Raw genomic sequence first — 50,776 nt, forward strand, 5'->3', positions numbered from 1 at the left:
TGTTCCAACTCCTGATAAGTCATCGGTTTATAAGCGGTCTCCCGCATGAAGTCGAGCAATTGTTGTTCTGTTATCATTAATATATTCACCTCGGGAAACATAAAAGTGTAATCGGATCTCATCTGTTTATGTATCGGAATTCTTACCATTTTCATGCAATCATATCACTGTCGTGAAGAGTATAGTCGCGCATCCATACTATCTCATACCCTAGTATACACGAATTCAATCCAGCCCATCCGTACCTCGCAAAAAAACCACAGTTGCCTGGCGCTCCACTAAAATCACGCTTTCACTTATCTCTACAGACATTTTATGCGATACACGTGCTGCACGCATCTGGAAAAGGACTACATCCGAAAATTTTCTGTACACATGACATTCATTATAGGGAGTGAGTTCGCGCGTAACGAATAAGCGAGGGACATTTCCATACATGATAGGGGTTATGTTGCATGTTAAGGAAGGAAAACCGAACAGAAGTAAGAAGAAGACCGAAAATCATGGAGTCTATATAGATTAGATTGTTGGAAAAGTTTGGACGCATAAGAATTTATTAAAAAACCCCCGTTTCTCCACGAAACGAAGGTTCATCAATTAAGCCATTAGCTTAAGCTATTCATTGTAAAGCAGTCCCCATTCTTACTTGGAAACCACCGTAACAATAATAGACAAAATCATAAATCCTGCACCCAGTACCACCGTTGCACGTTGCAGGAAGAGATCCAATCCGCGCGCTTTCGTTTTACCGAAAAGATGTTCCGCACCACCGGAGATGGCACCCGCCAAACCAGCGCTTTTCCCGTGCTGCAGCAATACTACAGTGATTAGACCGATCGAGAAGACAACGAGCAGCAATTTCAAAGCAATATCCATTCTTTCCACCTCCTACCCATGTGGGCATAACATCTCACCATAAAAACAGTTACTTTAATTGTAACATAGCTATTGTTGTGATACAAGTAGTGCAGTTCATTCAATGACCTAAATTTCACCATCTACGTGATCCGTGTGTTATACCTTAATTACTCTGTTCAATAAAAAAGACAAGCCGGTTACCCGGCTTGCCCGTAAAAGCTGGATATCCAGCTTATTTTTTAAGGTTGTAGAATCCTTTAAGACCATTGTATTGAGCCAGTTCACCAAGTTGATCCTCAATGCGGAGCAATTGGTTATACTTCGCGATACGGTCTGTACGGGAAGGAGCACCCGTTTTGATTTGACCAGCGTTTGTTGCAACAGCAATGTCAGCGATTGTGCTGTCTTCGGACTCACCGGAACGGTGGGAGATTACAGCTGTGTATCCTGCACGTTTAGCCATTTCGATTGCATCGAATGTTTCAGTCAATGTACCGATTTGGTTAACTTTGATCAGGATGGAGTTACCGATACCTTCGTCGATACCTCTGCCCAGACGCTCAGTGTTTGTTACGAACAGGTCATCACCAACGAGTTGTACTTTGTCTCCCAATTTCTCAGTGAGCAATTTCCAACCATCCCAGTCATCTTCGGACATACCGTCTTCGATTGTGATGATTGGGTACTTCTCAACCCATGAAGCCAAGAGGTCAACATACTCAGCGGAAGTGTAAGATTTACCTTCGCCAGCAAGTGTGTATTTACCATCTTTATAGAACTCAGTGGAAGCTACGTCCATACCCAGGAATACGTCAACACCTGGTTTGTAACCCGCTTTTTCAATCGCTTCGATGATTGTAGTGATTGCTTCTTCGTTTGAACCAAGGTTCGGTGCGAAACCACCTTCGTCACCTACAGCTGTGTTCAAGCCTTTGGAGCTCAATACGGATTTCAGGTTGTGGAAGATTTCCGCACCTACGCGAAGAGCTTCTTTGAAGCTTGGTGCTCCAACTGGAAGAACCATGAACTCTTGAACGTCGATGTTGTTGTCCGCGTGCTCACCACCGTTGATGATGTTCATCATTGGTACTGGAAGAGCTTTAGCGTTGAATCCGCCCAGGTATACATACAAAGGCAAGTCCAGAGCGTCAGCAGCAGCGCGAGCTACAGCCATGGATACAGCCAGGATTGCGTTAGCACCCAGTTTACCTTTGTTTGGCGTACCATCCAAAGTGATCATCAATTTGTCGATACCCAGTTGATCCAATGCATCCATACCGATAACTTCTGGAGCAATTGTTTCGTTTACGTTTTTAACAGCTTGCAGAACGCCTTTACCGAGGTAACGGGATTTGTCACCATCGCGAAGCTCAACTGCTTCGTGGGCACCAGTGGATGCACCGGATGGAACGATTGCGCGTCCGATTGCGCCGGACTCCAGGTATACTTCAACTTCTACTGTAGGGTTACCGCGGGAGTCGAGGACTTCGCGAGCGTACACGTCAGAAATAATAGTCATTTGTGATAATCTCCTTTAAATTTGAATTTATTAAAAATTAGGACTACTTGTGTTTACCCTTATCCACTTCGTCAGCAGAATCGTCTTCCGATCGCTGTTATCCCCGGATTCTTTGAACTTATTCTCATAAGTTGGAATCCTGTGATAAAGGCGAACGCTTCGCTTCTTCGGACGATTTCCGCTGCCTCTGTTCAGAGGTAAACGCCAAACTTCCCAATTTCATATATGTTGGCTGTGCAACTTATTTACGGGTAGCGATGACAGATGTACCTGTCATTTCTTCCGGTTTAGGCAACTGCATCAGGTCAAGAATCGTTGGCGCGATATCTGCCAGAATTCCGCCTTCACGCAGGGTTACATTAGCATCTGTAACGATGAATGGAACCGGGTTCGTTGTATGAGCTGTGAACGGACGTCCTTGCTCATCAAACACCATATCCGCGTTACCATGATCCGCAGTAATCAGTACAACGCCGCCTTTGGCAAGTACTGCATCCACAACACGGCCCATGCACTCATCTGTTACTTCTACCGCTTTGATGGTAGGCTCCAGCATGCCGGAGTGTCCAACCATGTCAGGGTTAGCAAAGTTCAGAATGATGGCGTCATGTTTGTCTGCTTCGATCTCGCGAACACATGCGTCAGCTACTTCATACGCGCTCATCTCTGGTTGCAGATCATACGTTGCAACTTTTGGTGAGTTAATCAGTACGCGAGTTTCGCCCGGAAGCTCCACATCACGACCGCCGCTGAAGAAGAAGGTAACGTGCGGGTATTTCTCGGTTTCTGCAATACGCAGTTGTTTTTTATTGTTCTGTACCAGAACTTCACCCAGGGTGTTGTCGAGGTTCTTCGGCGAATAAGCCACATAACCTTCAACCGTCTCACTGAACAAAGTCAAGCAAACAAAGTGCAAGCCCACAGGGAACTTCGGACCACGATCGAAACCGCGGAAATCCTGGTTCGTGAACACTTGCGACAACTGAATTGCACGGTCAGGACGGAAGTTGAGGAAGATAACGGAATCGCCGCTCTCTACCAAACCTACCGGCTCACCATCCGCTTTGACGATAACCGTTGGTTCAACGAATTCATCAAATACGGACTTCTCATACGATTCTTCAACCGCTTTGAGTGGGTCAGTGTATTTCGGTCCATCTCCATAAACGATGGCGCGGTAGGATTTCTCAACCCGTTCCCAACGTTTGTCACGGTCCATCGCGTAATAGCGTCCTTGGACCGTAGCGATTTGGCCTACACCAACTTCTTCAATCTTGGCGATCAGCTTCTGCATGAAGTCTTTACCACTGTCTGGCATAACATCACGGCCATCCATGAAGGCATGAATATATACATCGTTCATTCCTTCTTTTTTGGCCAGATCCAGCATAGCAAACAGGTGGTCGATGTGACTATGTACGCCGCCATCGGACAACAAACCGTAAAGATGAAGCTTTTTACCGTTTTGTTTCGCTTCGCGAACCGCTTTGACAAGTGTTTCATTGTCGTAGAACTCGCCGTCACGAATGGATTTGGAGATACGGGTCAAATCCTGGTATACGATCCGGCCGGCACCAATGTTCAGGTGACCTACCTCGGAATTTCCCATTTGCCCTTCTGGCAAACCTACAGCTTCACCGCATGCAGTCAGCGTTGTATGTGGGAATTGGCTCATGAAACGGTCGTAGTTCGGTTTTTTGGCTTGCGCTACCGCATTGCCTTCTACCGTGTTACGCAGACCAAAGCCATCCATGATGATCAGTGCTACAGGTTTTGGAGCTGTCATCTTACTTCGCCCCCTCAACAAGCGCGATGAACGAAGCCGGCTGCAAGCTGGCACCGCCAACAAGCGCGCCGTCGATGTCGCTTTGTCCGAGGTATTCTGTTACGTTCTCCGGTTTAACACTGCCGCCGTATTGAATACGAACTGCATTCGCAACCGTCTCGTTATACAGATCCTTCACCAGTGTACGGATGTAAGCAATAACTTCATTCGCATCTTGGGAAGTGGAGGATTTGCCTGTACCAATCGCCCAGATTGGTTCATAAGCGATAACAACTTGTGCCGCTTGCTCTGCGGATAGACCTTCAAAAGCAGCGACCGTTTGCACTTTACATACGTCTTTTGTTTGGTTCGCTTCGCGCTCTTCGAGCGTCTCACCAAGACAGAAGATTGGAGTCAATCCGTGACGGAATGCTGCGTGCAACTTTTTATTGACAGTCTCATCGGTTTCCGCAAAATATTGACGGCGCTCCGAGTGACCAATAATGACATAATCCACACCCAGATCTTTCAGCATTACACCGCTGATTTCACCTGTGAATGCACCGTTGTCTTCAAAGTGAAGATTTTGTGCACCAATTTTGATGTTTGTTCCTTTAACGGCTTCTACCAGGGATGGCAGATTCGTAAACGGTGCGCAGATTACAGTTTCCACGCCTTCAACTTCCGCTTTTCCTTTAACTTCCTGAATGAAGTCATTGGATTCGGAAACCGTTTTGAACATTTTCCAGTTACCTGCGATAATCGGTGTTCTCATTGGGTTTCAACTCCTTCATGCTATAGACTAGAACTTACTTGTCGTTCAATGCAACTACGCCCGGAAGTACTTTACCTTCCATGAACTCGAGCGATGCACCGCCACCTGTAGAGATGTGGTTCATCTTGTCAGCCAATTTGAACTTCTCAGCTGCTGCTGCAGAGTCACCGCCACCAATTACAGTGTAAGCTTCTGTCTCAGCGCAAGCTTCCGCTACTGCACGAGTACCGTGGGAGAATGGCTCGATTTCAAATACGCCCATTGGTCCGTTCCATACAACCAATTTGGAGTTTTTGATTACGTCAGCATAGATCTCACGAGTTTTGGGACCGATGTCGATGCCTTCCCAATCTGCTGGGATGCCGTCGATGTCAACGATTTGTGTGTTAGCTTTCGCACTGAAATCGTCAGACACTACGATATCTACCGGCAGGTAGAAGTTTTTGCCCAGTTTTTTCGCTTTTTCGATGAAACCGAGAGCAACATCAAGTTTGGAATCATCCAGCAAGGATTGTCCAATTTCATGTCCTTGTGCTTTGAGGAACGTGTAAGTCAGACCGCCACCGATGATAACGTTGTCTGCAATATTCAGCAGGTTGTCGATTACATCGATTTTGTCCTTAACTTTGGATCCGCCGATGATCGCTGTGAAAGGACGCTCAGGGTTGGAGATCGCTTTACCCAACACTTCAAGTTCTTTTTCCATCAGCAAACCGGACACTGCTGGAAGCAAGTGAGCGATTCCTTCAGTCGAAGCGTGTGCTCTGTGAGCTGCGCCAAACGCATCGTTAACGAAAACGTCAGCCAGTTCAGCAAATTGTTTTGCGAGTTCCGGATCGTTTTTCTCTTCGCCTGCGTGGAAACGAACGTTTTCAAGCAACAATACGTCGCCGTTGTTCAGTTCAGCGATTTGAGCTTTAACAGCTTCACCAACAGAATCGTCAGCTTTAACAACTGTTTTACCCAACAATTCGGACAAACGCTCAGCTGCTGGAGTCAAACGCAAAGAATCAACCACTTCGCCTTTAGGGCGACCCATGTGGCTTGCCAGAATGACTTTAGCACCTTTTTCAATCAAGAAGTTGATTGTAGGAAGCGTTGCACGAATACGTTTGTCATCTGTAATTTTACCATCTTCGAGCGGTACATTGAAATCTACACGGACAAAAGCCCGTTTTCCTGTCAATTCTATATCGCGTACACTTTTTTTGTTCATCTGTATTTCCTCCGCACCCATGTATTTGTTGGACCCATCAAGGGCTGAAATCCCTTGTCAATCCTGGTGTTTTTGAGAAATTTGCAAAATATTGATATATAAAGAGCGGAAACAATATAGCATCTGTTTCCGCTCTATGTTATTGCAGATATTACTTAATCATTTTTGCAAAGTGCTCCAAAGTGCGAACCAATTGTGCAGTGTAGGACATTTCATTGTCATACCAAGCTACAGTTTTAACCAATTGTTGGTCGCCAACAGTCAGAACTTTAGTTTGAGTTGCATCAAACAGGGAACCGAAAGTGATACCTTGGATGTCGGAAGATACGATTTCGTCTTCAGTGTATCCGAAAGTTTGTGGATCGGAAGCTTCTTTCATTACTGCGTTAACTTCTTCAGCAGTAACTTTTTTACCCAGAACAGTTACGAGCTCAGTCAGGGATCCAGTAGCTACTGGTACACGTTGAGCTGCACCATCCAATTTGCCTTGCAGTTCTGGAATTACCAGACCGATTGCTTTAGCAGCACCAGTTGTGTTAGGGATGATGTTTTCAGCTGCTGCGCGAGCACGACGGAAGTCACCTTTAGGGTGTGGAGCATCCAATGTGTTTTGGTCGCCAGTGTAAGCGTGAATTGTAGTCATCAAACCTTGAACGATTCCGAATTTGTCTTGCAATGTTTTTGCCATAGGTGCCAGGCAGTTCGTTGTGCAAGATGCGCCGGAGATTACAGTTTCAGTACCGTCGAGGATTTCATGGTTTACATTGTAAACGATGGTTTTCATGTCGCCAGTAGCTGGTGCGGAGATAACAACTTTCTTAGCTCCACCTTTCAAGTGTTTCTCAGCTGCTTCTTTTGTTGTGAAGAAACCAGTACATTCCAGAACGATATCTACGCCCAGGTCGCCCCAAGGAAGTTCTTCCGGGTTACGGTTAGCCAATACTTTAACTTCTTTGCCGTTCACTTTGAAGAAGCCATCGTGTACTTCAACATCGCCATCGAAGCGACCTTGAGTTGTATCATATTTGAGCAAATGAGCCAGCATTTTAGCGTCAGTCAAGTCGTTGATTGCTACTACTTCAATGCCCTCTACATTTTGAATACGGCGGAATGCCAAGCGTCCAATACGTCCAAAACCGTTAATACCTACTTTAATCATGAGTAAGTTCCTCCCAAGTTTTGATTAATTTTTTATGAAACTTATATATTCAAGACAGACGGTAAAGTCCGTCAAGACAACAATAGTTGTATTACATAGTAAACCCTATTCCATTTCAGCAACAATGACTTCGGCAGCAGCCTCATCAATAATCAGAATATCTTCCTGACCAAATCGTAACACGGAATGTATAGCAGCAGCTTTGCTTTTGCCACCTGCAATTCCAATCACGACATCGGTTCGTTCAATATCCTGAAGTCGCATACCCAGTGTAAGCATGGTATGTACCACCTTACCCTGATCGTTAAAGTAATAACCGAAAGATTCAGATACGGCTCCTTGCTCTTGAAGTTCATCTATGATCTCCGTCGCAAGTTTACGCCTTGTCGCCATCTCTACGGCATCACCAATGCCATGAATAACGATGCGCGATTGCCGAATCAGCTGCAGAATCTCCTGAACACTGGGGTCCTGGATTAATGATTCATAGGCATGATCACTTAGCAAATCCGGTACATGCAGGAGTTTGTATTGCGCTCCTACCCGTTTTGCCATTGTGGATGCAATCGTATTTGCCTGAATTTCAAGGCTTTCTCCAAGTCCACCGCGTGCCGGTACGAACCAGACACCTTTAAGCGATGTTGGCGGAGTCAGTTGCTCTGCGACTTCGGCCGTTGTTGATCCGCCAGTAACGGCGACAACGTCGTTGTCACTCATGATATTGCCGAGAGCCTTCGCTCCGGCTCTGCCCAGTTCCCTTTTGGCAAATGGAGAAACGTCCGAATCACCAGGAACCACAACTACCTTTTGCAGACCGTAGGCTTGCTTGATGCGCTCTTCCAGCTCGGATAATCCGAACAACTCTTTGGCTACGGGCTCTAACTGCTGCAGCAAATCATACCCTGCCTCGCTGATCTTCATTCCTGCACTGTCAATTTCAATAAGTCCCTGAGCCTTTAACAGATCGGTCTCAGCCCTCAGAACCCGCTCGGTCATCTGCATGGAATTAGCTAACGTTCTCCGTCCGATCACGTCCGATAACATGATCTGTTGCAGAATCGTATACCTCTTTTTCAAGATATCCATGAGATCAGGCAGAAGCTGCTTTTGTACTTCTAAAATCGTTCGCATGCTTTCCACTCCCGCAAGTTCTCGTTCCAAGCTCTCTTTCGTGGCCCTAAAACGTCCCGGGTTAACTTTTTAAGTCCCACGTCTATTCTACCTAAAACTGACGTGACATGCAAGTGTTTCAACGTGTTATTTCGACTCGCATTCAGCGTTTGTACGCGCCTATTTTCACAATCCTGGTCTTCTATGATCAAGGACTAGCTCACGCATACCATATATAGAAGAAACGAATGAATTCCATCTACATATCGCCCAAAATCACATTTCTTAAGGCATGTCCAAAACCTCTAATAGCATTTACTTAAATGCATTGTTTATCCACTCTTCTTCATCATGATCATTTTTAGCTCGATCCAAACCAATACACCTAATGAACTGCTTGCAAATAAATACCTCATGAGCTATAATCATTATTGCTGTCACATATTGTGCGCCCGTGGTCCAATGGATATGACGTAGGCCTCCGAAGCCTGAGATCCAAGTTCGATTCTTGGCGGGCGCGCCACTTTTATTTAACAGCTCATAACCCTTTTAACCAATGAAACCGGAAAGGTTTCTTTTTTTTGCAAGTTAGTTTGACTTTCTTTGACTTTTTGTTTGGAATTGTTTATTATGTGGGTAATACGGTAACAGTTTAAGTATAAACACCAATAACATTTACATTTCCGAGGAGGTTTTTCACGTGAGTTTTATTCCTATGGTCGTTGAACAGAGCAACCGGGGTGAGCGGGCCTATGACATCTATTCCAGATTGCTGAAGGATCGTATTATTTTCCTTGGTAGCGATGTTAATGATGTTGTGGCTAATGCAATTATGGCACAGATGTTGTTCCTGGCTGCGGAAGATCCGGAGAAAGACATTCACTTATACATCAACAGCCCAGGCGGATCAATTACAGCCGGTATGGCCATTTACGATACAATGCAATTCATCAAACCGGATGTATCTACCATCTGTGTAGGTATGGCCGCTTCCATGGGTGCATTCTTGCTTAATGCCGGTGCTAAAGGGAAACGTTTTGCGTTGCCTAACAGTGAAATCATGATTCACCAACCGCTTGGTGGTGCTCAAGGTCAAGCTTCAGACATCGAAATTCGTGCTCGCCGCATCCTGAAAATGCGTGATACCTTGAACCGCATCATCTCTGAGCGTTCAGGTCAACCGCTGGAGCGGATTGAGAAAGATACAGATCGTGACTACTTCATGAGTGCTGCTGAAGCTGCCGATTACGGTATCATTGATAAAGTTATTGAAAATGTAGGTTCCCAAGGCATCTAATTGTTATATGGACCATGGTCTACGCTTTAACATATCAACACTGACGTAATTAACAACACCTCATTGTGTTGTCTAACGAGAAGAAGCCCTCATCATCAATGATGAGGGCTTCTTCTTTCATTTTATAAGAAAGATAACTGAAGAGTGCACAATAATAATTCGTTATTTGGTTCCAGTTACATCACTGAAAGGTGCTGTTCCTTTAGGGAGAATCTCTTTGTACGTGAATGGCATTTCAGGGAATCCCTCTGCGTACGCCGTATATTCATACAACTGGAAGAACACAACTACACCCGTTGGCGTCACATAGAAATCCTGATCTTTATTTAACCCTTTATATCCATCGAGGTATCCACCGCGGGCTTTCAGTTGCTCGCCCACTTTTTTACCCAACGTCTCACGCATGGATTTATTATTTTGCAGCACATCGTCTAACGTAAGTTCCTTGCCTGTATCCAACGCAAAGGTGTGACCCGTCCGGGTAGTCATCCCGTGAGCGCCAGCATAATCCTCATATCGTTGTGTAATGAGTCCCAGCACGCCGTTCTCATTGTATGTCACGACATAAGAAGTTTCAAAAGCATATGGACGATTTGCAGTTGCTCCGCCGAATTCAGACGTTTGTTTTTTGAAAGCAGCAACAGCAGTGTCCACTTCACCTTTCAACACTTTGTTAATCGCCGCTTCAGCCTCTTTGCTAGCCAGACCGCTCACTTGCGGATATTTCACATCTACTTCAGCATTTTTCACAGTGACATTAACAGTTGCTGCTTTAACTTTCACGCTATTTTGTTTCACCTTGCTAAGTGTCAACGTTTTGGTTTTACCATCCCAATTCCCCTGTACACCCAAATAATCTCTCATCGCCGAGAATGGGATGTACAATCGACCCTGAATCAATTTCGCTTCCACCTGAGGGTAATACCCGTTAATATAGACGTTTGGCTGTCCATCCATCAGGCTAACGGTCATCGCATTGTTGGCTGCTGTTACCGTATACGATTTGGTCTTCGCATCATATTTCAGCGTTCCGCCTGCGACATCTTTAACTGCCGTAAGAGATACCCAAGTTGAGCCACCTTGCAGAAGTCCTTTTTGAGTCAGTGTTTTCCCACCGGATTTCAGCGTTACCTCCGTCGGGGTTGTCACTTTTGAGGATACAGAAGCCGCTTGTACCGAACTATCCTGCCACACTGCACCGCTCCCCACAATAATTCCTGCTGCAAGTAACGCACTTGTCCATTTTTTCCATGATGTCATATATAAAACTCCTCTCTGAATTCACAATTAGGTATCATTGCGTATGTAGTCCTGACCTGATCGCATATCTCATACGCTCACCTCTCTATTATAATTAACCCGTTTTCGGAAAGGTTTACAGCTCGAGTTACAATGTTGATGAATATCAGGCGGAAAATATAATGGGATATGACCTTTTTGTCACGAACAACTATACAAAAAAGATACCAATATACAGCATTTCATTTAGAATCATAAAGATGCCTTCATGACCAACTTCATCAAAGCTTGCTTTTCCAACAAAAAAGACTCTGTCCACAGGACAAAGTCTTTGTCATTATTTCGTTGTTCCCCTTCAAATGACGCTGTAAAAAAGTTAATTGAGCTTACAATCTAGTTCAATTTTGATTATTTCATTTCATACGTAATATTCAGGATTGTGCTTACTTTAACTTGACCCGTTTCAATCTCAGTGCCACCTGCTGTATCTGCTGCTTTGGACATCAAAGATTCACTTGCATAGAACACAGGTACATTTGCATCACCTTGGCTCACGGAAAGAACAGCACCGAGTTGACGTTTAACTGCTTTTGCGATGGCTCCAGCTTTTACATCGGCATTCGCAACAGCTTTCTCAATCACTTGGGACTCATAACTTTCCGGATTCTCTACAGTAAAGCGCACGTTTTCAATATTGTTGGCACCCGCCCCTGAAGCAGCATCGAGCAATTCGCCGATCTTGTCCATCTGACGATATGTGACTGTCAGCGTATGATGCGCTGTGTATCCTTTAATTTGTTGTCCGTCTTTTTCGCTATACGTATAGTTGGGTTGTACAGAGAACTGACTGGTTTGAATGTCGTCTGCACTGATCTTCCACGTATTCTTCAGCAAGTTGGATACCTTTTGAACTTTGGCAGCATTCGCTTTTTGAGCAGATGCAGCTGTCTCTGCAGTGCTGTTCACACCAATGGACAGATAAGCAATATCAGGCTTCACCTGAATCTCACCTTTACCTACAACATTGATCACATTCTGTTGTACTCCCTGAACCTCTGCAGCGTAAGCATAGTTACCTGGTGCAACCCATGCTGTTCCTCCAACAAGCAACGTACTTGCCACCAGCACCGCACCAAACGGTTTCATCCATTGTTTACCCATCACGATAGCCTCCTTATGTGTTAACATCTCAAACTTTAATCGATTTGATACTTTAACAGACGGGACAAATTCCATAATGTTGCACTTGACGGATAGCAAAAACTTCAATAACGCAAAAAAGCCCCTTTCGGGACTTCTTCATTGGATATCATATCTTATTGGTTTTCGAGTTCTTCCTTGCTTACCAGACTAACTAAAGCGTTTACAGCCTGTTCGGCATCCGCGCCTTCTGCACTAATCTGGATTTCCGTACCTGTGCTAATCGCAAGGCTCATGATCCCCATGATACTTTTTGCATTAACTTTTTTGTCGTCCTTCTCGACGAACACTTCAGACGAGTACTTATTCGCTTCTTGAACGAACAGTGCCGCAGGTCTGGCATGGAGACCCGTTTTCAAACGGACAACTACCGGGTGCTTTGTCATGGAAACTTACCCCCTATTATGAAATCTGGACATTAAATACACAATTATATTTATACAACATTATACCATTAACCCGTGCAGGACACTAGAAGAAAAAACTCAGGGGTCTTTGAAAGACATTATCTTGCCCTATTTCATCTATTACAGAGCGATCTCAATGACCTAAGTAAGTCTCCCAGATCCTTAACACTGAATTTCCCGACCTTTTCTGTGTTCAGCAGAAGCAGCCGATCTTGTTAATTTACCCTACTCCGTCTTAACCATAACGTTCTGTACGCACTTTCTCAGCCAGCTCATCAATTTTACGAAGACGATGGTTCACTCCCGACTTGCTAACTGTACCTTTAAGGAGTTCGCCCACTTCCTTCAGATTGATATCCGGATGAGCCAGTCGAACCTCTGCCACCTCGCGCAGTTTCTCAGGCAGTGATTCCAGACCAACTTCCTTTTGCAATAAACGGATATTATCGATTTGCCTTACCGCCGCTCCGATGGTCTTATTCAGGTTGGCAGTCTCACAATTGACAATCCGGTTAACGGAGTTACGCATATCCCGCATAATCCGTACATCTTCAAACTTGAACAAGGCCTGATGAGCACCAATGATGCTGAGCAGCTCAATGATTTTCTCGCCTTCCTTAATGTATAGGATGAATCCTTTTTTCCGTTCTATACACCGGGCATTCAGATGAAATTCATTGGCCAGATCAACCAGTGCCTGACAGTGCTCCTCATACATGGACGCAATCTCCAGATGGTACGAAGAACCTTCCGGATTATTAACCGATCCGCCGGCGAGAAATGCACCGCGAAGATAGGCCCGTTTACAACAGTTCTGCTGAAAAAGCTCGGTATTAATGCCTGGCGTAAACAAAAAACCTTCGGATACAATGTGAAGATTATTGAGAATCTCCTGTACCATGGTTGGAATACGAACAATATATACATTGTTCTTTTTCAGCCGCATTTTTTTGCGAACCAGTAATTCCGTATGCACTTGAAAATGCTTTTTAAGCAGAGAGTATGCCCGTCTTGCAATGGCGGCATTCTCCGTCGAAATATCCAAGATCACTTTTTTATTCGATAACTGCACTGCACCAAGCATACGGATGAGGGCTGAAAGTTCCGCCTTTTCGCAGCACGGTTCGCTCTCAATCATGGTTAACTCTTTTTTGGTCTGTGCTGCAAACGACATGGGACTTCACCTCTTCCGTAACATCCAATTTTGTACCAGTTGGTAGATGTGATGACTTAACTTGTCGGCATCATGACGCAGATAGGTCTTGAACAGAACAAGGGTATCTGCAACCACCTGATAGCCGGCACTTTCAAGTACATTCATATCCAGTACAACTGGTTTTGCTCCTTTTTCCGCATACTTATTCTGCACTTGCAGCGGAATATCACCATTATTAACAATAACATAGTCGAAAAGCTGATGACCTATATGCTCGTGTACCGCCTTAAGGTGGTCACTTACCGTATAGTTATCCGTTTCGCCCGGCTGTGTCATAACATTACATATGAACATCTTCACTGCATCTGCCTCTACCACAGCTTCTGCAAGCTTAGGTACGAGCAGATTGGGAAGGATGCTTGTATATAAGCTGCCTGGCCCGATCAGAATGGCGTCAGCTTGACGAATGGCCTCTACCGCCTCTGGCAACGGCTCCACGTGATCCGGTTCAAGGAAAACACGTTTGATGCGTCCACCTGCCTCAGGGATTTTGGACTCACCTGTAATAATTGTCCCATCTTCCATCTCGGCATGCAACACAACGGCCTGACCTGCGGCTGGCAATACCTCACCTCGAACGGCAAACACGCGGCTAAGCTCCCGCACTGCGGTCACAAAGTCGCCCGAAATATCCGTCATTGCAGCCAAAATCAAATTCCCCAAGCTGTGGCCTGCAAGCCCCGCGCCTGTATTGAAACGGTACTTCAACATATCTGAAAGCAATGGTTCTACATCAGCCAGTGCCGTAAGCACGTTGCGAATGTCGCCTGGAGGCGGCATTTGTAGCTCATTGCGCAGGATGCCTGAACTTCCACCGTCATCAGCAACCGTGACGATGGCCGTGATATCAAGCGGCTTCTCTTTCAAACCGCGTAACATCACGGATAATCCGGTTCCGCCGCCCATTACAACTATTCTCGGACGTTCTCTTCGTGGTCCGGCCTCTTTCATCCCTTCACCCTCTTCAATGACGGTCCCGGTCAGCGTCGCGATGGCTCACGGTGACAGCTTCTGTCTCGCTGCTTCCCAACATCTTGCCCAAATATTCCGATATTGCTACCGAACGATGCTTGCCTCCGGTACAGCCGATTCCAATAATAACCTGGCTTTTGCCTTCCTTCCGGTATTGCGGAATCAGGAAATGCAGCATATCCAGCAGCTTGGTCAGAAACGCCTGTGTCTCTGGCCACTTCATTACATATTCGTATACATCACTATTCTGTCCCGTATTCGGTCGCAAATGATCAATATAATGCGGATTCGGTAAAAAACGTACATCAAACACCAGATCAGCATCAATCGGAATGCCATATTTGAATCCGAACGACGTAATATTTACCGACAGCATTTGGCTTTCCAGATGAGAGAAGCGGGATATGATGCGTTCTTTCAGTTGGGCAGGCTTCATCGTACTTGTGTTCAGCACCTGAGTAGCGGAATTTTTGAGTTCCTCCAACATCTTGCGTTCCAGTCGGATGCCGTCCAGCGGCATGCCTTCAGGAGCCAGAGGATGTCTTCGCCTGCTTTCTTTATAACGCTGAACAAGTACAGAATCTGTAGCATCCAGGAATAAAATTTCGCAATGAATGGTAAAATGATCTTTAATATAGTTCAAAGATTCGGACAGAGCCGTAAAGAATTCACGCCCGCGCAGATCGATAACCAATGCAACCTTACCAATCTTGCCGTTAGACTGTTCAATCAGTTCTGCAAATTTTGGAATCAATACCGGTGGCAGATTATCCACACAGAAGAAACCCAGATCCTCCAGGCTTTGTACTGCAATGGTTTTGCCTGCCCCGGACATGCCCGTAATGATAATGAGCGTGGCGCCTGTGCCTGGTGAGCCTTCACCTTCAAGCATAAATGTCCCCTCCTTATCATATTGCTGTCTTCATATATTGTTACGGGGGTACTAGGAACGCAAGAGAAGACCTGCCGCACCCACAATACCTGCATTATTACCAAGTGTTGCTTCCAGAATCTGAACCCCTTCTTGCAGCGGTTCCGGTGTCAACTTAGCAAATACGGTACGTATTTCATCGAACAGGAAATTGCCCGCTTTGGATACGCCACCACCAATGATGAACATCTCCGGGTTAATAACCGCAGCTACAGTAGCCATGGACTTGCCCAGGTAGAAGGCCGCACGGTTTACAATGCGCTGTGCCACTTCATCGCCTGCCTTGGCAGCATCGAATACTTCTTTGGCTGCAATCTTGTCGACGAGTGCCAGTGACGTATGATCTCCGCGTTCTACCGCATCCTTCGCCATACGGATAATACCCGTTGCAGACGATACTGTTTCTACACATCCCATTTTACCACAGCCGCACTTGATGGCCTCCAGATCAGGTACAACACTGATATGTCCCAGTTCTCCCGCCATACCAGAGAAGCCTTGATAGATGTTCCCATTCAAGATCAAGCCTCCGCCGACACCTGTACCGAGTGTATAACATACACAATTGTCTACGCCTTTACCGGCTCCTGCCCATACTTCACCCAGTGCAGCCACATTCGCATCGTTATCTATTTTGATTGGCTTGCCCAGACGTTCTTCCAGAATCGAACGAATGGCTACATTCCGAAATCCGATGTTAGGGGCATGAACGATAATTCCCTCGCGTACATTCGTGAAACCGGCCACTCCAGCACCTACACCCTCAAGCTGTTCCCAACTGTAAGGTGATTCGGCTACGATATGTCGGACATACTTTTCGATGTTGGCGATGACCGTGTCTACGCCCTTATCCACTTCAGTCGGTCCTTCATACGTATGCATTAGCTGACCTTGTTCATCGCATATACCGACCTTAATTGCTGTTCCGCCGAGATCGACCCCAACGTAGATTTTCTCAGACATGCTGCAAGCCACCTTTATCTATCTAAAATAGTTTAAGTCCTACGTACCAACTATAATTGAAGGATACGCCTGGGTCAAGACGATAAGACCTCGGATACATCTTGCTTTGAAAGGGCTGTGAACCACATCACACACCATTCATGAATACGTATACATCCTCCCTTTCTCCTATTAAAAAGCTAGCTTCATTCTTCTCTAATAGAAAGGGAAGCCTCAACTCATGATATTTCATGATCACTCGTTCCATTCATAAAAGATGACAACTGTCACCTGAAAGTCATGACAATGCTTACTAAATCCCCCGCGACTTTTTCCGTAAGATGAAATTATCTTATTGAACAGATGAAAGGCGTGAATAACGATGACTCTGGATTCAACGGTTATCCATTTGAACAACGTAAGCAAGCAGTTTGGAAGCAAACATGCCGTTAAGCATATCTCATTAAAGATCACCAGCGGCTCGGTTGTGGCCATACTCGGACCCAACGGTGCAGGCAAAACAACAACCATGAAAATGATGCTCGGCTTGTCCAACCCTTCTTCAGGTGAAGTGACTGTGCTAGGAATGACACCGGACCATAAACAGGTTCGTCAACGGATGGGTGTTATGTTACAGGATGTCAGTGTCATGGACGGACTTACCGTCCGAGAGATTATTCGCATGGTTCGCAGCTACTATCCCGCCCCGCTGGATGCAGATGTTATTGAAGCGTTAACCAGTCTTGCGCCAGCTGCCTTGAACCGCAGAGCAGAAAAGCTGTCCGGTGGACAGAAGCGTAGTCTGAATTTTGCACTGGCTATGGCTGGTGCCCCTGACGTTCTCTTCTTCGATGAACCTACTGTCGGAATGGATTCCGAGACCCGCAGGCATTTCTGGATACAGATCCGCGCGCTTGCGAAGCAAGGCAAAACAATCATATTCACCACCCACTACCTGCATGAGGCAGATGAAGCAGCTGATCGAATTATCCTTTTCAATGAAGGCTCCGTCGTTGCAGACGGAACACCAGACTGCATCAAGGGCGGAATCACGAAACGAACGCTATCCTTTTCATGCTCTTCCAATTCGAACATCCGTACTCAGATTGAAAGTTTGCCAGGTATAGACCAGATTGAATATCGCAAGGATCGATGCATTCTCCATGCCCAAGATACAGATGCTCTCATCCGCCACATCATTACCACTCAGCTTCCAGTTCAGGAGATCCGTATTGAAGCCGGACAGCTGGATGATGCCTATGCTACATTGCTACAAACCATCAAGGAGGATCATTAATATGTCTATGCTGCTGGTCCAATCCCGTGTGGAGATGCTTCGCATGTCACGCAATCTCTATTTTGTCTTTTGGTCTTTATTGATGCCCGTCCTGTTCTACATCCTGTATACTCGTATATTTACCACGGATGCTGTGGATGCACAGCAATGGAATGCACATTATCTGATGTCCATGACCTGCTTCAGTGTGATGGGCTCGTCCATCATGACTCTCGGCATCCGCCTTGTTCAAGAGAGGGTGCATGGTTGGGTCACCTATCTTCGGGTTACACCGTTGCCGAACTCCATCTATTTTGGCGGTAAAATGATCGGTCAGACCTTCATTCACCTGTGCTCAATTATCATCATTTTTATATCCGGTTATCTGATTAACGGCGTTTCCCTTACTGCATTACAGTGGATTGGTTCTGCGCTCTGGATTCTGGCTGGTTCTTTACCTTTTCTTGCGCTCGGTACCTGCATTGGCACCTTTCGCCGGGTCGATACTGCCAGCGGATTGAGCAACGCATTGTATCTCTCCCTCGCCTTGCTTGGAGGTATGTGGATGCCGCTGGATGTCATGCCAGACTGGCTTGGGCAGATCGGTAGCTGGTTGCCTTCACACAGCTTCGGTAACGGAGCATGGATCATAGTAAGTGGAGGTATGCCTCATATGCGAGACATCCTTCTTTTGACAGCATATCTAGTGGGATTTATGTTACTATCCACTTATATTCGCAACAAACAGAAGGAGGCGTAATTTCGACGCATGCTTCAAGGTTTCGAGCTTTTCCCCAAGAGATACGGTGTCTACCCGTATATATGGCTAATCTATTTAGCCATGCCCTTATACTATTTATGGAGCTCACATGGGCTTCAGCAGTACATCGGGATTTCAACTTTTGTTGTTTTCGTTCTAACCTATCGGCAACTCTATATGACTGCGGGCACATCCCACTTTTCCTATTGGCTTAGCCTGCAGATGTTATGTGTGCTTATCCTTACACTAATTCTTGATCCCAACATGTTTTTTCTTGGATTTTTCACGGCTAATTTCATTGGATGGTATTCAGATAAACGCGTTTTTCGCTTCTTTCTGTTCATTTTCGCCATCATTCAGACCATTCCCATAGCCATGATCTTCACCTTCAACCAACTCAATACCGAACGATTGCTGTTCTTTATTCCGTTTTATCTCATCATGCTGGTATCGCCTTATGGCATCAAAACGATGTTGGATCGGCAGCAACTGGAAGCTGAACTTGATGAAGCGCACCAGCATATCAAAGAACTGATCAAGCGAGAAGAACGCATGCGCATTGCCCGGGATCTGCACGATACGATGGGGCATACACTCTCTTTGATTACATTAAAAAGTGAACTTGTTACCAAGCTTATCGCCAAAAATCCTGAACGAGCGATCCAAGAAGCACGTGAAATTGAGCGCACCTCACGTGCTGCCTTACGAGAGGTACGTCAACTCGTCTCCGATATGCGGGCCATCAGTATCACAGAGGCATTGGCTGATGCCAAAGAAACCTTGAAAAGTGCCGACATCGAATTCCGACTGACTGGAAAACAGGAATCCTATGCTGATGTGCCTGACTTGACTCAGAACATGGCAAGTCTCTGTATCCTGGAGTCCGTGACGAATATCGTAAAGCACAGCAAAGCCACTCTAGGTATAATTCAACTGGAACGATTACCTGATGGAATCAGGATTATGGTCCAGGATAATGGCATTGGCATGAGCTCAAATCAACATCACGGAAACGGACTGAAGGGAATGTCCGAGCGGCTGGATCTGATCGACGGCTCATTTCAGGTTTCCTCGGGTTCGAAAGGAACCAGGGTCGTCATTTTCTTTCCCTTAATCGCCAGCGAACCACAAGGAGGACTATCACTATGATTCGTATATTAATTGCCGAAGACCAACGTATGCTGCGTGGTGCGCTTGCCTCCCTGCTCGATCTTGAAGACGATCTTAAAGTCATTGGAGAAGCAGGGAATGGAGAGGAAGCCCTGAGACAGATGGCTACTCTCCAGCCAGATATTTGCCTGATGGACATTGAAATGCCTGTAATGAGTGGACTTGATGTGGCTGAGCGCATTCACCAACTTGGTCTGAGTTGTCGGATCATTATCCTCACAACGTTTGCTCGGCCTGGATTCCTGGAACGGGCTATACAAGCCGGAGTTCAGGGCTATCTGCTCAAGGACGAGCCTAGTGACCGCTTGGCTGAGGCCATTCGGCGAGTGATGAACGGTGGACGAGAAGTGTCACCTGAGCTTGTTTTTGGCGCAGCCAAAGCCGTTAACCCGTTAACGGAACGGGAGAAGGAAGTGCTCAAACTGGCAGCCACCGGGATGAATGCCAATCATATCGCTGCCTCCCTGCATCTCTCCTACGGGACCGTACGTAACTATTTATCCGAGGCCTTCGCCAAGCTGGACGCCAAGAACCGAATGGAAGCCGTCGCTATCGCCGAGGAGAAAGGCTGGCTGTCATAGGACTTTCGTTCGCGAAGCACGATATATGGTCCAGAGAGAACTTCATTCACGATTCATTACACCTTCTGGTGTATGGCATCGAAAAAAAACGCCTTCCAGCAAGCTGGAGGCGTTTTAATCTTTTTTACACACATCATTATTTACAGAACTCAGCCGTTCTTCAGCTATACGTCACAGCTTCGATTCCACACGCACTGGCTCTTCTGTCTTCTCCATCTTGTTTACATCCAGAATATCTAACAGGAAAACGAAGATCGGGATACCAATGATCAGTCCCCAGATCCCCAGGAAGTGCTGTGACAGAATCAGTACGATAAAGGTATAGAACATCGGCAATTTGGTCTTGTGTGCCATCAGTTTCGGATTCAGGAAGTACGTCTCCAAGGCATGAATCACAATAATCATAATAATCACAATGATGCTTAATTTCAGTCCACCCATCTGATACCCTATCAGACAGAGCGGTACCAGTGAGATGATAACCCCCGCCACGGGCACCAGACTGAGCAGGAACACCAGAATGGTCAGCGCGAACAGATATGGGAAACCCAGAATCCATAAGCCCAGGATCGTCAGCACTGTATTAAACACCGCAATAAGAAGCTGTGCCTCAATGACTTTACCAAAAGAAGACACGAATTTGTCTCCCAGATAAGCTACTTCATTATAGAACCATCCAATTTTACTTGTTTTGAACTTGGACGTGAACTTGGATATTTCCTGCTTCTGCAACAAGAAGAACAGACTCAGAATGATAACAAGCAGAATAAATTCCAGCCATTTGCTCAAAGCAAAAATATATTTCAATGCATCATTGGTGTAATTTTTAATATCGAAGGATTGAAGATAACCCGCAATTTTGGATGCAAAATTATCACCGTCTGCACTATCCAGAAATTTCATAATTTCGTTCGTTAACTGAACGACCTGATCCACGATCCGTGGTGAATATCTGGAGATGCCGAGCACAATGACTGCAATAACAATCATATAGAGCAGGATGACTACAACTTTATAATTGATCGGAAACAACCGATTCAAACCACCTGTAATGAAGTGCTGTAATCTGTTCATGACATACGTCACCAAGAACAACAGCAGGATCATGTGCAGCATACTCCCCATACTGAACAAAACCAAACAGAACAAGAGCAGGATCAAAAATCGTCTCACTGTCGCATTCTGCAACCAATCTTTTATCATTTCCCCCAAAATCTTCACCTCACAGCTAATATGCCCCATATGTATACGAACTCATGCCCACTATAGTTTCAAAAAAAGAGAAGCCTTCCGGCTTCTCTCATTTCATGAGACTTCCCGTTGTCTCTTATTCCTAGCTTATGCCTAACCATATGCGTGTAATGCTTATTTATCCAACGTTTCGCTCCAATCATGGACAATGCTTCCTTCAAGGAACTTCTCACAATCCATCGCGGCCATACATCCGGATCCTGCAGCTGTAATAGCTTGACGATATTTCGTATCCTGAACATCACCACAGGCGAATACACCCGGAATATTGGTCTCCGTTGTTCCCGGTTTAACCACTACATAGCCATGTTCGTCCAGTGTGATTGCATTACCCAGAAATCCGGTATTTGGTGTGTGACCAATGGCAACGAACACGCCGTCTGCTTCTAGCAACTCTTCCTGCCCCGTCTCATTGTTGCGCACCTTCAGTCCTTTGACACCCATAGCTTCCGGTACGACCTCGAGTGGAGTACGGTTCAGCGCCCACTTCACCTTCTCATTGCTGCGAGCCCGATCCTGCATAATCTTGGATGCACGCAATTCATCCCGACGGTGAACCAATGTGACGTCTGTTGCAAAACGAGTCAGGAAGCTCGCTTCCTCCATCGCAGAGTCTCCACCGCCCACAACCACGATTTTTTTGCCCCGGAAGAAGAAACCGTCACATGTCGCGCATGTGCTTACACCACGTCCCACATTTTCCTGTTCACCCGGAATACCGAGATAACGAGCAGAAGCACCTGTGGAGATAATGATTGATTCAGCTTCCAATTCACCGATTCCTCCAACTTTGACCTTGAAGGGCGGTTTGCTGAAATCAACTTCTTCCACCCAACCATTTTTGAATTCAGCTCCAAAACGTTCAGCTTGCTTACGCATGTTGTCCATCAGCTCTGGACCCATGATACCTTGCGGGAAACCGGGGAAATTCTCAACTTCCGTTGTCGTCGTCAATTGACCACCCGGCTGAAGACCTTCGATAACCAGTGGTTTCAGATTAGCACGTGCCAGATAAATCGCTGCAGTCAGACCCGCAGGTCCCGTTCCGATCACAATCGTTCTGTATTTAGACATATAGATACAGCCTCCTTAATTAAGGTGAGAATGTGTTGTACTAGCGATGAACTTGCCAAGATGATATCCTACAGGCATTTACGAGGCCCATTCGTTAAGTTTACCCGTTTTCCCGGTTGTTGTATCCTTCACCTCATGATGTCTTTCTGAAAACGAGTGAGGGCCAACTTTTTTATACAAGTGGTGGATTGCTGTTACAGACCTTATGAATCTGTTTAGCATACTTGCTAACCGTTGATGCCGATATCCCATACCGCTCCGCAATGCTTTGATAGGTAACGGGCCGACTGTGATTCTTCGCTGCCAAATATTCAAGTCCCGCAGCCCAACCTTCAATCTGTTTCGTGCCCGGAACCTCCGGATGTACCCGGGACACATAATCGGTCCAGAGCCGTTCCATCTCTTGCTGCAACTCAGCCTTCGCTTCAGACATCTGTAACGCACGATCAACAACAGCCTGCCAATGGGAGGTTGAGCCACTGTCCGATTGTTCTGATGTGGATTGAACCTTCCCAATGGACTTCAAGGCAACAGGAGAAAAGGGACGAACTACCTGAGTATTCCGATCCTCATCTTCAGCCGATTTCAATCCGCTCAGCACATCTTGTGCTGCCTTAAGCAGATCCTGTTCTTCTCCAGGCTCTTCAATGAAGGATTGCAGAGCCTGCTGCACCTCATAATCACCGATCATTCCAAGCGCATGAATAACCTGCAGCTTCGTTGCCCGATCACCATGCCGCAGTGCCCAGAAGAACGATGAACGAATCAGTGGATCATTCTTCATTTCTTCAGGTATGCCGTTACCATAGTTCTCCCACTGTCTGAACTGCTCATCGAATGGCAAATGATAGTGATAACTTAGCTTCTCTGGCTCTTGTTCGCCTTGTTTTACAGCCTCAAGACCTGACAGATAGTATCGGGATACTTCGGAACCCGGATCAAGCTTGGACACATGATGCCACAGACGCTCAGCAGCATCGTACCGTTCTGTATTATAAGCCGCCACTGCTGCATAATGAGCAAGTGCCGGATCAGCAGCTGTCTCTTCGTCCTTGAGCAAACGCCGGAAGTGAATATAAGCCGTATCGTGTTGGCCCAGAATTCCCATCGTTGTCGCGAGTTTGTAGACTTGCTCGTGTTGGAACGGCACGATGACCCGCAATTTTTTGATCAGAAGCAGCACTTGATCAGCCCGGTTCTCATTCTGATGGAAAATGGCCAGATTACAGAGTGCATGCAGATTCCCCGGCTCCTGTTCAAGCACTTCCGCAATGGTCTCTTTTGCTTTGGAAAAAAGACCCATATAATAGTAGGCGAGTGCCAGATTGTTACGGGCAGCCAAGTAATCAGGATAATCAGAAGACATGCCTTCGAGTAATTCAGCAGCCTGTGCAAATTTCCCTTCTTCCAGCAGTTCCCGTGCCTGATCGTGCTCCACTACACCTTTGCGTGATTTGATTCGATTCAATTTGGTCGGACGATCCAGCTCATAATACAGAAGCTCCATCATCTCTTCGGCCTCCGTCATGAACTGACCCTGGGTGTCCTCCTCCAGATAGGTAACAAGTGCTTGCTCGGCTTCCTCAAACCGATCCATATTTGCATAATTGTTCGCCATATAGAAGTAACATTCCGTCATCGACGGATCTACCACTTCCAGCACGTTAGCCAGAATGGCATTGGAGGCTTCGTAATCCCCCTTCTCCGATAATATACCCGCCATATTACAATGATTCACCGGATTTTCCGGTTCGTATTCAACAGCTTTGCGAAAATATTTTAATGCCTTGTCGACATGATTACGGTCCAGCGAGCGGACAGCTCTTTCAAAAAAGAAAGAAGCATCCAAGTGAATCGGTATAATATTGGCAAGGTGTCCCTCAGCCCGCACTAGCTTGCCCTTCATCTCCAAGGCACCTCCTCTTTGCATTTCATTCATACTCTTCAGTATACCACATCTTAAGGCCCACTTCTCAACATGTAGTTTCATGTCGTTTATGAAAAAAATGCAAAAGAAGATGATATTTCATTTTGCGGAAACAAATCATCTTTGGGCGTTGTTTATTCTATTAGAACCCGTCCTAGACACATCATTATTATGTTAAGGAGATGTTATATTGATGATCTCAAAAATAAAACCACTTGTATTCATCTTAATATGCTTGTTAGCTCTGAATGGATGTTCCGAAGATATAGAAGACAAGGAAAATCACTTCACATCAGATGATGTGCTGAGAGTACTCGAGTCTCAGGAACTGGACTTAGTGTCCTTTGGTAAAACCGGGTATCCTTTGAAATTAAATGATATTCTACCTGAGGTGTACTCCGTTGAAGCGCCAGGGAACGAAGATCCGTATAACCCTGAATTTATGCATTTTTATATTTTCAATTCTGAGAAGGAGCGTATTAACGGGACAAAAGAATTTAATAAGCACATGGAGCGGGCCCATTTTACAACATTCCCTTTTTTATATGAGAAAAGTAATGTGCTTATCGTTTACTGGAGCAAAACCAAAGATAGTCCGCTGTTCAATAAACCGATCGAAACTGCGTTAGAACAATTGGAATGATATTAGTTCATATATTACTGGACCGAGCTCCACAGTGGGAATACCAGCTTAGAACACTTGTTGGATTCAATCGTACATAAAAGAAGACCGAGCCCTAGGGTTCGGTCTTTAACGGTCATGGCTTAAAGGATTTAATGGATTTAATTCTTCAGCGCCATCGAAGGCGAAAGTGTGATATGAATGGTTTTATCAAACGGCGTCATGAAATTGACCAGCACAACCTTGCACTTGTCCGGCAGTTTTGCCTCACGAACCGTTGCCGCCAGATGTCCGAGTTCGCCCCCGGTGATCTCCAGCCAGTCTTCTCCGCAGGTATAACGTAAGATACCGCCTTTCCACAAGAAGTGACCCTCACTCGTTTCAATCGCATCCTCACAGGTAAGCTCACCTTCACTTCCAAACACAAAGGACAATTGCATCATCGTATCCTCCGGTTCATTCCCAGTGAGATGCATCTTCCAGCCATTTTCTGTATGCAGCACTTCTGCCCCTACACGGAGTGTCTGCTCATGAGTAAGTTGACGACTCTGATGGGGTAACAAGTACCACGGACTTATGGCTGATGCAGCAGATTCCGGCAAAAGTTCCGTAGGAATCGGGCCGTAGTACCCTTTCTTCTGTTCACCCGTCAGGTGATATCCCTCGGGCAGCTTGGTCATGTTTTGCATGGGTATATATCCCGGATTAAAATAAGAAGCCAATTGCACAGCAAGCAGACGCACCTGACCATGTCGGAGTGCAAAGAAAGGCGGCACTTCTGTCATTACGGTTACGCTTGTATCACCCTTACGGATTCGGGCCACAGGAGCACCAAAGTCCGTGTGCATCCGACTGTGAGAGATTCGTCCATGATGTCCGGTCGAATCCATCTGCCCCAGATACTGCACGCGTGCAAAGTGTTCATTCAGCATCATCTCGTAATTTTCCAGGAGCGAATCCTTCGTACCACTGGTTTGCTGAAGATCAGGTTCCAGCAACAATCTAACGAGAGCGTTGACTGAGCATACGCCCGGGTCCGTCAATGCACTATCTGCCCATGCTGCCATGCCCGCAAAAATGGAGTCACCATCGATCTTCGCCAAGATCGCATAGGGTAGATAATACGATGACAAGTCATGGATACTCCCCAGATCCTGCCGACCGGAATAATCTGTCACAATCTCACCTGTGGGATGCACCAGATACACCATCATTCGAAGATTTAGACGCACTGGCTCCAGCAATTCTGGACGCTTGAGCAGACGTGCCGCATGAATGAGCATAATGTCGCTTACCGCATTATAGATTCCGTTGCTTCGTTCGGTCCACTCCCCATCGGGTGTAATGTCCATGCCTTCCGCCAGCCACTGCTCTGCGCGCTGCACAGCTTCCTCCACACCAAAAATGTCATGCAAGAAACCGAGCGCCGCGCATAGCACCCAGCGATGATTAGGCGTGTGACAACCTCCTGTAAGCATGGTTGGAATTGTCCGTTCCAGAAATAGCTTCATATTGTTCAATACAGGTTGCAGCGGCTCCCATTGTTGCTGCAGAAGAAGCTGATACAACTGTGAGTACCCCACAACAACAAATGCGGTATCAGGAGGAGAATGATAGTTAGTCCAGCCTGGCGATATTGAACCATCTTCATGCTGGAAGCGAAGTACATATTCCGTAGCTAACAGCAGTCGATTCAACAACGCCTCATCCCGGTAATAGATGGAGTCCGGATTGGAAAGCGCTGCTCCCCAGTAACACATATCCGTGGGTGTTCCAGTCGTATGGTTGACCCAGGCAACACCTGTATGAGAATCGATGGTCCCTCCATAGTAACGGCTTTCCGGGTCAAGCATCTGCCGGGATATGCCTCTTTCTACCGCTCTGTCATTACTGTCCACCAGTTGTTTGTACATGTGCAGTCCCCTCCATACCAATGCATTCTCCCGATGTGCGGAATATGTGCTTCAGCGCCTTCAATTCAGAACAGAAGCTAACTCATACCGCCCGTAGGTGAGTTTATTTTTCTCGTCAGTATATACCATATACCGACAAAAGTCGCTAGAAAATACGTGCTTGTATAACTACATATCTACGGATCTTCGTCACTGAGGAAACAGTCGTTGAACACACGCTGTGAACACGCCAACTGTATCCCCCATCACCGCGCCTACTCTGTCTTACTCTGCCACTCCAAGCTTCTTCATAAGCAAGTCATGACTCTCGTGGATTTCTTCTGCCTTGCAGGCAGACTTCAACTCATACACCTTCACCTGGGCCCGGCGAATCATCGGCAGATAAGCATCATAGAAGTTCATATCCTTACTGTGTACATACGGGCACCAGTGATCAGAGAGACCGAGGGTCTCATGAATATGCACTCCTACGATATCATCCATCAGCCCCTGCATTTCTCCCACACTGTCATAAAGGCCCATTCGGTCCATCATGATGGCATGACCGGTATCGTACCAGATACCAACCGGAGCCCCTTTGAGGGCCGTGATGATGGTCTTGGCTTCGGCAAGGGTAGGAATTTGTTGTGGTCGCGATCTTGTCTCGATGCCAAAACGAACATTCAGACCTTTAGCTGCCGCCCGATTGCATACCTCATCCAGACTGACGATAATTTTCTCCACATACCCTGAACTGAGGGCTTCCCGCCGCTCCATCAATTCAGCCCATTTGCTGTGATACTTCGGTGAGTCCGGACCTTCCTCGTTATAGATCCTTCCAAGGTCTTTGCTGATATCCTCAGGAAAAGGTACCTCTCCCGGGTGTACAACAACAGCTTCTCCCCCATAACGTTGGGCATATTCAGCCGACTCTACCAGTAATTCGATCGCCCGCTTACGTTTCACTTCATCTTCGAAGCCGAGCAAGATGGAATCCGTACCGTAGTCTGGATCAGGATCATGTGGAAAAGTGTTGTGGACACTGGACACCCCAATCTCCCCGCGCTCGATCATCGGCTCAATCGTTTTAAGCATTTCTTTCGTTACATTATAATTTAGCTCCACCCGATGAAAGCCGAGATCCGCAATCTCCCGAATCATGTCTTCCCCGACATCATGCTTTCGGATATTCCAGCATGTCGAGAATGAGTATTCTCCTTTATCTCTTCCCTGCATATTACGTTCCTTCTCCTTCCCCAATTGTGATGTTTAGCGTATATAGAGACTACGAAATTACCCTTTAACCGCTCCCAGCATCGCACCGCTGACGAAGTACTTTTGCAGCCACGGATAAACAAGCAGAATAGGTACCGTTGCGAATACAACTGTAGCTGCCTTGAGACTTTCCGGAGTCAGTGGTGTGCGGTCAGCACCTTCCATCAATGTAAGCTCGCTCACCATGTTGTTTTGAACCATTTGGAAGAGCTTTAGTTGTAACGGATACAACTTGGGATCATTAATATACAACAGTGAATCCTGGAATCCATTCCATCGACCAACCGCATAGAATAGCGCTAATGTGGCAAGTACAGGCATGGATAATGGCAGTATGATTTTGAATAGCGTGTGTACATGTGAGCTGCCGTCAATTTCTGCTGACTCTTCCAGACTTTCAGGAATGCCTCTGAAAAATGAGATCAGGATAATCAGGTTGAACGGACTCACCAGTCCCGGTAAGATCAGTGCCCAGACTGAATTAAGCATATGAAGATCACGAATGAGCAAATACTCGGGAATCATCCCGCCACTGAAGAACATCGTAATGATGATGACATACATGAAGAGCTTGCGCCCTTTCAATTTTTTCTTAGTTAACGGATATGCAGCAGCAAGTGTGAATAACATGCACAACACCGTGGTTGCCACTGTCAAAACAGTCGTAAAGCCAAGTGAATATATCATGGATTGATCAGAGAATACTTGAATATACGCATCCCAGTTAAATTCTTTAGGGAAAATGGTCACTTCTCCCGAAGTAATAGCCCGGTTAGAACTTAGTGATATCGCAATGGTATGCAAAAATGGAGCTAGACAGAATATAACAAACAAACTGATAAAGGAGATATTAACGATATCAAAAATCCGATTTGAGGTGCGTTCACTCATATGCGCACAGCTCCTTTACTGATGGTCTAAACATACAAGCCGATTGGCGTCTCTTCCGTTTATCTACAACTTACAAAATACCCTCACCCGTTGCTTTCTTCGAAATATAGTTAGATCCTAACACGAATATGAGTCCTACCACTGCCTGGAAGAGTCCGACGACAGTTGCCAGCGTGTATTGTCCTGATTCAAGACCAACTCTGTATACAAAGGTACTGAGTACATCGGAATATTCACGCACGGCCGTATTACCAATGATGTATGGCCGATCAAAACCGATGCTGACCATATGTCCGAGATTAAGAATGAGCAAGGTCACAATGGTTGGTTTAATACTTGGCAACGTAATATGCCAGATTCTCTTCAGTCTTGAAGCTCCATCAATCTCTGCAGCCTCAAACAATTCCTTGTTCACACCGGTTAATGCCGCCAGATAAAGAATGGTACCCCATCCTGCACTCTGCCAGACACCTGTGAACAGATACGTTACAAGCCATGGATTCTTTTCTGTCAAAAATGGTATTGAATTTAATCCCATGCTTTCCAGTACACCGTTAACCATACCGGATTGATTGCCGAACAATTGGTATACAATTCCTCCGATGATTACCCATGAGATAAAGTGAGGAATGTACAGAATCGTTTGCGATATTTTTTTAAACCATTTGAATCTAACTTCATAAAGCATGATGGCCAATAAAATTGGAGCAGGAAATGAAACAAGCAGGTCGAGGAAATTTAGCATGAAGGTATTTCGTAATGTGGTGTAGAAGTCCCGCATTCCAAATACTTCACGGAAAGCATCGAAACCGATCCACTCACTCCCGTTAATGCCCTGAAACAAGTTGAAATCCTTAAAAGCGATCTGAACCCCGTACATTGGGCCGTAACGAAAGATCAAGAAGTAGATCAGAGGCAGTGAGATGAGCGCATATAATTGCCAATACCTTTTCAAGTATGTGATGGTCAAATCGGTTTCCTCCTATCAACAGAGAAACGGCTGTGCCGCCCATACTGGCGGCACACGTTCCTTCCAAAGTTATGCGGTACATTACATATTGATTTAGTAATCACAAGATGAACCTGCTTATTCAATAAAGCTTACTGAAGTGCTGCTTCAAGCTCTTTCTTCAGTTCTGTGCCACCCAGTGACATAAAATCATTCATTTCTTTTTCGTATACCGCTTCGAAGTCTGCCGGTTTAGCCATCGCAGTTTTCACAATAAGCACTTTCAACTTATCATTTAGCGCTGTACCATATTTAGATTCTGCTTCAATTGGTTTGCTGAAGATGACCGGACCAACCGTATCCGTATTAGCGATATCAATGGACTGTCTCATTAGCTCTTGGTTACGTTCTGGGAAGCCTGCAATCCATGCGGCTTCATTGGCTGCCTGATCTCCAACAACTTTACCGTTGGCAATAATAGCCATGTCTCCACCGTTGTAGATACGATCTTTGACATCCTGTGGTGCATCATCTTTAACAACTGGAACACCATCAACCATATCGTAATTTTCACCTTCGACGCCCGTGTTTATCTCTAGCAAGTTCGTTCCAGAAGCCATCCAGTCCAGGTATTTCACTGCTTCAACCGAACGTTTGCTGCTTTTTGGAATCATGATGTACATACCGTTGCTACCATAGCGGGATTTGATGTGTTTATTGTCCACATTCGGGTTGGTGTAAGCGTCAACTGCTATAACTTTGCTATCAGGTACATTTTTGGACAAATTATCAAGCATACCATCTGCATACAGAATCTGACCTACATCCTCAGACATGTAGCCAACATTACCGTTCTGGAAGTCTTTGACCAATTGCGTTTTTTCTTCATCAAGACTGAAGTCTTTGCTGATCAGACCTTCATTGTAAAGCTTGTTAAGGAACTGCATCGCATCTTTGAAGCCATCATGCAACGGTAGCTCGTAACGCTGGCTGTACGTAAGCCCATCTTGTACGGGTTTAATAAAGGAGTAAATCAATGTTTCATACTGGGCTGGGGCAAGTGCCATACCCATTGGGATGTTTTTGCTGCCCAGATTACCCGGATCTTTCTCTTTAAATGCTTTCAGCGTTTCGTAAAGCTCATCCGTTGTCGTTGGAGCCTTCATCCCAACTTTGTCGAGCCAATCCTGGCGGATATAAGAATTGTAGCGGGAAGTAATGGCACGTTTACCCGGAATAGCGAATTGCTGACCTTCAAGCTGACCAAATTTCAACAGGTCTTCGCCGAGATATTCTTTTAAGTTAGGTGCATGTTCATTAAGAAGTTCACCTACTTCAGTTAAACCACCTTGCTGAGCATAACGGTAGAACACACTGGAGTCGTATACAAACACAATATCTGGAACGTCGCTGGGGCTAGCCATTAACACGTTGAGCTTGGTTGTTTCTTCTGAACGTTGAACAGGTACGAATTGCACATCAATGTTATTTGGATCGCCGAATTTCTCTTGAACAAATTTAGTTAAGTAGTTGTTAGTGATCGTATGTGGAGAAGGACTGTTACCACGATCGAAAACCTCCACTTTCAAAGTAACACGCTCACCATTCGTTGTTGCCCCGCCTTCTGCTGATTCTTTTTCTGATGCAGACGAGCACCCCGCAAGTAAGGACACTCCCATTACCATTGTAAGTGCCAGACCCATCCATTTCTTCTTACTCCCCTTGGTTGCTTTTCCAATCATTTTGTCATCCCCTTTTACTTTGCGTGAATGTTTAAGGCTTGCTCCGAGTATTCCACATCTTCCCGAACACTAGCAATAAACCAGTTTCGGAAGCGCTTACAAACGGAATTTAGTTTATGTGATAAGCCCATTTTCGCAGACTGATTATTTTCCCAAAACTGCACTGCACTAGGCTATGATGGCTCTCAACGCCTCAAGACTCGGAACTGCCTGTCCCCATTCGAATAAACTATTTTCACACACTGCCTATATTCGTAAACGGGGAAAAAACAGGAATATATGCTTGCTGTCCTGCGAAAACAGTTGCATACGATCTCGGGGAGCCGAGATGTTCAACGAAAAAAGGCGAACCTCTGCAAGCCTGCTCTCCTAGTGGAAAGTGACTGCATGAAATTCACCCTGTGTTATCCTGATGTACAGATCTCAGAATATAATCATAATTGCGTTACTCTTCGGGTTCTCGATGTTCACGTTTCAAACGACGATAATCTCCTGGTGTAATTCCCGTTACCCGTTTAAATACACGTCCTAATGTAATTCCATTCGCATACCCAACCTTCAGGGCAATATCCTGCAAAGAGTAATCGGTATTGAGCAGAAGTTGCTCCGTCTCCTTCATGCGAAGCTCTGTAACAAAATCAACAAACTTCATGTTGAATTCTGTTTTGAACAAATAACTGGCATGTTTGCCCGTAATCTGGAATCGGTCGCTCAGATGTTTCAATGAAAGATCAGGATTGGCAAACTGTTCTTCAATATAATTTTTCATTTCGTTCACCATGGCTTTGTAACTCTTGGTTTCCGTTACGGCCACATACGTTCGGAACAAGTCCGTCAGACCATCGAACAAAAGACTTTTCACATCCGTAAGCGTCTCAGCCTCTTCCACAGCACTTAACCATCTGTTGATGTTTTCTTCGGACAGCTCTTCCTGAAGCCCTTCCGACATCATGGCAACCTCTCGGCTCAGCATCTGTAACATGGCTTGAATCAGAGAACGAATCTCGTCATCCGGCAGTTTGTTTTGTTCAAAGGCTGTAAAAATCTCCTCCAACTGTTCACGCCACTGTCCACTCGACATCCGGAACCGCTTAACAAAGTCCGCAATCATCTGCAGATAAGTATAGGTATCCAATAAAGGATGCTGTGGTTCGCCGCAATCGGCCTGGCCAACATCTCCATTCATCAACAGTTTGCGATGCATTACCGCTTCTGCGGCCGCATAGGAATCTCGTATTGTACCGATTCCCTGAGCTATAGGTCCAATGCCAAAACTTAAGGAAATGCGTAAATTTTGTTCTACCCATGATTTGCATTCCTCTGCTACAACACGAATCTGCCCAGACATGTCCATGTCGCTATCATTCTGTTCTTTGAACATAAAAAGGATTGCAATTCGATCTACACTAATCCATTCCATCCAGCATTGTACTCCCGTATTACGTGACAGCTCTTGTAATACGTTCATCAAGGCAAACTTCAGCGTATTTTGTTCACCTCTCGTGTACCTCTCCTGAAATCCCTTCTCATAACGGTTAATATCACCAACAACAACGACAAAGTGTGACAATTCATGAACGTCATCTAGTGGAGAGAGCTCTTTTAATTGTTCTTCTGCATTTTCGACATGTTCCCCATGTAACAGGGCATTGAACAACTTGCTGCGCTGCATGAGTACATTTTCCATGCTTTTCTTGTCATAATCCATCATATGATTAATCAGATTCTCAAGCACTCCGTCAATCATCTTCATCTCATCCGTCCGAGCGCCCGAGGATTCAAACGCCCGAATCTGATGAGACTCAATTCGGTTCATGATGATCTGAATGGGTTTATAGTTACGGCGTGTAATATACACGATATACACAATCGCACAGATGACAGTCACAATAGCAATGATTACCCAAACATAAGATACGACAGATACCCAGCCAAATAAGTTGCCGGCCTTAATTCCACTGGATATGGTCCAGCCCAGTCTTTCCAGCGGCAGCCTGTTCAATTCCTGACCGTCGATCGAGCCCTCTTGGTCCGAGTGTGCATTATACACAACCTTACCGTCCCGATCCGTAATCGTCAGGAATGAGAGCTGACCATTAACCATACTATCTACACTTTGTTCAATGCTGCTCATCTTAATATTAATGACCAATGTGCCCTGAGAACCAAAAGGCAAAGGCATATCCTTGTTCACGGTTAATACGCGAATAGGAGTACGTTGAACAGACTCCGTATCGAATTCCCGGACTGGCTGCCAGCCTGAACTGATAGAACCGGTACCCATCTGGTCAATCCATGCCTTATCCAAGAAACTTTCCGCTTCTCTGGAACCACTTACGGTCAGAACATGTTGATTTCGCTTGTCGTATAGATAGATGGATTGAATCCATGAAGACGAATTGGTTAGCTCCCGTAAGCTCTGTGCAATTGCATACACTGAGTCCGAGCTGGTCTCGTTTGTGTTATTAAAATAGAGCCTGTATGCCTCCTGACTCTGTACCGTTTCCAGGATGGATAGTTCAATACCCCTGATTGTGCGATCCACGGTGTCTATCATGTAGCTGGAGGAGATCCGGTCTGCTTTTTTTGTTTCCTCTTTAGAGATATCATTGATGAAAACAAACGCGATGAAAATGAGTATGCTCACCGTAAGAAAAAATATTGGGAAATACGAGAACAATAACCGGTAGTACCAATTACGAGACAATAGACCCCACTCCTCACTCCACGATGCCAATGTTCTCAGCCGTGGTTCTACTGTTCAGCATCCATCCCGCCTTAGGGACGAACACTACATGATAACGCTATCATAACTGATTTTATGTTATTATAGCACAAGCCTCGGAGCAGCAAAGCAAGAATTGAGTTCACAGAGTCAAAACAAAAAAACCGTGCTGAGCAGACAACAACTCAGACACGGAATAGCCCATCTGGCAGCACACCGTTGTATCCTTCACGCTCTAAATACCAGAATCCTTAAACAATGTGGCCATGGAGCCACCATCCACAATAATGCGTACGGCGCGGGCCAGCATTGGTGCAACAGGTAACACTTTGAAGCATTCAGGGTGGTCATTTGGCAGTGCGATCGAGTCCGTAACCACCACTTCTTCAATAGACGGGTGATTCAATTTACTTACTGCCCCATCCGAAAACAATCCGTGTGTTGCACATACATATACATTTTTGGAACCGCGTTCCTTCAACCCTTCCACAACATTCAGAATGGTTGTTCCGGTGTCGATCAGATCCTCAATAATAATAGGTGTGCGCCCTTCGACATCACCAATGACATGGGTAATCACGGATTCATTATGGCTTGGACGTTTCTTGATCATTATGGCAAATGGAGAATCCAGACGATTGGCCAGCTTCTCTGCCATCGATGCTCGTCCCGCATCAGGGGAGACCACGACAGGGTTCTCAATCCCTTTGCTTAACAGATAATCACTGATCAGGTCCAGCGATGTCATATGGTCAACCGGAATGTTGAAGAAGCCCTGAATGGCCGCTGCATGCAGGTCGATCGTTACCACCCGATTGGCGCCAGCCGTAGTTAATACATCAGCTACCATCTTGGCCGAGATCGGCTCCCGTGGAGCAGATTTACGCTCTTGACGAGCATAACCGTAATAAGGAACAATAATGTTCACCGTGCGCGCAGAAGCCCTTTTCGCGGCATCAATCATCACAAGCAGCTCAACAAACAGCTCATTAATCGGATGAGACAATGACTGTACCAGAAACACATCACAATTACGGATCGTTTCTTCATAATGAACGTATATTTCTCCGCTCTTGAACCGGGACAGCTTGATCTTGCCCAGTTGTACTCCCAGCTTGTCACATACCTGTTCTGCCAGCTTAGGGTTCGATGAACCGGAAAAAATACGTAACGAATGCTGCATAATGCCCTCCCGAGGGTTGAAGCCCCTATATAATCCCTTATCTAAAAGTGAGTGTTCAAAAAGACCGGTTTTCAGTACCGAGAAGATGGGATAAAGCTAGAAATGGAGTAGCGGAGCGTAGGAGAAAACTACGTGAGCAACCACAATGTTTCCAGAGGAAACATACTTCGTGAGCATCCACCTATTTCGGCTGAATTCCATATTCGATGCTAATGATGCCTTTAGGCATCATCCGTAATCAAAAGCGGACTTTTTGAACTACCGTTATAAGGTTATTTCCTACCCTCATTATACTCCACTGGCTTATACATTTAAAGGAATGAACGAGCGATGACGGCCTTCAAAAACAGCAACTTCCGTACAACCCAATTCATGTAAAAGTGCTTCAGCTTCAGGCAAATAATCGCCCAGTTTGAGTGGATCATGTGCATCAGAGCCCATGGTTAGTGGAATATCCAATTGGATGGCCTCCGTCAGCATTCTTCGACTAGGAAACATCTCGGCACAAGGCTTGGATAACCCGGAAGCATTTAGCTCCATGGCACAGCCACTTTTGGCAATAGCCTGCAGCGCTGCGTTCTCCAGTGAGATACGTTCTTCTGTTTGCTCCGTTGAAGGAACATAGCCGAACCGTTTAATGACATCCGTGTGGCCCATGATATCATACATGCCCGTCGCAGCTGCCTTGCTTACGGCATCATAATACTGACGATATACTTCAAGGATGTCTTTGCCCTCCCAGTGATGGGTCTGGCGGAAATCCGTAATGTCCCATTCTCCCAGGAAATGAACGGAGCCAATCACATAATCCCATGGATAACGCTCAATGATCGCTCGGATCTCTGTTTCCCAGCCTTCAATATAGTCACCTTCCAGACCCACACGTACGTCAATCTGCCCACGGTAACGTTCCTTCAGGGAGAAACACTCCTCCACATAACGTGGCAGTTCATCCATAGGCATCGCCATTTCCGGATAATATTGAGCCGGATCGACATGCAATAAGGGCATGTGATCGGACAATCCGATCTGGGATAGTCCGATCTCCACACCACGCTGCACGTACTCTTCCAGTTTGCCAACGGCATGTCCACACCGCTCATGGTGTGTGTGATAATCTATACGCACGACACTCGCCTCCTAATCGCGGCGAGGCCGTTCATGACGGCGGCTCAGCTCTGACATAATGTCGTCCAGCGGCAGCTTGCGTTCTTGTAACAGGACGAGCAGGTGATACATCAGGTCACTGACTTCCAGACGAAGCTCGTCATTATCTTTATTTTTGGCGGCGATGATCGTTTCGGATGCTTCTTCACCGATTTTTTTCAATATTTTGTCTACACCTTTATCAAATAGATACGTAGTATACGCACCCTCAGGACGCTCACGTTCACGCTCTGCAATAACAGATTCCAGTTCAGCCAATACCTCGAAGCGGCTTTCGGCACCGGAACTTGCCGAAGCAGATTCCGCCCCCGCTTCATCCGAAGCCTTATCCGCCGATTTCTCTGGCAAACCAATGATCTCATTATGGAAACATGTTACCTCACCGGTATGACAAGCAGGACCGTTCGGTTTGACCTCAACCAACAAGGTATCACCGTCACAATCATATTTCAGGGAAGTAATGGTCTGCACATTGCCAGATGTTGCCCCTTTATGCCACAGCTCTTGACGCGAGCGTGACCAGAACCAGGTTTCACCGGATTCAAGCGATAACTTCAGAGATTCGCGATTCATATAAGCCATCATTAAGACTTTCCGAGTATCCACATCCTGTACAATCGCAGGAACCAAACCGTCACTCCAACGAATGTGTTCCACAACCTGCTCCAAGGATAACTGTTCCTTGATTTCATCGCTCACTTTAGTCACGGATCTCCACCCCTTGTTCTCTCAAATGTTGTTTTAACGCCGGTACGGCGATTTCTTTGTAATGGAAAATCGTTGCGGCCAGCCCTGCATCCGCTTTGCCTGTGGTGAATATATCATAGAAATGGGATTCCTTGCCCGCACCGCCCGATGCGATAACCGGAATACGCACAGATTCAGATACTGCTGCCGTCAGCTTCAGATCGAAGCCGTCTTTTGTTCCGTCCGCGTCCATACTGGTTAGCAGAATCTCTCCCGCGCCCAAGCTCTCAGCCTGTTTAACCCATTCCAGCGCCTTGATGCCGGCGGGTTTCCGTCCACCATGTGTATAGACCTCCCACTCGCCCCAAGCTTCGTTATACTTGGCATCGATCGCTACCACGATACACTGCGAGCCAAAGCGACGCGCACCATCTGCAATCAACTGCGGATTAAGTACCGCGGCTGTATTCACTGCAATTTTATCCGCTCCTGCACGGAGAATCCGCTTCATGTCCTCCACCTTGGAGATACCGCCGCCTACCGTAAAAGGAATAGCGATCTCGCCAGCCGTCTGCCGCACGACTTCTTCCATCGTTTCGCGACCTTCTACCGAAGCGGAGATATCGAGAAATACCAGTTCATCCGCGCCCTCGCGGTCATATAGTGCCGCCAGCTCTACCGGATCACCCGCATCGCGGAGATTGACGAAGTTGACGCCTTTGACGACCCGGCCGTCCTTCACGTCCAGACAGGGAATGATTCTTTTTGCCAGCATGCTACCTCATCCTCTCTATCCGAATATGCCTTACTTATTTACCGCACGTACCGCTTCAGACAGATCAATGCTTCCTGTATACAGTGCTTTACCCACGATGGCTCCACCAACACCATCATCCGCATGACGACTCAGACGAAGCAAATCATCCATTACACTCACACCGCCGGAAGCAATGACCGTCCGTCCGCTGGCCTTGGCTAGAGATACAATCGCTTCCACATTAGGACCCTGCATCATGCCATCACGGGAAATATCCGTAAAGATAAACGTTTCTGCCCCATACGCCGCCAATTCCTTCGCGAGCACCTCTGCCTGTACTTCTGATGTTTCCAGCCATCCGCGAGTGGCCACATAACCATTACGAGCGTCGATACCGATTGCCACTTTGTCGCCGTAACGTCCCAGTACTTCCTCTGTAAAAGCACGATCCTCAATGGCTGCTGTTCCAATAATCAGCCGACTAACACCCAGACCCAGCAAACGCTCTACATCCGCTACTGTACGAAGTCCGCCGCCCACCTGAACAGGTACGTTCACAGCCGAGGCAATGCGTCCGATCAGCTCATCGTTAACAGGATGGCCCGCTTTGGCCCCGTCCAGATCCACCAGATGCACGTATGTACCGCCTTGCTTCTCCCAAGATAGAGCCACTTGAACCGGGTCATCGTTATACACGGTCTCCTGATTATAATCTCCCTGCACCAGTCTTACACATTTGCCGTCCCGGATATCAATCGCCGGATATAGGATAAAAGATGACATACAAGGCCTCCTGAATATGAATTAGATTTGTACGCTTTCTATAATTAAGAGAGATGATTGTTTACCTTTGTACAGGTGCTCCTGTCAGAGCCAGGAAGTTACCGAGCAGCTTCATGCCAAGCTCTCCGCTTTTCTCCGGGTGGAATTGCATGCCGAAGTTGGATCCTCTGCCTACAATGGCTGTCACCGGATGTCCGTAATCCGTTACCGCCAGCAGATCGTCCCTGTTGTCAGTAAGTGCATGATAGGAATGGACAAAATAGACGTGTCCTGCCTCAAGCCCCGTAAATAGCGGATTTTCACCGTGCAGGAATTCCAAACGGTTCCATCCCATATGAGGAACCTTCAATTCTCCTGGTGCGAAACGCACTACTTTACCTGGCAAAATATCCAGTCCCTCATGCTCGCCATGCTCTTCACTTGAGCTGAACAACAACTGCATCCCCAGACAGATACCAAGCAGTGGATTAGACCCGGCAGCAGCTTCCTTCACCACCGTATCCAGTCCACTCTCCCGCAGATGAACCATCGCATCACCAAAAGCACCTACGCCTGGCAGGATGACACCATCTGCACCAAGAATCTCTTGGCGGTCACCCGTGACCAGCGCCTCGTAGCCAAGACGTTCGACCGCTTTGCCGACGCTGTGCAGGTTACCCATACCGTAATCGACAATTGCAATCGCCATCGTCTACAGCACTCCTTTCGTGGAAGGCACACCAGTTACACGTGGATCAATCATCGTTGCTTCATCCAGTGCACGTCCCAATGCCTTAAAGATTGCTTCAATCATGTGGTGGGTATTCTGACCATAGTGCACAATGACATGCAACGTAATCCGAGCTTCCAGCGCCAATTTCCACAGGAATTCATGTACCAACTCTGTAGAGAAACTGCCTACCTGTTGGGAAGGGTATTCTGCACGGTATTCAAAGTGAGGTCGGTTGCTCACATCAATAATAACCTGAGCGAGTGCCTCGTCCATCGGGACAAAAACACTGGCGTAACGCTTAATACCGCGTTTGTCACCCAACGCTTCTCGCAACGTCTGTCCTAGACAAATTCCGATGTCTTCAACCGTGTGGTGATCGTCAATATCAATATCTCCACGGGCCTGCACGTTCAGGTCGAATTGTCCATGCTTCGTGAACAGATCGAGCATATGGTTTAGGAAGGGCACATCCGTTTCAATCGTGGATTGTCCTGTTCCGTCTACATTAAAGGCCAATTGGATATTGGTCTCGTTCGTTTTGCGATCAACCTCTGCTTGGCGCACTGCACCTTTGTTTTCAAGTTCCACACCATTTTGCTTATCCATTGTCCGATTCCGCCTTTCCTTCCTGTTCTAACCGTACAGCGATTGCACGGGCATGTCCTTCAAAACCCTCATGGCGGGCCAACTCTATAATAGCCGCTCCATTCTGCAGCAGCGCTTCTTTACTATAATAGATCAGACTCGACTTCTTGATAAAATCATCCACGTCCACGGGCGAACTGAATCGTGCCGTTCCATTGGTCGGAATAATGTGATTGGGTCCTGCAAAGTAATCCCCTACCGGCTCCGAACTGTACGGACCAAGGAAGATCGCGCCGGCATTCTCGATCCGGCCAGCGTATGCCATCGGCTCCTGCACCATGATCTCCAGATGCTCCGGTGCGAGCCGGTTCACCACATCGATCCCCTCATCAATGGAATCGACCACAATAATTGCGCCGTATTGCTCTACCGAAGCAGCAGCGATATCGCGCCGCGGCAGCACTTCAAGCTGCCGCTGCACTTCGCCCTGCACGGCTTCCGCCAGCGTGGCCGAATTCGTGACGAGAATGGCCGATGCCATCTCGTCATGTTCCGCCTGCGACAACAGGTCGGCGGCGACATACACCGGATTCGCCGTATCATCGGCGAGCACCACAATCTCACTCGGCCCGGCGATACTATCGATATCGACCGCACCGTACACCTCGCGCTTCGCGAGCGCCACGAAAATATTGCCCGGTCCACAGATCTTGTCGACCGGAGCGATGCTCTCCGTGCCGTAAGCCAGGGCGGCGATGGCTTGAGCGCCGCCCACCCGGTACATCTCGCTCACGCCTGCTTCCGCGGCAGCAACGAGAATGTACGGGTTAATACCTTCGCCACCGTTGGTAGACGGCGGCGTCACGAGAACAATCTCCGGCACGCCTGCCACCTGTGCCGGAATCACATTCATCAGCACAGACGATGGATACGCTGCTTTGCCGCCAGGTACATACACCCCGACCCGCTTCAGCGGTCGGATGACCTGGCCCAGCAGACTGCCGTCCGGCTGCCAATCCATCCACGAGTTGCGTTTCTGCTTCTCGTGAAACGCACGAATGTTGGCGGCGGCTTGCCGAATCGCCGTCACAAAGGATGGCTCCACGGCTGCATAAGCCGCCTGCAGCTCTTCCTGCGGCACGCGCAATTCCGCGGCCGTCAACTTCGTGCGGTCCAGCTGCTCCGTGTAACGCAGCAGTGCCGCATCACCCTCACGGCGAATGTCGCTGACAATACGCCGTACCGTTTCATTTTGCTCCGGCGTGCCATACTCCACTTCCCGCTTTAGATCAAACTCCAGTGCAGGTACAATTTTCATGTGTACAACCTCCTTATCCCCTGTAATGCCTGACATCTTATAGCTAATTCGATTCTGATTTTTCTCGTTTCTTGCTTCTATCGTTTCTTGCTTCTATTATTTCATTTTTTTGTTATTTCCGTTGCTCCATTTCCGGTTCCTTGCTACCTTGCAGTCCTTGTATCAGTAACTCATCCCCGAAGGCTTCCCGCCGAGATCTCATTCGATGCCGGTATAACCTGCTGAAGTGCATCGCACAAAGCCTGGATTCGTGCATTTTTCATCCGATAACTTACCCGATTGGCGATAAGACGGCTGGTAATGTCCAGAATGCCTGTCATCTCTACCAAACCGTTCTCACGCAGCGTCTGACCCGTCTCCACCAGATCGACGATTCGATCTGCCAGACCAATGAGGGGCGCAAGCTCAATGGAACCATTCAGCTTGATTACCTCGACCTGCTGCCCCTGCTCCCGGAAATACTGTGAAGCAATCCTCGGGTACTTCGTTGCAACACGTTGCTGAATGCCTGGCTTCCAGTCGGGAAGTCCAATCACAGACATCCGGCACTGGGCGATTCCCAGATTCAACAGTTCGTACACGTCCCGATTCTCCTCCAGCAACACGTCTTTACCAACAATTCCGATATCAGCAACACCATACTCCACATAGGTTGGAACATCTACTGGCTTCGCCATAATGAATTCCATTCCCGCTTCCGGTACCTCAATGACCAATCTGCGTGTATCGTCCACGTCTTCTGGAATATCCAGCCCCGCTTCACGGAACAATTTGGAGGCTTTTTTATAGATTCGGCCCTTCGGCATAGCCACTTTTAGAATATCCGACATCTCAGCGACCTCCTTCATCAGATCCGTAAGTAATAACCTGTTCAGCCTGAACGGTTGTTGCGCCAGCAGATACAGTATTTGCCCCAACCCCGTCTTCAGGGAGAAGGAGTGTCACTACATTTTGTCCCATACTGCGCAATCTTGCTGCTTCTGTTAGAGCCTCGGCCCGACGTTTCGGGTTATATTGGATAATTACCGGTTTCTTCTCTTCAATGGTAATGCCGTGAACGCCATCAATAATCCGGTTTGTTTTCAGTGCAAACCCTGTAGCTGGCAACGAACGCCCGAATTGCTGTAACAGGTTGTCATACCGCCCGCCGCTACATACCGGAGACCCCAGTTCTGCTGCATATCCCTCAAACGTCATGCCCGTATAATAGGAGAAATCACCGATCATCGTCAGATCAATCAGCACATGTTCGGATACACCGTACGCCTCCAACACTTCGAATACTGCACACAGATGTGCAATTGACTGTGCTGCTTCAGCGCTTGAACTTAGTTCTACTGCATGTGTGCAGACTTCCTTGCCACCGCGCAGACGCAGGATCGCTTCAAGCTGTTCTTTTAACTTAGGCTCCAGATTCAATGCTTCAATGGACTGACGATAGCCCACATAATCACGTCCGAGCAGCCCTTCCTTCAATTGCTCCTGCTCAGCTGTCTGGCCTGGAATCACTTCCTCCAGTAATCCATTCAGGAACCCCATATGACCCATCGCTATTTTAAAAGAAGAAACGCCCGCTGCCTGCAAAGAGGCGATCGCTAACGCAACCACTTCTGCATCCGCTTCAGGTGAATCGTCTCCAACCAGCTCCACGCCTGTCTGGAAGAATTCAGCCTCACGCCCAGCTTCCTCTTCAATGGAACGGAATACATTCGCATGATAGGACAGACGCAGCGGTAACTGCTCATCTTTGAGCATGGATGAAACAACACGTGCAATGGGAGCCGTTAGGTCCGATCGGAGTACCAGTGTGGTCCCCCGGCTATTCAGCAATTTAAACAATTTGCGATCGGATGTAGAGCTTGCTACACCTACCGTGTCGTAATATTCAATCGTTGGTGTGATGATCTGACGGTAACCCCAGCGTTCCATACATTCCAATACATTCCGCTCAATCGTCCGTAGCTTGGATACTACATGTGGTGTATAGTCGCGAAATCCGGTCGGTTTTTCAAATCCTTTTGGTTTGGACATTGGTATTATTCACCCCGAGTCAGTAATTTAAGATTGGTGCTCGTTCTATTTCAACAGGATTTATGTAGGTGTAAATCCCCATTCTATCTTGTAACCCTGAATCACCGTATTGCTTCAGAAAGCCTTCAACTATTGGTTTAGTTCAACCTTTATCATGTTTAATTTCCCCAACAATACTTTCACATGGTAAAGTGCTAACAAACTAAAGGATATGGGATATGATAACATGAAATCCGCACTACCGTCAACAATGCCAAAGCTTGATAGTCCTAGGATAGGCATATCGTTTTGTATACACAACGTTACCTTCACCAATCTGTATTTATATACGAAAAAAGCTGCCATCAGCAGCTTTTTACTTCGACTCAGCTTCATTCATTACGTTATTGACTTAATGCACACTGCCCTGAGAAGAATCATCCGTATTAAAGACCGTCTCTTCCTTGGAAGCTGCGGCACGGGATAAATCACGGAGTGGATTACCTCCAACAAAAGCTCCTGGTGCAACATCCTTATGTACGACAGCCCCAGCGGCCACAACCGCTCCATCTCCTATGGTTACCCCAGGCAGAATCGTTGTATTGGCACCAATCAGTACATTTTCCCCGATAATCACCTCACCGAGCCTGTACTCCTTAATGAGATACTCATGAGCGAGAATCGTTGTGTTATAACCGATGACCGAGTTTTCGCCGACCGTTATTTTCTCCGGAAAAAAAACATCCACCATCACCATCAGGCCAAAGGCTGTGTGTTTGCCCACCTTCATACCGAGCATTCGGCGGTAAATCCAGTTCTTCACTGATAGGATCGGACAGTAGCGTGACAACTGGATCCAGATAAAATTACGAACGCCCTTCCACGGACTCACTGTCTTGTAGATATGCCAAAGTGCATTCTGGTCCTCTACCGGATAGCGGGTTACTTTTCTCATGAACGTCCCGTTTCAATACCAATGAGTTTTAACAAATCTCTCATATCATGCAGCATGTGATCGGGCCCATATCCACTTAGGATCGTTTCTCCTTTAAGAGACCATGCAACCCCTGCCGAGAGCGCGCCCGCATTCTGTGCCGATTGGATATCCACAGGACTATCACCTACCATCAGCGTTTTAGCAGGATCTGAACCCAGTTCCGCCATGGCTTTCAGTACAGGCTCGGCATGTGGCTTCGGATTCGTCACATCGGTCACTGTTACAATTGTCTTCATGTACTTCAGTAGGTCAAAACGCTCCAGTACCTTTAATGTAGATGGACGTATTTTGGTTGTCACCACACCCATCACGATACCAGCCTGATGCAGCGCCTCTACCACCTCAATAACGTGTGGAAAAGGTCTAACCATCGCTTCATGATGGATGTCATTATAGGCGCGATAACCTTTCACGTACTCGGAGACTTCCTCCTGGCCAGAAAAGGTACGCATTTGCTGCTCCAGTGTGCCACCCATATGCGGAATGATCTGCTCACGTGTCCATGGAGCTGAATGCTCCCATCCCCCCATGACATGCTGGAATGAGCTGATAATCAGTTCATTGGTATCAATAATGGTCCCGTCCAGATCGAACAATACCGTGTCAATCATGTTGCATTACTCCTTTTTATCATCAACTTGCTTCGGATCATCTTTGGCTGGAGGTGTTACCTTGCTCTCTTTGCCAGTGACTGTTCCCGTATGCTCCATATCATCTGAGGTAACTTTGGACGAAACAATTGGATCACTATAACGAACATCCGCTTTGCCTGTCACTCTCCGCACCACAATGAATACAACAGCAACAATAATGATGCCAATAGCGAGCAGTTGCGAGATTCTTACGTTGCCATAAGCAGGATCAAGATATCCTTGTTCGAAGCCCATCGCCGTCATTGGAGACCACAGCCCGTTCACTAATGAAGCAACCCATTGCGGAGCCTGGAAGCCCAGACTGTCCGTACGCAATGCCTCAATGAAGAACCGACCGATAGAGTACCAGATGAAATAAGACATGAACAGTTCACCTGAACGCAGAAACTTCTGGCGACGCAGAACCAGCAGCAAGATTAGACCCGCGAGACTCCATATCGACTCATACAAAAAAGCAGGATGATGGAATACGCCATCTACATTCATTTGATTCACAATAAAGTCCGGCAGATGAAGCTTGTCTCTCAAAAATGAATCTTCCACAGGACCGCCGTAGGCTTCCTGATTCACAAAGTTCCCCCAACGTCCGATCATCTGCCCAACAATCAGTCCAGGCGCACAAATATCGGCCATACGCCAGAAGTTATACCCTTTACGACGGAAGAAAATAACTGCACAGATGATTGCACCAATAAGGGCTCCATAGATGGCGATACCGCCATTCCATATTTTAAAGACATCCCAGAAATTATCCTTATAATCTTCCCACTTAAATGCGACATAGTAGATGCGGGCACCAATGATGGCAGAAGGCACGCCCAGCAGGACCATGTCCATGAATACTTCCTGTGGGATATTGTAGCGTTTGCCCTCCCGGATTACGAGCAGTAGTCCTATAAGCGCCGCGGCACCAAGAATAAGCCCGTACCAGTGAACCTTCAACGCTCCAATAGAGAACGCAATCGGGTTCAACAGTAATAATGTATCCATTCATTCACACTCCTATTTATTCGATCAATCGCACACATGCGAATGGTTGGCATGCCCTGCGTCTTAAGAGAGCAGTACATGTCAACCATCTATCTTCATTTCCTTGTATGAAATGTTTCTTAATCCATGTCTTCCATATCTTCCGAGATGGTTGCTGTCAGCTTGTTCGTGAATTGCAGCGCAGCATTAAGACCCATCTGTTTCAGTCGATAATTCATACCGGCTACTTCAATAATAACCGCCAAGTTCCGTCCCGGACGAACAGGAATCGTAACAAGTGGCACATCCGTATCAATGATGCGTGTAGTCTCTTCATCCAGACCCAGACGATCATATTGTTTATCCTGCTGCCATGCTTCCAGACGAACAACCAAGGTAATCCGTTTATTATTCCGGACCGCACCAGCTCCGAACAATGTCATGACGTTGATAATGCCGACACCTCGAATTTCGAGCAAGTGGCGAATCAATTCAGGTGCAGTACCGTGCAACTGAAAGTCTGACGTTTGGCGGATCTCTACCGCATCATCGGCAATCAGTCGGTGTCCACGCTTAACCAATTCAAGTGCTGTTTCACTCTTACCTATACCGCTACTACCTGTGATTAGCATACCTACGCCATAGACATCACAAAGTACACCGTGGATGGTCGCTGTTGGTGCTAATTTGCCCTCCAAAAATCCGGTGATCCGGCTGGACAAAATGGTTGTTGCCATATTACTGCGAAGTACAGCCAAATCCCGTTCTTCACTAATATCAATCAGTTCTTGCGGCACTTCAAGTCCGCGTGTCACTACGATACAAGGTGTCTCTTCCGTACAAAGACGTTGCATACGATCACGACGTTCTTGCTCCGGTAACATTGCAAAAAAGGCAAGCTCCGTTCTTCCAAGCAACTGTACGCGTTCTTGTGGATGGTATTCAAAATAACCGGCCATTTCCAGACCAGGACGGTTTAGATCATCTACCGTAATGACTCTTTTCAGTCCGTGAGATCCAGAAACAACCTCCAACTGAAACTGCTGCACCAATTCGGATACTTTCACTTTTTTCGCCATTTGTCTCTTCCTTTCAGCATTCGCTGTGCCTCTATGTACATCAGATCGGGTATCAGTTCTTTCCATTATTAGCGCATTCACAACATGGGGTACAGATGCATACCCTTCCAGCAGTCTATTCTCTCAAATATATGAAGACAGACCTTCAAATAATCTTAAATGAATTCGGGGATGAATGCAATCGCAGCCTCCGACAAGCATTATTAAGAAAAGTCTTCTGATCGACGTACGAGTATAAATGCCACAATCATGGTGTATCGGCTGCTTTTCTGCGATTATCAATATTTTTCAGCCTGCTGCAAACTTCTATATTAAAGTCTTAAAAAAGCCCCTTCCAGCAATAACGGAAGGGGCTCTCATTACAATGTATAATTGCATAACTGTCAGGTTCCATCGTTACCGAGGAATCCCAGCAATATTAGTCTTGAAGAAGTACGTTTACTTCAGTCTCTTTGTCAAAGATATGAACTTTGTTCATGTCGATGGCCATTTTAACTGTAGAACCATCACGAGTGTTAGAACGTCCGTCTACACGCGCGATTGTAGTATCGTTACCTACACCGCTCAAGTAGAGGAGCATTTCGTGACCGAGGTTCTCTGTTACATCTACGTGAGTAGAGAATACAGAGTTCGGGGATGCTTCCAGGAATACTGGCTCTTCGTGAATGTCTTCTGGACGAACACCCAGAATGACTTCTTTACCAATGTATCCTCTAGATTTCAACACTTGTGCTTTACCTTGCGGGATTTCAACGTCCACGCCTGGAGCTACGAAGTGCAGGTTAGCACCTTGCTCAGCCAATTTACCCGAGATAAAGTTCATTGTCGGGGAACCGATGAAACCAGCCACGAACAGGTTAGCCGGCAGGTTATACAACTCTTCCGGAGAAGCTGCTTGTTGGATGATACCATCCTTCATAACTACGATCCGATCACCCATCGTCATTGCTTCGATTTGGTCATGCGTTACGTAGATAACTGTTGTTTCCAAACGCTTAGCCAGTTTAGTGATTTCCGCACGCATCTGACCACGAAGTTTAGCATCCAAGTTGGAGAGAGGTTCATCCATCAAGAAGACTTGTGGATCACGGACAATCGCACGTCCTAGAGCGACACGCTGACGTTGACCACCGGACAATGCCTTAGGTTTACGCTCAAGCAAGTGCTCGATATCCAGGATTTTAGCTGCTTCACGTACACGTTTGTCGATCTCATCTTTTTTGACCTTACGCAATTTCAGACCAAACGCCATGTTTTGATATACGCTCATATGCGGATACAAGGCATAGGATTGGAATACCATCGCGATATCGCGGTCTTTAGGTGCAACATCATTAACGACACGGTCACCGATATAGAGTTTACCTTCAGAAATTTCCTCAAGGCCTGCGATCATACGCAGTGTTGTTGATTTACCACAACCGGACGGACCTACCAATACCAGAAATTCTTTATCTTTAATGTCCAGGTTAATGTCAACTACAGTTGCTTTATCAGAACCCGGGTATTTTTTGAAAATATGCTCTAAACGTACTCCAGCCATGATTGTTGCCTCCTCAGAGATCATTTTGTAATCGAATACAATTTGTATTTTTATATTACCCTATCTGCATGAGGTTTGACTATTCGCAAACTGCACAAAAATATCAATGCTTTTTCGTCACTTTGTACATAAGCAGCAAAAACTGCACTAGAACAGCACTTTCGAAGTGCCTTACATCGTAACCAATCTCCTGTTTGATCTTGTCCAGACGATAGACTAACGTATTGCGATGAATAAAAAGTCGTTTGGCTGTCTCGCTCACATTACAATCCAGGCTAAAAAAGGTCTCCAGCGTAGCAAGGGTCTCACTGTCATTGAAGATTAACGTATCTTTGCCTGTTTCCTGTATAAACCGTATCCGTTGCGTATCTGGAATACTCGCTACTAACCGTTCCAAATGCAGATCCCATGGGAGGTGAATATGCTGCGTAACATGGAATGCTCTCCCCAAGTGAACACTTTCTTTAAGAAGAGCTGTCACTGGTACTAGTTGTTGTGCGGGAATACATGGCAGGGAAGCAGACAGATGGAACACCCCAGCCCATTCACTGGCAACCAACTCATGCAACCCTAGACAAAAAGCGTTCAATGAATCCTTCTTGGCTTCCGTTGTATCTTCCTCGGCTTCTTCTGTTACAATTTCTTTATCGCCCATGAAAATCCATTCTTGCTCCCCTAAAGGAATCAAGACAATCTCCTCGCCGAAATAACTTTCAAGCAACTTGTTGAGTTCCTTGGACCGTAAACGATGTGCATCCGGTGTATCCCCTTGTAGCAAGAACAGAATCTTCTCCACATTTAATCCTGCAGGTACCACAAAGCGATCAGGGACCGCTTCAGATTCCTTCTTGGTTGGTTCTTCGATCTGCTCTTTAAGCCAGAGACCCAGTTCAGTCAAATATTGCTCCCTATCATTCTCATATACAACAGGCTGTGCCACATCGGATAGTCCCATGTTAGTACGGATCAAAAGCTCAATAAATCTTCGTCTCTCCTTAGTGATAGAGCCTGCAGAACATCCCCAACATACCACGGTCTCTTCTTTTTCATTCATTTGAACCTTAAAAAATATACGTTCTCCCGTATTCAAACTGATCACATCAGATGAAGTTGGAGATGTAGATTGTTCAGACATCTCCTGACTCTCTTCTTCGTCGCCAAAGGTATCTGAATTCTCATGAAGACCAGTCAGATTCGCAACGGACTGTGCCCACTCTTCTATAGTAATTTCATATTCATCCAAGGTTGTGCCTATAATGATTTCAATTTGCTGTTTTAAATCAGGTATGAGCTTCATATAATGAACGTCACCACTCTGCATGTTTTCTATTAGTTTATCATATCTTGCACAGCATTAATAAATATCCATATTCCGTAAAAATCACACAACAAAAAAGAGCGACTAATCAAATTAATGATTAATCACTCTTTTTCTAAAGATGAGTCATGAAGGGCTCGAACCTTCGACACCCTGATTAAAAGTCAGGTGCTCTACCAACTGAGCTAATGACTCATAAAACTGGTGGAGGATGATGGATTCGAACCACCGAACCCGTACGGGAGCAGATTTACAGTCTGATGCGTTTGGCCAC

46 protein-coding genes and 2 tRNA genes (1 of these 48 running past the window's edge) are annotated in these 50,776 nt (G+C 46.4%); 7 read left to right on the top strand and 41 right to left on the bottom strand.

The features are described from left to right. The 8 genes from rnr to ACTHPG_RS26270 form a co-directional block, all read right to left on the bottom strand. Positions 1-77, bottom strand: the 5' end (the start) of a protein-coding gene (gene rnr, locus ACTHPG_RS26235; protein WP_440392319.1) for a ribonuclease R. Its footprint begins 2,722 nt before the window's first position; only the first 77 of its 2,799 coding nucleotides appear in the window; the start codon lies at positions 75-77; the stop codon falls past the left edge of the window. A gap of 565 nt (positions 78-642) precedes the next feature. Further along, entirely contained in the window at positions 643-876 is a 234-nt protein-coding gene (secG, locus tag ACTHPG_RS26240) for a preprotein translocase subunit SecG (RefSeq protein WP_062837740.1), read from the bottom strand. A gap of 214 nt (positions 877-1,090) precedes the next feature. Next, positions 1,091-2,377 carry a phosphopyruvate hydratase gene (gene eno, locus ACTHPG_RS26245; RefSeq protein WP_062837741.1) on the bottom strand — a complete coding sequence of 429 codons (1,287 nt, stop codon included), beginning with the start codon at positions 2,375-2,377 and terminating at the stop codon, positions 1,091-1,093. A 241-nt stretch (positions 2,378-2,618) separates the two neighbouring features. Beyond that, positions 2,619-4,163 carry a 2,3-bisphosphoglycerate-independent phosphoglycerate mutase gene (gene gpmI / locus ACTHPG_RS26250; RefSeq protein WP_253429051.1) on the bottom strand — a complete coding sequence of 515 codons (1,545 nt, stop codon included), beginning with the start codon at positions 4,161-4,163 and terminating at the stop codon, positions 2,619-2,621. A 1-nt stretch (position 4,164) separates the two neighbouring features. Further along, on the bottom strand, positions 4,165-4,917 hold the full coding sequence (tpiA, locus tag ACTHPG_RS26255; protein ID WP_076333467.1) for a triose-phosphate isomerase: 753 nt from the start codon (positions 4,915-4,917) through the stop codon (positions 4,165-4,167). 34 nt (positions 4,918-4,951) lie between these two features. Continuing rightward, positions 4,952-6,133: a phosphoglycerate kinase gene (locus tag ACTHPG_RS26260; protein ID WP_440392320.1), complete on the bottom strand. Its 1,182-nt coding sequence runs from the start codon at positions 6,131-6,133 to the stop codon at positions 4,952-4,954. 151 nt (positions 6,134-6,284) lie between these two features. Next, complete coding sequence (gene gap / locus ACTHPG_RS26265; RefSeq protein WP_056695277.1) at positions 6,285-7,292, bottom strand: type I glyceraldehyde-3-phosphate dehydrogenase; 1,008 nt, start codon at positions 7,290-7,292, stop codon at positions 6,285-6,287. A gap of 105 nt (positions 7,293-7,397) precedes the next feature. Beyond that, complete coding sequence (locus ACTHPG_RS26270; RefSeq protein WP_091038648.1) at positions 7,398-8,423, bottom strand: sugar-binding transcriptional regulator; 1,026 nt, start codon at positions 8,421-8,423, stop codon at positions 7,398-7,400. A gap of 427 nt (positions 8,424-8,850) precedes the next feature. Between ACTHPG_RS26270 and ACTHPG_RS26275 the strand changes: the two genes are divergently transcribed. Beyond that, positions 8,851-8,925 (top strand) — tRNA-Arg (locus tag ACTHPG_RS26275). Between the two features lie 177 nt (positions 8,926-9,102). After that, positions 9,103-9,699 carry an ATP-dependent Clp endopeptidase proteolytic subunit ClpP gene (gene clpP, locus ACTHPG_RS26280; RefSeq protein ID WP_017691245.1) on the top strand — a complete coding sequence of 199 codons (597 nt, stop codon included), beginning with the start codon at positions 9,103-9,105 and terminating at the stop codon, positions 9,697-9,699. A 162-nt stretch (positions 9,700-9,861) separates the two neighbouring features. Here clpP and ACTHPG_RS26285 read toward each other — a convergent pair whose 3' ends face one another. From ACTHPG_RS26285 to ACTHPG_RS26315, 7 genes are all read right to left on the bottom strand, one after another. Continuing rightward, positions 9,862-10,959, bottom strand: coding sequence for a stalk domain-containing protein (locus ACTHPG_RS26285; RefSeq protein ID WP_440392321.1), 1,098 nt, complete (start codon positions 10,957-10,959; stop codon positions 9,862-9,864). 387 nt (positions 10,960-11,346) lie between these two features. Next, complete coding sequence (locus ACTHPG_RS26290) at positions 11,347-12,099, bottom strand: SIMPL domain-containing protein (RefSeq protein WP_440392322.1); 753 nt, start codon at positions 12,097-12,099, stop codon at positions 11,347-11,349. A gap of 155 nt (positions 12,100-12,254) precedes the next feature. Beyond that, the gene (locus ACTHPG_RS26295; protein WP_017691248.1) at positions 12,255-12,524 is read right to left on the bottom strand and encodes an HPr family phosphocarrier protein; all 270 of its coding nucleotides are present in this window, start codon (positions 12,522-12,524) and stop codon (positions 12,255-12,257) included. Between the two features lie 256 nt (positions 12,525-12,780). Next, positions 12,781-13,719, bottom strand: a complete 939-nt coding sequence (gene whiA, locus ACTHPG_RS26300) for a DNA-binding protein WhiA (RefSeq protein ID WP_440392323.1) — start codon at positions 13,717-13,719, stop codon at positions 12,781-12,783. 6 nt (positions 13,720-13,725) lie between these two features. Beyond that, complete coding sequence (locus tag ACTHPG_RS26305) at positions 13,726-14,712, bottom strand: gluconeogenesis factor YvcK family protein (protein ID WP_017691250.1); 987 nt, start codon at positions 14,710-14,712, stop codon at positions 13,726-13,728. 13 nt (positions 14,713-14,725) lie between these two features. After that, complete coding sequence (gene rapZ / locus ACTHPG_RS26310) at positions 14,726-15,625, bottom strand: RNase adapter RapZ (protein ID WP_017691251.1); 900 nt, start codon at positions 15,623-15,625, stop codon at positions 14,726-14,728. Between the two features lie 51 nt (positions 15,626-15,676). Next, entirely contained in the window at positions 15,677-16,627 is a 951-nt protein-coding gene (locus tag ACTHPG_RS26315) for an ROK family glucokinase (RefSeq protein WP_062837749.1), read from the bottom strand. Between the two features lie 361 nt (positions 16,628-16,988). Between ACTHPG_RS26315 and ACTHPG_RS26320 the strand changes: the two genes are divergently transcribed. Genes ACTHPG_RS26320 through ACTHPG_RS26335 form a run of 4 tightly spaced genes read left to right on the top strand, consistent with a single transcriptional unit; the run spans position 16,989 to position 20,393 of the window. Beyond that, the gene (locus ACTHPG_RS26320) at positions 16,989-17,903 is read left to right on the top strand and encodes an ABC transporter ATP-binding protein (RefSeq protein ID WP_440392324.1); all 915 of its coding nucleotides are present in this window, start codon (positions 16,989-16,991) and stop codon (positions 17,901-17,903) included. A 1-nt stretch (position 17,904) separates the two neighbouring features. Next, positions 17,905-18,642 carry an ABC transporter permease gene (locus tag ACTHPG_RS26325; protein ID WP_440392325.1) on the top strand — a complete coding sequence of 246 codons (738 nt, stop codon included), beginning with the start codon at positions 17,905-17,907 and terminating at the stop codon, positions 18,640-18,642. Between the two features lie 9 nt (positions 18,643-18,651). Beyond that, positions 18,652-19,791: a sensor histidine kinase gene (locus ACTHPG_RS26330; protein ID WP_440392326.1), complete on the top strand. Its 1,140-nt coding sequence runs from the start codon at positions 18,652-18,654 to the stop codon at positions 19,789-19,791. Then, complete coding sequence (locus tag ACTHPG_RS26335) at positions 19,788-20,393, top strand: response regulator transcription factor (RefSeq protein WP_440392327.1); 606 nt, start codon at positions 19,788-19,790, stop codon at positions 20,391-20,393. The genes ACTHPG_RS26330 and ACTHPG_RS26335 overlap by 4 nt, the downstream gene beginning before the upstream one ends. A gap of 171 nt (positions 20,394-20,564) precedes the next feature. Here the strand turns inward: ACTHPG_RS26335 and ACTHPG_RS26340 are convergent, their stop codons facing one another. The 3 genes from ACTHPG_RS26340 to ACTHPG_RS26350 form a co-directional block, all read right to left on the bottom strand. Beyond that, positions 20,565-21,596, bottom strand: a complete 1,032-nt coding sequence (locus tag ACTHPG_RS26340; protein WP_124118318.1) for an AI-2E family transporter — start codon at positions 21,594-21,596, stop codon at positions 20,565-20,567. A gap of 162 nt (positions 21,597-21,758) precedes the next feature. Next, a complete protein-coding gene (trxB, locus tag ACTHPG_RS26345) occupies positions 21,759-22,718 on the bottom strand; it encodes a thioredoxin-disulfide reductase (protein WP_124118319.1) in 960 nt (319 codons plus the stop codon). A gap of 172 nt (positions 22,719-22,890) precedes the next feature. Next, positions 22,891-24,624, bottom strand: coding sequence for a tetratricopeptide repeat protein (locus ACTHPG_RS26350; RefSeq protein WP_440392328.1), 1,734 nt, complete (start codon positions 24,622-24,624; stop codon positions 22,891-22,893). A gap of 211 nt (positions 24,625-24,835) precedes the next feature. On the opposite strand from ACTHPG_RS26350, the gene ACTHPG_RS26355 reads away from it, so the two are divergent. After that, on the top strand, positions 24,836-25,288 hold the full coding sequence (locus tag ACTHPG_RS26355) for a hypothetical protein (protein WP_440392329.1): 453 nt from the start codon (positions 24,836-24,838) through the stop codon (positions 25,286-25,288). 140 nt (positions 25,289-25,428) lie between these two features. Here the strand turns inward: ACTHPG_RS26355 and ACTHPG_RS26360 are convergent, their stop codons facing one another. From ACTHPG_RS26360 to ACTHPG_RS26470, 23 genes are all read right to left on the bottom strand, one after another. Continuing rightward, positions 25,429-27,180: a hypothetical protein gene (locus tag ACTHPG_RS26360; RefSeq protein ID WP_440392330.1), complete on the bottom strand. Its 1,752-nt coding sequence runs from the start codon at positions 27,178-27,180 to the stop codon at positions 25,429-25,431. 264 nt (positions 27,181-27,444) lie between these two features. Then, on the bottom strand, positions 27,445-28,395 hold the full coding sequence (locus ACTHPG_RS26365) for a sugar phosphate isomerase/epimerase family protein (RefSeq protein ID WP_440392331.1): 951 nt from the start codon (positions 28,393-28,395) through the stop codon (positions 27,445-27,447). Positions 28,396-28,452: 57 nt separating this feature from the next. Beyond that, positions 28,453-29,325: a carbohydrate ABC transporter permease gene (locus ACTHPG_RS26370; RefSeq protein WP_440392332.1), complete on the bottom strand. Its 873-nt coding sequence runs from the start codon at positions 29,323-29,325 to the stop codon at positions 28,453-28,455. A gap of 70 nt (positions 29,326-29,395) precedes the next feature. Beyond that, positions 29,396-30,295, bottom strand: coding sequence for an ABC transporter permease (locus ACTHPG_RS26375; protein ID WP_124118325.1), 900 nt, complete (start codon positions 30,293-30,295; stop codon positions 29,396-29,398). A 131-nt stretch (positions 30,296-30,426) separates the two neighbouring features. Next, entirely contained in the window at positions 30,427-32,016 is a 1,590-nt protein-coding gene (locus ACTHPG_RS26380) for an extracellular solute-binding protein (RefSeq protein WP_440392333.1), read from the bottom strand. 445 nt (positions 32,017-32,461) lie between these two features. Continuing rightward, on the bottom strand, positions 32,462-34,723 hold the full coding sequence (locus ACTHPG_RS26385) for a helix-turn-helix domain-containing protein (RefSeq protein ID WP_440392334.1): 2,262 nt from the start codon (positions 34,721-34,723) through the stop codon (positions 32,462-32,464). Between the two features lie 253 nt (positions 34,724-34,976). Continuing rightward, positions 34,977-35,924 (bottom strand): ribose-phosphate diphosphokinase, encoded by a 948-nt coding sequence (locus ACTHPG_RS26390; RefSeq protein WP_440392335.1) that lies wholly within the window; start codon positions 35,922-35,924, stop codon positions 34,977-34,979. 303 nt (positions 35,925-36,227) lie between these two features. Then, positions 36,228-37,052 carry a histidinol-phosphatase HisJ gene (gene hisJ, locus ACTHPG_RS26395; RefSeq protein ID WP_440392336.1) on the bottom strand — a complete coding sequence of 275 codons (825 nt, stop codon included), beginning with the start codon at positions 37,050-37,052 and terminating at the stop codon, positions 36,228-36,230. A 12-nt stretch (positions 37,053-37,064) separates the two neighbouring features. Beyond that, entirely contained in the window at positions 37,065-37,799 is a 735-nt protein-coding gene (hisIE, locus tag ACTHPG_RS26400) for a bifunctional phosphoribosyl-AMP cyclohydrolase/phosphoribosyl-ATP diphosphatase HisIE (RefSeq protein ID WP_440392337.1), read from the bottom strand. Then, positions 37,792-38,553, bottom strand: coding sequence for an imidazole glycerol phosphate synthase subunit HisF (gene hisF / locus ACTHPG_RS26405; RefSeq protein WP_440392338.1), 762 nt, complete (start codon positions 38,551-38,553; stop codon positions 37,792-37,794). Before hisF ends, hisIE begins: the two co-directional genes overlap by 8 nt. Positions 38,554-38,583: 30 nt before the next feature. Continuing rightward, a complete protein-coding gene (gene hisA, locus ACTHPG_RS26410; RefSeq protein ID WP_047841450.1) occupies positions 38,584-39,318 on the bottom strand; it encodes a 1-(5-phosphoribosyl)-5-[(5-phosphoribosylamino)methylideneamino]imidazole-4-carboxamide isomerase in 735 nt (244 codons plus the stop codon). A 61-nt stretch (positions 39,319-39,379) separates the two neighbouring features. Next, positions 39,380-40,006, bottom strand: coding sequence for an imidazole glycerol phosphate synthase subunit HisH (gene hisH / locus ACTHPG_RS26415; protein WP_440392339.1), 627 nt, complete (start codon positions 40,004-40,006; stop codon positions 39,380-39,382). 3 nt (positions 40,007-40,009) lie between these two features. Continuing rightward, complete coding sequence (hisB, locus tag ACTHPG_RS26420; protein WP_440392340.1) at positions 40,010-40,636, bottom strand: imidazoleglycerol-phosphate dehydratase HisB; 627 nt, start codon at positions 40,634-40,636, stop codon at positions 40,010-40,012. Continuing rightward, positions 40,629-41,933, bottom strand: coding sequence for a histidinol dehydrogenase (gene hisD, locus ACTHPG_RS26425; RefSeq protein ID WP_440392341.1), 1,305 nt, complete (start codon positions 41,931-41,933; stop codon positions 40,629-40,631). The genes hisB and hisD overlap by 8 nt, the downstream gene beginning before the upstream one ends. A 170-nt stretch (positions 41,934-42,103) precedes the next feature. After that, positions 42,104-42,763 carry an ATP phosphoribosyltransferase gene (gene hisG / locus ACTHPG_RS26430; RefSeq protein ID WP_062837770.1) on the bottom strand — a complete coding sequence of 220 codons (660 nt, stop codon included), beginning with the start codon at positions 42,761-42,763 and terminating at the stop codon, positions 42,104-42,106. Position 42,764: 1 nt separating this feature from the next. Continuing rightward, positions 42,765-43,964 (bottom strand): ATP phosphoribosyltransferase regulatory subunit, encoded by a 1,200-nt coding sequence (locus tag ACTHPG_RS26435; protein WP_440392342.1) that lies wholly within the window; start codon positions 43,962-43,964, stop codon positions 42,765-42,767. 391 nt (positions 43,965-44,355) lie between these two features. Next, positions 44,356-44,898 carry an acyltransferase gene (locus tag ACTHPG_RS26440; RefSeq protein WP_340965425.1) on the bottom strand — a complete coding sequence of 181 codons (543 nt, stop codon included), beginning with the start codon at positions 44,896-44,898 and terminating at the stop codon, positions 44,356-44,358. After that, positions 44,895-45,551: a pyrophosphatase PpaX gene (gene ppaX / locus ACTHPG_RS26445; protein ID WP_440392343.1), complete on the bottom strand. Its 657-nt coding sequence runs from the start codon at positions 45,549-45,551 to the stop codon at positions 44,895-44,897. Before ppaX ends, ACTHPG_RS26440 begins: the two co-directional genes overlap by 4 nt. Before the next feature lie 6 nt (positions 45,552-45,557). Then, entirely contained in the window at positions 45,558-46,583 is a 1,026-nt protein-coding gene (gene lgt / locus ACTHPG_RS26450) for a prolipoprotein diacylglyceryl transferase (RefSeq protein ID WP_440392344.1), read from the bottom strand. Between the two features lie 119 nt (positions 46,584-46,702). After that, positions 46,703-47,641, bottom strand: coding sequence for an HPr(Ser) kinase/phosphatase (hprK, locus tag ACTHPG_RS26455; RefSeq protein ID WP_091011999.1), 939 nt, complete (start codon positions 47,639-47,641; stop codon positions 46,703-46,705). Between the two features lie 418 nt (positions 47,642-48,059). Continuing rightward, the gene (locus tag ACTHPG_RS26460; protein WP_062837775.1) at positions 48,060-49,184 is read right to left on the bottom strand and encodes an ABC transporter ATP-binding protein; all 1,125 of its coding nucleotides are present in this window, start codon (positions 49,182-49,184) and stop codon (positions 48,060-48,062) included. Positions 49,185-49,287: 103 nt separating this feature from the next. Further along, positions 49,288-50,481 carry a PucR family transcriptional regulator gene (locus ACTHPG_RS26465; protein ID WP_440392345.1) on the bottom strand — a complete coding sequence of 398 codons (1,194 nt, stop codon included), beginning with the start codon at positions 50,479-50,481 and terminating at the stop codon, positions 49,288-49,290. Positions 50,482-50,624: 143 nt separating this feature from the next. After that, positions 50,625-50,697, bottom strand: a tRNA-Lys gene (locus ACTHPG_RS26470). Positions 50,698-50,776: the final 79 nt, after the last annotated feature.

Source organism: Paenibacillus sp. SAF-068, assembly GCF_051967555.1.
Classification (GTDB): domain Bacteria; phylum Bacillota; class Bacilli; order Paenibacillales; family Paenibacillaceae; genus Paenibacillus.

Excerpts from the sequence above, each read along its gene's own strand:
- tpiA (WP_076333467.1), bottom strand. The coding sequence starts at position 4,917 with ATGAGAACACCGATTATCGCAGGTAACTGGAAAATGTTCAAAACGGTT.
- ACTHPG_RS26330 (WP_440392326.1), top strand. The coding sequence starts at position 18,652 with ATGCTTCAAGGTTTCGAGCTTTTCCCCAAGAGATACGGTGTCTACCCG.
- ACTHPG_RS26360 (WP_440392330.1), bottom strand. The coding sequence starts at position 27,180 with ATGTACAAACAACTGGTGGACAGTAATGACAGAGCGGTAGAAAGAGGC.
- gpmI (WP_253429051.1), bottom strand. The coding sequence starts at position 4,163 with ATGACAGCTCCAAAACCTGTAGCACTGATCATCATGGATGGCTTTGGT.
- ACTHPG_RS26305 (WP_017691250.1), bottom strand. The coding sequence starts at position 14,712 with ATGAAAGAGGCCGGACCACGAAGAGAACGTCCGAGAATAGTTGTAATG.
- hisA (WP_047841450.1), bottom strand. The coding sequence starts at position 39,318 with ATGTCATCTTTTATCCTATATCCGGCGATTGATATCCGGGACGGCAAA.
- ACTHPG_RS26325 (WP_440392325.1), top strand. The coding sequence starts at position 17,905 with ATGTCTATGCTGCTGGTCCAATCCCGTGTGGAGATGCTTCGCATGTCA.
- ACTHPG_RS26440 (WP_340965425.1), bottom strand. The coding sequence starts at position 44,898 with ATGAGAAAAGTAACCCGCTATCCGGTAGAGGACCAGAATGCACTTTGG.
- hisB (WP_440392340.1), bottom strand. The coding sequence starts at position 40,636 with ATGGATAAGCAAAATGGTGTGGAACTTGAAAACAAAGGTGCAGTGCGC.
- ACTHPG_RS26350 (WP_440392328.1), bottom strand. The coding sequence starts at position 24,624 with ATGAAGGGCAAGCTAGTGCGGGCTGAGGGACACCTTGCCAATATTATA.
- ACTHPG_RS26340 (WP_124118318.1), bottom strand. The coding sequence starts at position 21,596 with ATGATAAAAGATTGGTTGCAGAATGCGACAGTGAGACGATTTTTGATC.
- hisH (WP_440392339.1), bottom strand. The coding sequence starts at position 40,006 with ATGGCGATTGCAATTGTCGATTACGGTATGGGTAACCTGCACAGCGTC.
- lgt (WP_440392344.1), bottom strand. The coding sequence starts at position 46,583 with ATGGATACATTATTACTGTTGAACCCGATTGCGTTCTCTATTGGAGCG.
- ppaX (WP_440392343.1), bottom strand. The coding sequence starts at position 45,551 with ATGATTGACACGGTATTGTTCGATCTGGACGGGACCATTATTGATACC.
- whiA (WP_440392323.1), bottom strand. The coding sequence starts at position 13,719 with ATGTCGTTTGCAGCACAGACCAAAAAAGAGTTAACCATGATTGAGAGC.
- ACTHPG_RS26290 (WP_440392322.1), bottom strand. The coding sequence starts at position 12,099 with ATGGGTAAACAATGGATGAAACCGTTTGGTGCGGTGCTGGTGGCAAGT.
- trxB (WP_124118319.1), bottom strand. The coding sequence starts at position 22,718 with ATGTCTAAATACAGAACGATTGTGATCGGAACGGGACCTGCGGGTCTG.
- ACTHPG_RS26465 (WP_440392345.1), bottom strand. The coding sequence starts at position 50,481 with ATGAAGCTCATACCTGATTTAAAACAGCAAATTGAAATCATTATAGGC.
- rapZ (WP_017691251.1), bottom strand. The coding sequence starts at position 15,625 with ATGCTTGAAGGTGAAGGCTCACCAGGCACAGGCGCCACGCTCATTATC.
- ACTHPG_RS26335 (WP_440392327.1), top strand. The coding sequence starts at position 19,788 with ATGATTCGTATATTAATTGCCGAAGACCAACGTATGCTGCGTGGTGCG.
- ACTHPG_RS26295 (WP_017691248.1), bottom strand. The coding sequence starts at position 12,524 with ATGACAAAGCACCCGGTAGTTGTCCGTTTGAAAACGGGTCTCCATGCC.
- gap (WP_056695277.1), bottom strand. The coding sequence starts at position 7,292 with ATGATTAAAGTAGGTATTAACGGTTTTGGACGTATTGGACGCTTGGCA.
- ACTHPG_RS26260 (WP_440392320.1), bottom strand. The coding sequence starts at position 6,133 with ATGAACAAAAAAAGTGTACGCGATATAGAATTGACAGGAAAACGGGCT.
- ACTHPG_RS26370 (WP_440392332.1), bottom strand. The coding sequence starts at position 29,325 with ATGAGTGAACGCACCTCAAATCGGATTTTTGATATCGTTAATATCTCC.
- hisG (WP_062837770.1), bottom strand. The coding sequence starts at position 42,763 with ATGTCGGATATTCTAAAAGTGGCTATGCCGAAGGGCCGAATCTATAAA.
- ACTHPG_RS26380 (WP_440392333.1), bottom strand. The coding sequence starts at position 32,016 with ATGATTGGAAAAGCAACCAAGGGGAGTAAGAAGAAATGGATGGGTCTG.
- ACTHPG_RS26270 (WP_091038648.1), bottom strand. The coding sequence starts at position 8,423 with ATGCGAACGATTTTAGAAGTACAAAAGCAGCTTCTGCCTGATCTCATG.
- ACTHPG_RS26365 (WP_440392331.1), bottom strand. The coding sequence starts at position 28,395 with ATGCAGGGAAGAGATAAAGGAGAATACTCATTCTCGACATGCTGGAAT.
- ACTHPG_RS26285 (WP_440392321.1), bottom strand. The coding sequence starts at position 10,959 with ATGACATCATGGAAAAAATGGACAAGTGCGTTACTTGCAGCAGGAATT.
- eno (WP_062837741.1), bottom strand. The coding sequence starts at position 2,377 with ATGACTATTATTTCTGACGTGTACGCTCGCGAAGTCCTCGACTCCCGC.
- ACTHPG_RS26315 (WP_062837749.1), bottom strand. The coding sequence starts at position 16,627 with ATGTCTGAGAAAATCTACGTTGGGGTCGATCTCGGCGGAACAGCAATT.
- ACTHPG_RS26460 (WP_062837775.1), bottom strand. The coding sequence starts at position 49,184 with ATGGCTGGAGTACGTTTAGAGCATATTTTCAAAAAATACCCGGGTTCT.
- ACTHPG_RS26320 (WP_440392324.1), top strand. The coding sequence starts at position 16,989 with ATGACTCTGGATTCAACGGTTATCCATTTGAACAACGTAAGCAAGCAG.
- hisD (WP_440392341.1), bottom strand. The coding sequence starts at position 41,933 with ATGAAAATTGTACCTGCACTGGAGTTTGATCTAAAGCGGGAAGTGGAG.
- ACTHPG_RS26435 (WP_440392342.1), bottom strand. The coding sequence starts at position 43,964 with ATGTCCAAACCAAAAGGATTTGAAAAACCGACCGGATTTCGCGACTAT.
- secG (WP_062837740.1), bottom strand. The coding sequence starts at position 876 with ATGGATATTGCTTTGAAATTGCTGCTCGTTGTCTTCTCGATCGGTCTA.
- ACTHPG_RS26390 (WP_440392335.1), bottom strand. The coding sequence starts at position 35,924 with ATGCAGCATTCGTTACGTATTTTTTCCGGTTCATCGAACCCTAAGCTG.
- hisF (WP_440392338.1), bottom strand. The coding sequence starts at position 38,553 with ATGCTGGCAAAAAGAATCATTCCCTGTCTGGACGTGAAGGACGGCCGG.
- hprK (WP_091011999.1), bottom strand. The coding sequence starts at position 47,641 with ATGGCGAAAAAAGTGAAAGTATCCGAATTGGTGCAGCAGTTTCAGTTG.